A 57,502-nucleotide genomic window follows, 5' to 3' on the forward strand; every position below is an offset into this window, starting at 1 on the left:
CCCTCCCGCCCCAAGCCCACCCGGTCGGTCACCGGACAGACACCCTCAACTACCGGGCAGCGGGAGGGAGGGCGCAGCACGAGCGGGGAGGACATGCCCCGCCGCCGCTTTCACCCTGGCGTGCGGGCGACAGCCTGCGGTGACCGCCCACAACGAGGCGGCACGCGAGAGAGCCTTGCAGCGGCCCGGGATGCAAGAGAACCGGGGTTCAGCGCTGGCGCAGGGCGAGGGCCGCCGACACACCGCGACGCGTGAGCAGTGCGGGCCGACACCCGTGCTGCGGGACGCCGGGGGACCGGCATGTACTGACAACTCAGGTGGTTCCGCGGCGTCCCGCGTCACCCCTCGCCAGCCATGCCTCCGGCGCTCGCAGCGCGCGGGGTCAGTCAGGCACGCCTGCCATCCACCGGGGTCGCGCTCGACCCCTCAGGCCGCGCAGCCGAGAAATTCGCTACGGATCGCCTCCGCATCGAGCTTGCGCCCGATGAACACCACCCGCGACACCCGCGGCTCGTCGGCCTTCCACTCCGCCTGAAGGTCGCCGTCGAGGATCATGTGCACTCCTTGGAAGACGAAGCGGCGCGGCTCGTTGGGGAAGGCGACGATGCCCTTGCAGCGCAGGATGTCCGGCCCCTGAACCTGGGTCAGGTTCGAGATCCAGGGCAGAAATTTCTCCGGGTCCACGGGTCCGTCGATCCGGGCGGCGATCGACTGGATGTCGCCGTCGTGATGGTGATGGTGCCCTTCCTCCAGGAAGTCGGGCTCGACGTCGAGGATGCGGCCGAGATCGAAGGCGTTGCGGTCGAGCACCGCGTCCAGCGGCACGGCGCAGCGCTCGGTGCGATGAACCTTGGCATAGGGATTGATCGCGCGGATCTGCGCTTCGACGCGGTCGAGGTCCTCGCCTCGGACGAGGTCTGCCTTGTTGAGGAGGATGACGTCGGCGAAGGCGATCTGGTTCTTCGCCTCCGGCGCGTCGCCGAGGCGGTCGGAGAGCCACTTGGCGTCGGCCACGGTGACGATGGCGTCGAGGCGGGCGGCGTCCCCGACATCCTGGTCGACGAAGAAGGTCTGGGCAACGGGGGCCGGGTCGGCGAGGCCCGTCGTCTCGACGATGATCGCGTCGAACTTGCCCTTGCGCTTCATCAACCCGTCCATGATCCGGATGAGGTCGCCGCGGACGGTGCAGCAGACGCAGCCGTTGTTCATCTCGAACACTTCCTCGTCGGCGCCCACCACGAGGTCGTTGTCGATGCCGATCTCCCCGAACTCGTTGACGATCACGGCGTAGCGCTTGCCGTGGTTCTCGGTGAGGATGCGGTTCAGGAGCGTGGTCTTGCCGGCCCCGAGATAACCGGTGAGCAGGGTGACGGGGATTTTTTGAAGCGCGGCGCTGTCGGACATCGGGACTCTTTGCGGTTCGTGCGTGTTGCGACCTCATATCGTGTCACGATCCTGACGTGGAAAGGCGTCCGCGCGGCGTGCATGACGTTGAGCCGAGCGCGCGATCGGACGGATCGGTCGGCCAATCGTGATCAGTCGACACGGATGACACCAACACAGTCATTCCGGGGCGCCGAAAGGCGAACCCGGAATCCAGAGCCGCCTTCGGCGCCTCAGTTCGCACAGGTCGCGGTTATGGATCCCGGGTTCTGCTGCGCAGCCCCGGGATGACGCGTCTGGGGCGATGATCGATGAGCCAACTCTACAAGCCTTCGTCCTGAACTCGGATCTGCGACGCGGCGCCCTTGACGCCCGGACACTGCGACCTCTCTCTAGATGTAATAAAATTCGGGAGGATCGCGCATGCCGGCCGCTGCCGTCGGTGGAGGGGGTTGGCGGCCGAGCCGGCGCGCGGCTCTGTTCGGGGGCCTCTGCTTGTGCTGCCTGCCGAGCTTGAGCCGCAGCGCCGAGGCCTTCGCGATGGACGAGGTCGGCCCCGGCGTCTTCGTCCGGCGCGGACCCGACGCGGAGGCGACGGCGGAGAACAACGACGCCATCGCCAATATCGGCTTCATCGTCGGCACGGAGGGCGTCCTCGTCACGGAATCCGGCGGCAGCCTCGCGGACGGCCGCTGGCTGCGGGCGGAGATTCGGAAGCGCACGGACAAGCCGATCCGCTACGTCGTGCTCAGCCATGTCCATCCGGACCATTGCTTTGGTGCCGCCGCCTTCGCGGAGGACAGGCCGGTCTTCGTCGGGCACAGGGATCTGCGCGGCGCCCTCGATGCGCGGGGCGCGTTCTACAGGACCCGCCTCGTCGAGATCCTCGGCGAGGAGAGGACCGGCACGGTCGTCTATCCGACGCTGGAGGTGCGGGACGAGGCCGAGATCGATCTCGGTGGCCGCAAATTGCGCTTCACCGCGCATGGCGTCGCCCACACGAATTGCGACCTCTCGATGCTCGACACGGGCAGCGGCCTCCTCTTCCCGGCCGACCTCCTCTTCGTCGGCCGCGTGCCCTCCCTCGACGGCAGCCTGATCGGCTGGCTCAAGGAGATCGAGCGTCTCAAGGGCATGGGCGCGAGCCGCGCCGTTCCCGGCCACGGCCCGACGAGCGTCGAGCTTGCCGCGGGCCTCGCGGATCTTGGGCGTTACCTTTCACGTCTGCGCGACGAAACCCGCAAAGCGATCGCCGCCGACCTGCCGATCGATAAGGCCGTGTCGACGGTGGCCGGGGATGAACGTGGTAACTGGTCGTTATTTGACCTATACAATGGCCGGAACGTCACTCAGGCCTACAAGGAGCTCGAGTGGGAATGAACGGCCACGCCGGGAGAAACGCCATGAAGCCCTTCGCCCTCGCCCTCGCGCTCTCCCTCTCGGCGGGAGCGATCTCGGCGGGCGCGGCCCATGCCGCAGGCGCCTCGGACACCGACGAGGAGCGCGCCGCGCGCTGGCGGGAGATCCAGACCTCGATCTTCGGCGACCGCAAGGTCGAGACGACCGACGCCCTGATCAAGGTCGATGCGCCGGTCCGCGCCATGGACGCGGCCCTCGTCCCGATCACCCTGACGATGCCGGAGAAGGACAGGATCGCGGCCGTCCACCTCATCATCGACGACAACCCGTCGCCCTACGCCGCCCAGGTCACCTTCGGCCCGGCCGCCGATCCGGGCGAGCTCAAGCTGCGCGTGCGGGTGAACAACTACACGAACGTCCACGCCGTCGCGGAGACGAAGGACGGCAAGCTGTTCGAGACGACGAAGTTCGTGAAGGCCTCGGGCGGCTGCTCGGCCCCCATGGGCATGAGCGACGAGGAGGCGATGAAGGGCATGGGCGATATGCGCCTGAAATTCGCCGGCGAGCCGCAGGGCGGCAAGCCGATGGAGGCGACGCTGATGATCCGGCATCCGAACTTCAGCGGCATGCAGATGAACCAGCTCACCCGCGAATACACGCCGGCCCGCTACATCCAGAGGGTCGAGGTCTCCTACGGCGCGAAGAACGTCCTCACGCTGACGGGCGACATCTCGATCTCCTCCAATCCGGTGATCAACTTCGCTTTCCTGCCAGAGGGCAAGGGGCCGATCCGGGTCGTGGCCTCCGACAACCAGAACGGCCGCTGGGAGCAGAGCTTCGACGCGCCGTCGCCGAGCAACTGAGCCTCCATGCGCGGGAACGGGAGAACCTTCGCCGTCATCGCCGCCGCCCTGTTCCTCGCGGCGGCCAGTCCCGCCGATTCCCCCGTCAATGTGCCGGAGCCGGACGGGATCTGGACCGGCCCCCAGCGCGGCTACACGCCCGCGACCCTGCAGGGCGCGACCGTGCTCGACGGCGAGGCCCTCGACCGGCTTCTCGCGGCCGAGACACCGGTGCTCATCGACGTCTCGCTCGAGGACATGAAGCCGGCGGGCTTTCCCGCGGACAGGCCCTGGCTTCCCGCCCACCGCTCCATCCCCGGCAGCGTCTGGCTGCCGAACGCGGGGGCAGCCCCCATCGACCCCGCCTTCGAGGCCCTGTTCCACCAGCGCGTCGAGGCGCTGACCGAGGGTGACCGGAGCCGCGCCATCGTCACCTTCTGCCACCCCGAATGCTGGGGAAGCTGGAACGCGGCCAAGCGCCTGGTCCTGAAGGGCTACACCCGCGTGCACTGGTTTCCGCAGGGGATCGAGGGCTGGCAGGAGCGGCACGACACCACGGTGATCCGGCAGGATGCCGCCTGGGCCGCGCGAACGCGGGCCGAGGCGCAGCGCTGAACCTGCCGCGAGAGCGATCGGATACCCCGCACCATGCCAACGCGCCGCAGCTTCCTCCAAATGACGGCCGTGCTCGCGGCCGCCCTGCCGGGCCGCGCCGCGGCGGCCCCGTTCGACGAGGCGGCCTTCGAGGCGGCCCAGGCCGCGGGCAAACCGATCCTCGTCGAGGTCACCGCACCCTGGTGCCCCATCTGCAAGACGCAGGGACCCATCATCGCGAGGCTCAAGGCCGAGCCGCGCTTCAAGGACCTGCAGGTCTTCGAGATCGATTTCGACAGCCAGAAGGCCCTGTTGCGCCGGTTCGACGCCCGGATGCAGAGCACGCTCGTCGTCTTCAAAGGCCGCACCGAGGCCGGCCGTTCCGTGGGCGAGACGCAAGCCGAATGGATCGAGGCCCTCGTCGAGAAGGCGATCTAGCGGGCAAGCGTGACCATTGACACCGGTCGAGTTGTGGCAGAAAAAAGGCGGCCGGAGGCGGCCCGAGTTCTAGGGAGGAAACGCCCGACAAGGGCAGCGGAAGCCCGACGCCATCGCGCTTACCGCATGCAGGCCCCTCCGGCCGTTCCCCGCAGCCCTGCACGCGAGACGGGATTCCCTCCGGCAAACGCTGTATAAGCACCCAGGGTCGCGGTACCGCGCTTGAGCCTGGAAGGCCCTGGCGGGACCTGACGCACCCCTCGGGTGGAGAGCGATGTCCCAAGTTGTCCAATCGCGCCGCTTCGTGGCGCTCGATCTCGCCAAGCGCAAGGCCGAAGGCCGCAAGATCATCGCGCTGACGGCCTACCACGCGCACACGGCGGGCATCCTCGATCCCCATTGCGACTTCATCCTCGTCGGGGATTCTCTCGGCATGGTGATGCACGGCATGGAATCGACCTTGCCGGTGACGCTGGAGATGATGATCGTCCAGGCGCAGGCGGTGATGCGCGGGACCCAGCGGGCGCTCATCGTCGTCGACATGCCCTTCGGCTCCTACGAGGCGAGCCGCGAGCAGGCCTTCCTCAACGCCGCCCGGGTCCTCAAGGAGACCGGCGCCGGCGCCATCAAGATGGAGGGCGGCGCGCGCTTCGCCGAGACCGTGGCCTTCCTCACCGAGCGCGGCGTGCCGGTGATGGGCCATATCGGCCTCACCCCCCAATCCGTGAACACCATGGGCGGGTTCAAGGTGCAGGGCCGCAGCGGCGAGAGCGAGCGCCGGCTGATGGAGGATGCCCGCGCCATCAACGACGCGGGCGCCTTCGCCATCGTGATGGAGGGCATCGTCGAGCCGGTGGCGCGCGCCATCGCGACGAACGCCGCCATCACCACGCCGACCATCGGCATCGGCGCCTCCGCCCATTGCGACGGTCAGATCCTCGTCCTCGAGGACATGCTGGGCCTGAGCGACCGGGCCCCGAAATTCGTCAAGCGCTTCGGCAGCCTGCGCGCTCATATCGAGGCCGCCGTGCAGGACTACGTGGACGACGTCCGCAGCGGCCGCTTCCCGGCCGAGGAGCACACCTACCGGCCGCTGTGATGCCTCACCACCGGTAGCCGATGCTCGCCACGATCTTGCGCTGCGTGCCGTAGAAGCAGGCCGTGGCCGACGAGCAGGACGAGACGAAGCGGCGGTCGCCCACGTTCTGGATGTTCACGGCCGCCCGCCATCCCTCCCACTGGTAGTGCACCGCCGCGTCGAAGGTGACGTATTCGGGCACGACCAGGGTATTGGCGACGTCGGCGTAGGAGCGCCCGACGTAGTTCACGCCGCCGCCGAAACCGAAGCCTTTCCAGTCGCCGACGGGGATCGTGTAGTCCATCCAGAGCGAGGCGAAGGTCTCCGGGATGCCGACCGGAATCTTGCCGAGGTCGAGGCTCGTCCCCTTGATCGTGCGCAGGCCGTAGATCGTATACGAGGCGATGAGGTCGAGGCCCTCGGCAAGGCTCGTGGTCGCCGAGGCCTCGAAGCCGCGCGAGCGCACCTTGCCGATCTGCAGATTGTTGAAGACGAAATTCGGGTCCGGGGTCAACACGTTCGAGCGCACGAGGTCGAAGGCCGCCACGGTGAAGAGGGTGTTCCAGCCCGCGGGCTGGAACTTGGCACCGACCTCGACCTGCTCGCCCTCGTCCGGCTTGAATGCCCGGTTGTTCCCGTCGACGCCCGGCGTCGGGTTGAACGAGCTCCCGTAGGTGACGTAGGGCGCGAAGCCACTGTCGAAGTTGTAGATCAGGCCGAGCCGGCCGGTGAAGGCGCTCGGGCTGGAGACCGTGTTCGTGCCGGTGAGCTTGTCCTGCACGTCGTTGGTGACGAAGTCCTGGCGCCCGCCGACGAGGAAGGTGAGGCGGTCGGTCAGCGCGACCTGGTCCTGGACGTAGAGGCCGATTTGCTGGAGCTGCTGGTTGACCACGCGATAGGGCGTCGGTGTCGCGCTCGGCTGCCCGTAGCGTGGGGACAGGATGCTGAGCGGCGGCACGGGGAAGTTCGTCGGGAACGGCGTCGCCGATTGCGTGTCCGTGAGGCTGTAGCGCTTGTAGTCGACGCCCATCAGCAGGGTGTGGCCGAACAGGCCGTCGCTGAACCGCGCCTGCGCCTGGTTGTCGACGGTGAACAGGCCCGCGCGCGGCGTCGTGAGGAAGCCGTAGCGGGCGAGCTGCGTCTGGGCCGCGTCGGCATAGCCGTTGGCGACGTAGCGGCGGTCGGTCACCTCCGTGAAGGAGAAGCGGAAGTTCTGGCGCAGGGTCCAGACGTCGTCGAGCTGATGCTCGAACTCGTAGCCGAGATTGGCCTGGTTGCGGGCGTAGCGGTCGACCAGCGGGTCGCTGGCATTGAGCCGCCGGTCGATGCGCAGGCCCGCGATGTTGGGACGCGCGGTACCGGAATAGGGCAGGAACTGGCCGGCACCGCCGGTATCGTCGCGCTGGAAGCTCGTCAGCACCGTGAAGGTGGTGGCGCCGTCCGGCCGGTAGGTGAAGGCGGGCGCGATGTAGTAGCGATCCTCCGGCGCGAAGCGCACCTGGGCATCCCCGTTCTGGACGCGGCCGGTCAGCCGGTAAAGCCATTGTCCGGACGGGTCGACCGGACCGCCGACGTCGAAGCCGGTGAAGACCTGATTGAAGGAGCCGCCGCCGACCTCGACGAAGCGGAGCGGAACGTCGGTCGGCCGCTTGGAGACGATGTTGACGAGGCCGCCCACGGGGCTGCCGCCGAACAGGGTCGCGGCCGGCCCGCGCAGCACCTCGATGCGCTCGGCGCCGAACGGGTCGATCCGGAAATTCGCGAAGGAGGTCTGGAAGAGCTGCAGCCCGTCGCGGAACAGCCCAGCCTCGGTCGCCGAGAAGCCCCGGATCAGGAACCAGTCGAGGCGGGTGTCGGGCCCGAACTGGTTGGCGTAGATGCCGGGCGTGTAGCGCACGGCCTCGGACACGGTCTGCGAGCGCTGCGCCTCGATCTGCGTCGCACCGACGACGCTGATCGATTGCGGCGTGCGGATCAGCGGCGTGTCCGTCTTGGTGGCGGTCGCACTTCGGCTGGCGACGTATCCCGCGACAGGGCCCCGCGCGGTCTCGGCTCGAGGCTGACCACCGACACCCTCCACGCTCAGGGTGTCGAGGGTGACGCTGTCGACGGCGCGCGACCGCCGCGCAGCTTCCTGCGCGCGGACCTCCGGCGCGAGGCCGACGAGCGTGACGCTGACGAGCGAAGCGCCAAGGAGCGACTTGGCAAGGACGGGGACGGGCATGGTGGAGCTCCTACAAACCGCGCAGGCGAACAGCCTCGCCCGAGAGGCGAGTTCGAGAAGCGGCGTTCTTTGGAATTATGCTAAACTATTGAGTTTCATAGCGTTTTCTGTCGGCTTGCTAACCCTTGACGGTTTGCGTAGCAAGCGTCGGCGCTGCGGACGAGCGGCTAGTGTTGCGCGAATGGAACAAATTGGAGACCTTGACTCCGGTTGGCTGCTCGACCCGTGGGCTTCGTTCTCGATGCCTCTTCTCCGGGGCCGCGTGCCTGGCGTAAGCTGGCGTTAAGCCTTCACGGCGAATGGTGGGCCAGCGAATTGCAGGCTCTCGACCCGCCGATGACCGTAGACAAGCGCGTCCTCCTCTCGCTCGTCGTGCCGGTCTATAACGAGGCCGTCTCCATCGAGCCCTTCCTGGCGCGCGCGCTGCCCGCGCTGGATCAAGCCTGCCGTCAGGTCGGCCCGGGCGCCGGGTTCGAGATCCTCTTTGTCGATGATGGCAGCAGCGATGCGACGCCGGCGGTTCTGCTCGCCGCCCGGGAGCGCGTGCCGCAGATTGAGATCGTGGGTCTTTCGCGAAACTTCGGCAAGGAAGCAGCCCTCGCCGCGGGCCTGCGTCACGCTGCCGGCCGGGCCGTCATTCCGATCGACATCGACCTCCAGGACCCGCCGGAAGTCATTCCGGAAATGGTCGCGAAGTGGTTCGCCGGCGCCGTCATCGTCAACGGCGTGCGCTGCGACCGGACCTCGGACAGCTTCGTGAAGAAGCTGACCGCGCGCTCCTTCTACGGCATCTACAACCTGATGGCGGACCGGCGGATCTCGGCCGAGATCGGCGACTTCCGGCTTCTCGACCGCAAGGTCGTCGACATCCTGAATCAGCTGCCCGAGCGCTCGCGCTTCACGAAGGGGCTGTTCCCCTGGCTGGGCTTTGCGCAGGACGAGGTCCGCTTCGTGCGACAGCCCCGCGCGGCCGGCACCAGCAAGTGGCGCTACTGGCGCTTGTGGAATCTGGCGCTCGACGGGCTTACCGGATCGACCACGGCGCCCCTGCGGGTCTGGACCTATATCGGCTTCACGGTCGCGAGCCTCGCCTTCCTGTTCGGACTGGCGCTCGTCGCCGTGACCCTGGTCTCGGGCAACCCGACACCCGGCTATCCCTCGCTCATGGCGACGATCCTCTTCCTCGGTGGGCTCAACCTGCTCTCGCTCGGGATCATGGGCGAGTATGTGGGCCGGATCGCCGCCGAGGTGCGGGGGCGGCCTCTCTACGTCATCGATCGGGTTACGGGAGCGCCGGAACCGGACACGGAGCAAGGCGATCCATGGAACAGGCGGTCTTCGCACGCATGGCCTCCAACGAGGCCGAGCATTGGTGGTTCTCGGGCCGCCGCGCCGTCGTCGCGGCACTCGTCGGCCGCCTGATCGCGCCGCGTCCGGGATCGCGGATCCTCGAGGTCGGCTGCGGCAGCGGCGGCAATCTCGACCTCCTGGCCGGTTTCGGGCGTGTCGATGCGATCGAGCAGGACGCGACCGCGCGTGCGACGGCACGAGCCCGCTCCGGCCTCGCCGTCCGAGCCGGTGCGCTGCCCGACGACCTTCCTGTTTCCGACGGAGCTTACGATGTCGTGGCGCTCCTCGACGTTCTCGAGCATGTCGAGGAGGACCGCGCCTCGCTCCAGGCGCTCGGCGCCAAGCTGAGTGCGAGCGGACGCCTGCTGATCACGGTGCCGGCGATGCCCTGGCTGTGGTCGGCCCACGACGAGGTCCATCATCACAAGCGGCGCTACACCCGCGCCAGCCTCGAAGCGGTCGTGATGGCCGCGGGTCTTAAGGTCGAGCGGGTCGGCTATTTCAACGGCCTCCTGTTTCCGCTGGCGGTGGCTTCGCGGGCCTGGAAGGCCCTGACCGGTGATCGCTCGGGCGACGACGAGATGCCGCCGGCACCGCTCAACGGCGCCCTGCTCCGAATTTTTGCGAGCGAGCGCCACTTCGTCGGACGAATCCCCCTGCCCTTCGGCCTATCCGTCTTCGCGATCGCACGCCGGCCGGACTGAGCAGCGCCCGACCTCCTGGATCGACGACGGCAGGCAAGCTGGCCTAAGAGGCGGCTCTACGCGGCGCCACGGGAGGCCGGACGGATGAACATCCTCTCCATCCAATCGCACGTGGCCTACGGCCATGTCGGCAATGCCTCCGCGGTCTTCCCAATGCAGCGCCTCGGGGTGGAGGTCTGGGCCGTGCACACGGTTCAGTTCTCCAACCACACGGGCTACGGCGCCTGGCGCGGGCGGGTCTTCGACGGACCGGCGATCGAGGAACTCGTGGCGGGTATCGCGGAGCGCGGCGTTCTCGGCACCTGCAACGGCGTGCTCTCCGGCTACATGGGCTCGGCCGATATCGGCACCGCCATCCTGCGCGCCGTCGCCCAGGTGCGCTCGGCCAACCCCGCCGCGCTCTATTGCTGCGATCCCGTCATGGGCGACACCGATCGCGGCATCTACGTGCGCCCCGGCATTCCGGAGTTCTTCCGCGAGCAGGCGGTACCCGCGGCCGACATCGTGACGCCGAACCAGTTCGAGTTGAACCACATCTCCGGCCTGCCGAGCGGCACGCTGGAGGAGGCCAAGCGTGCGGTCGCCGCCTTGCAGGCGCTGGGGCCGCGCGTCGTCCTTGTCACTTCGCTCATCACTGACGCGACGCCGACGGGTTCGATCGACCTCCTGGCCGCCGAGGGCGGCGGCTTCTGGCTGCTGCGCACGCCCAGGCTCGACCTCGGCGTCAATGGCGCGGGCGATGCCATCGCGGCCCTCTTCCTCGTCCACTACGCCCGCACGGGCTCGGCCGCGCTCGCGCTCGGCATGGCGGGGGCCTCGGTCTACGGCCTCCTGCGCCGAACGGCGGAGGCGGGCTCGCGTGAGATCCTGACGGTCGCCGCGCAGGACGAGTTCGTGAGCCCGAGCGAGACCTTTCCGGTCCTTCCGGTCTAAGGTCCGATGTCGCCCCGCAGCCCGGATCGCATCATGGCCCGCCGCTTCGCCACCCTGGACGTCTTCACCGACACGCCGCTCGCCGGCAATCCGCTGGCGGTCGTGCTCGACGCGGAGGGTCTCGACGACGGAGCGATGCAGGCCATTGCCCGGGAGTTCAACCTCTCGGAGACGGTGTTCGTGCTGCCGCCCCGCGATCCCCGCCATCGCGCGGCCCTGCGCATCTTCACCCCCAACCGCGAGCTTCCCTTCGCGGGCCATCCGACGGTGGGCACGGCGGTGCTGCTGGCCTTGGAGGATCGGGTGTCCGGTCCCGCCGACGCCGTGGTCTTCGGCCTCGAGGAGCTCGCCGGAACCGTGCCCTGCGCGGTCGAGACGGGCGAGGGTCGCGGGCGGGCCCGGTTCAAGGCCCCAATCCTCCCGGAATATGGCGGCGAGGGGCCGGAGCCCGATGCGCTGGCTGCCGCGCTCGGGCTGGAGCCCGGCGAGATCGGCTTCTCGGGCCATGAGCCAAGCCGCCACGCCGCCGGCCCGGCCTTCACCTTCGTGCCCATCGCCTCGCGAGGGGCGCTCGACGCGGCACGGCCCGACAGCGCCGGCTTCGCGGCGCTCGGCGATGAATCCGCCCTCTACCTCTACGCGGCCGATCCGGAGGGGCTCGGCCACCGCTACCAGACCCGGATGTTCGCGCCCCATCTCGGCATCGTCGAGGACCCGGCCACCGGCTCGGCCGCAGCGGCCTTCGCGGGTGTCATGATGCAGTTCGCGCCCCTCGGCGACGGTACGCACGACGTGGCGATCCGCCAGGGCGTCGCCATGGGCCGCCCCAGCGAGATCGCGCTACAGCTCACCATTGCGTCGGGCGCCCTGCAATCCGTCGAGATCGGCGGCAGCGCCATGGTGGTGAGCCGGGGCACGCTGCTTGTCTGAGGCGGCGGGGTTTCGCCTCGAGCGGCTGAGAGGGCTGCGGGCCAGCCTCGTTCCCCACGATTGGGCCTGGGCAGCCGACAATGCCGACGCCATCGCCGACAACTGGGAGCGGCGCCGCGCCGCCCGGCCGAGCCTGTTCGACGGGCGTGTGCTGCTCGCGAGCGCCTGGCGGATCGCGGAAGGGATCTGCGAAGTCGCCTTCTTCGAGACGGGCTTCGCCCGCTTTCTCGCCCATCGCGACGCCGGGTTCCCGGACCGCTCCGTGGCCAACGCCTTCGCCGCGATCGTGCCCTGTGGTGCCGACGGAGCGGCGATCCTGGGCCGGATGGGCATCCACACCGCCAATGCCGGCCAAGTCTACTTTCCCTGCGGCACGCCTGATCCCTCGGATATCCGCGGTGAGGCCGAGGTCGACCTCGCCGGCAGCGCGGCGCGGGAGTTCCGCGAGGAGACGGGGGTCGAGCTCCCCGCTGAGGCGCCCGAGGCGTGGCTCCTCCTGGAGGGCGGCGGTCAGCTCGCCTTCCTGCGCCCGGTGCGCTTCCCCGAGGACGCAGCCAGCCTGGCCACGCGGATGGAAGCTTACCGCCGGACGGAAGCCTCGCCGGAGCTCGACAGTTTCGTGATCGCGCGGGGGGCCGAGGATTTAGGGAGCGAGCGGATGCCGGGCTTCATCGAAGCCTATTTCCGGCTCGCCCACGCAGCAGACGCAGTAGATTGATGAGGTTTGCTTCTTTTCCCGAGCTCGCCTGCGGCGCCCCGAAGTAAGCCACCATATTGGATGCGTGGACCGGATCAAAACCGGCCGGGCACGGGTCGGGTCGCGGAGCCGGTGAAATGCGAGGTGGCGAGGTCGTCGCCCGGGCTGCGAGCCGAGAACCGGCTCGCGACGCGTGCGACCGGCTCTGCTACAAGGCCCGCCGGCGCCTCCTCGCTCTTGGCACGGGAGATGCGGACCGGCGCGGAGGCGGTCGATGAGCCTGATTGCACCGTTGCCGAGACGAACAGCGCCCGAAGCTGCGCCCTTGGATCGGACTCGGCCGGCGCGAGCCGGGCGGCCGGCATGGGGTTGGAGGCGACGTTCGCCATTCCGGAGCCGCCGAGGCTCGCGACCTGGACGGCCGGACGGGGCGGCGGCAGCGGCATGTTGAGGGCGGCGACCACGGCGGCGAACTCAGCCGGACGGCGGGGCGGCAGCGGCATCTCCGCGGTCTCGGCCGGCAGGCTCGGCGCCGCGGCCGGCGTGGCGGTCAGCAGGCTCTGAGCATCGCGCCCGTCACGGCGCGGATCGCCGGTCGAGGGAGCGGCGTAGGCCAGGGCCGCGCGGGCGCCCGTGGCGTCCTCCGGATCCGCGCTGGCGACGACCACCGCCGGCTTGGACCGCGCCTTCGCCGGCGCGGGCGCCGGGGCCTCGTTCGAACCGCCGCCGAACAATCCGGCGAAGAAGCCCCTGATGCTCGGGCCGTCCTCTTCGTCGCCCCCCGCGTACTGGGTCTGGCCGGTGACGGTGCCGCCGCGGGCCAGGATCTCGGCCCGCGCCTGCTCGTAGCCCGGCAGCGGCCGGTTGTCGGAGGGCAGGTGCACGGTCTTGCCATCGGGGAAGAGCCGGGCGAGCTGGTCGTGGGTCATGCGCGGCCAGGACCGCACCGAGCCGACGTCGAGATGCACGAAGGGCGAGCCGGAGCGCGGATACCAGCCGACGCCGCCGCGCTGCATCCGCATGCCGATGCTGCGGATCTGATCGACCGAGACGTCGGGAATGTAGAAGTCCATGGCCTTGCCGGCCATGTGCTGGCTGAACTCGGCGACCCCGCGCGAGCGGCGGCGCAGCATCGAGTTGGTGCCGGGCGAGCGGTAGGCCGAGACCACGTGGATCGGCTCCGAGGCGCCCGACGAGCGGTAGGCCTCCCACACGGTGTCGAACAGGCGCGGATCCATCTTGGTCGGCTCGTCGGCCCGCCAGTCGCGCAGGAGCCAGTTGAGCTGCTCCAGGGCCGCGCGGTCGTAGCGACCGTCACGCTTGAACGTGATCGTGGCGCTCTCCTTGGTGTGGGTGTGGATGATCGAGAGCGTGCGGGTATCGCCGTTGGCGACGGCGTCCTGGGTCCCGCTGGTGCCCGCGAACAGGGCGAGGGCAAGGCCGGAGGCAAGCGCGAGGAGTCGGGAGCGGTGACTCGCGCCGCGGGCGGAGTTTTCGGCCGGTCCCGGCCCGTCTCGCAGCAGCGCTCGCACGATGGTCCCCACCCTCTGCCAGACCGCGCTCGGCGCGGTGGTATGGTGAACGCAAGGTTGCCGAAAACCGTAAACGTGCGGTTATCGGGTCCTTCGCCGGCGCACCCGTTCTCAGACGGCTAAGTCTCAACCGTGGCGAAATCTTGCCGCGCAAGAGCGCCGGCGGAGGTCTGGGCGGATTGGCCGGAGCGAGCGTGGCCGTTGAACGCGGCCGTGGCCCCTTGCTTGCTCGGGCCGGATCACCCTCTATCGGCGGCCGCATTCCGAAGGCTTGTTCCCATGCCCGTCCTCGACCGGATCGCAGCCCTCGGCGATGACATCGCCGCTTGGCGCCACGATCTGCACGCCCATCCCGAGCTGCTCTACGAGGTCCACCGCACCGCGGATTTCGTCGCCGCCAAGCTGCGGGATTTCGGCTGCGACGAGGTCGTCACGGGAATCGGCCGGACAGGCGTCGTCGGCGTGATCCGCGGTCGGGCGCACGGCTCGAACCGCGCGATCGGATTGCGCGCCGACATGGATGCTCTGCCGATTCGGGAGCGGCGCCCCCTGCCCTACCGCTCGACCGTGGACGGTCGGATGCATGCCTGCGGGCACGACGGGCACACCGCGATGCTGCTCGGCGCCGCCAAGTACCTCGCCGAGACCCGCAGCTTCGACGGTACCGCGATCATGATCTTCCAACCCGCCGAGGAAGGCGGCGGCGGCGGCGAGGCGATGGTCCGCGATGGGCTGATGGAGCGGTTCGGGATCGAGGCGGTCTACGGCATGCACAACATTCCGGGGCTGCCCGTCGGCCGCTTCGCGATCCGGCCCGGCCCGATCATGGCCTCGACGGACCGCTTCACGATCACGATCGAGGGCAAGGGCGGCCATGCCGCGCAGCCGCAGCACGCGGTGGACAGCGTGCTCGTGGCAAGCCACGTCGTGGTCGCCCTGCAATCCATCGTGGCGCGCTCGGTGGACCCGCTGGAAAGCGCCGTGGTCTCGGTCTGCGCGCTCGAGGCCGGGGAGGCCTTCAACGTGCTCCCGCAGACCGTGACGATGCGGGGCACGATGCGCGCGCTCTCGAAGGAGGTCCGCGCCCTGATTCAGGAGCGGATCGACGCCCTCGCGAGCAGCGTCGCGGCGGGCTTCGGCGCGTCCGCCACCGTCGCCTACGGCAGCGGCTACCCGGTCACGGAGAATCATCAGGCCGAGACGGCCTTCATGGCTGACGTGGCCGCCGGCATCGTCGGCGACGCGTCGGTCGATCGCGGGGTGGCGCCGATGATGGCGGCGGAGGATTTCTCCTACATGCTGGGCCATCGTCCGGGGGCCTACATCTTCCTCGGCAACGGCGACTCGGCGGGTCTTCATCACCCCGACTACGATTTTTGCGACGAAGCTGCGCCCTACGGCGCCTCGCTCTGGGCCCGACTCATCGAGACGGCTCTTCCCCTGCCGGAGTGACCGAAGCGCGGATCAGGCCGCGGTGACCGTGTTGCGCTCGACGCTGAGCACGGCGTCGAAAGGCGCCTCGTCGTCCAAGGATCCCGCGTCCGGCACGCAGACGATGAGGCCGCTGCCGGCCCGCGCCTCGCGCAGGGCCCGCAGGCGCTCGCGGATCTCGGCGGGCTTGCGGTCCTCCAGCGCGACGGCGACGACCACGATGTCCGGCCGGCGGGCGAGGCAGCGGGCGAGGTCGATCGCGACGCGCTCGCGGGCGCCGATCGCGTGCTCGCCGAGGCTGGCGCCGCCTCCGCCGAGGCCGGGCTCGACGCGGCTCGCGAGGCCGAGCCGGTAGACGGTTGGCTCCAGACCCTGCTCGGAGAGGACGCGGCGGACCAGTGCGCGAACCCGCGTCTCGGCGCCTGCCTCCTCGCCGTTGATGCGACCGAACAGGACGTTTTCCTCCAGGCTCGCCGCGGCCGTGAGCCGGTTCGGATCGTAGAACTCGACCGACCCGCGCAGATGCGGCGGCATCAGCGCCGCGAAGGATCGACGGGCGCCGACGATCCGCTCCTCGAAGGCCGAGTCGACGAGGCCGAAGCGGTGCCGGGTCTCGCTGTAGCGGAGCGCCAGACCGGTCAGCCGCTCGCGATCGCGCTGACCGGCGGGACCCCGCCGCCAACCCTTCGCCTCGGGCTGGCGTCCGATCAGGTCCTCGAAATAGCCCCGGTCCGCGGCCGGAAACAGCGAGAAGGCGTCGAAGAGCGGGTGGTCGTCCGGCAGGTCCGCGAAGATCTCGACCGTGCTGCGCGCCACCTGGAGGCCGATATCGACGAGGGGTCGGCTCAGGTCCTCGGCCTCGAGCACGGCCCGCAGGTAGGGATGAGAGGCGAGCCGTCCCTCGGCGAAGACCGGCCCCACGGGCTCCCCGAACAGGATGTTCTCGCCCACCGTCGCCTGGTGATTGTAGCGGGCGGGATCGAAGGCCTCGACCAGGCGCGAGGCCTTGTCGGCCGCGAGCGCGTCGCGCACGGCCTGGCGGGCGGCGACGATCGCCCGGGCCACGGCGGGCTCGGCCTCCGGATCGATGGCCCCTTCGAGGCCGCGGGCATAGACGAAGGCGTCGAGGCCGGTGACCTTCAGGATCGCGATGAGGTCGGCATCGTCGGGCGTCGCGCCGGGCGCCGCGCCGTAGAGAAGGTTCTGGCGCAGGCTCCCCTCGATCAGCACGGCCTCAGTGCCGGCCAGGGCGATCCGCCGGGCGCGCTCGGCCGCATCGAGGCCGCGGAGATCGATGCCGTCATAGGTCACCGCCCCCGCCGTGGGTTCCAACTGTCCGGCCAGCACCGCGGCCAGCACCCGGCTGCCGCTGCCCCGCTGCCCGAGGATGGCGACATGCGCGGGCATCGTCACCGCAAGGTCGACGCCGGCGAGGCGTTCGCCGCTCGCCGGATCGTAGGCGCCGACGCCGGCGGCGGCGAGCGGCCCGCCTCGCGGGAAGGCCGCTTCCCCGTGCCGGCTGAGCGCCCGGGCTTCGAGGGCCTCCAGCGTCCGGGCAATGTCCCGGAACAGGGGCGCGACGCCCTCCCGGACCAGCCACAGACGCAGGGTGACGGCCACGGCGATCACCGCCAGCGCGAAGGCACCGCCGGCCGCGACGAGGGCACCGATCGCGACGGGCGCTGCTCCGCCCGCATCGCCGCGCCAGAGCGCCGCCGCGAGCACGATCGCGGGAAGCAGGATGCCGAGCGCCAGCGAGGGCGCTCGGGCATAGGCGAGCGCGGACTCGGACGCCGCGAGCGCGGTCCGCGTTGCCATGCCCTTGGCGGCGAGGCGGCGGCGCTCGTGGTCCGCGGCGCCGTGGACGCGCACCGCCGGCATGCGCCGGAGCAGGTCTGCGAAGGTGCGCTCGGCCGCTGCGCTCTCGCTGCGGCGCAGGTCGGCCCGGGCGGCGGTCCGCTTCAGGATCAGCATCCGGGCAAGGCCTGCCGCCAGGAGACCGACCGCGACGGCGGGCACGAGGCGTGGTGCAGCGAGTCCGGCGAGGAGCAGCGCCAGCAGCACGGCCCCGATCGCCAGCGCGGGCGCGAGCAGGCAGAGGCCGAGCAGCATGTCCATGCGGGCGAGCAAGGCGCCCATGCCCTGAGTCAGGCTGCGGGCCTCGTCGCGGGCGCCGGGCGGGGCGCGGAGGATCGCCTCGGTGACGCGGCTGTTGAGCCGCCGCACCGTGCGGGTCTGAGCCAGGAAGGCGAGCCGCGCGACCGACCATCCGAGCAGGGCGGCGCCGAGGGCCGCGAAGCAGAGCCCGACCAGCGCGGCGAGGATCAGGTCCGGTTGGGGAAGGGTCCAGCCTTCGACGAGGACCAGCGGTGCGGCCTGCCCGAGCGAGGGAATTGCGACGGGCAGGAAGCTGCCCTTTGCACCCCCGCCGACCAGAACGCCGACGAGGTCGCGCAGGCAGAGAAGCGCCAGGATGGCGAGCGGTCCGCCGAGACCGAGCGCCAGCCCGATCGCGGCGAGATGATAGCCTCGGGCGGAATGCCAGGCGAAAACGACGGGATCACGTTCCATCCACGCCCCTGCCCGTCCCCATCCGCGGTCTCGTCATACCGGACGGAATAGAGGACGGGCTCGCCGGGGGGAAGCGTGGCGGTTGGGCTGCGGCGCCTCGTACGTGCCCTGGCGCACGAAGCTTCGCGCGTCTCAGGCGGCGATGACCGTCACCGGCTCGGCCGCGCGGACATCGGCATCGACATGGGCCGCGAAGCGCTTGAAGTTCTCCTGGAACATCGAGACGAGGCGGGTCGCCGTCTCGGCGAAGGCCGCCTTGTTGTTCCAGGTATCGACCGGCGAGAGCACGTGCTGCTCGACGCCGGGCACACTGGTCGGGACCGCGAAGCCGAAGAAGGGGTCCCGGCGGAACTGGCCCTTGCTGAGCGTGCCGTCGAGCGCGGCGGCGAGCAGCCGGCGCGTCACGCGGATCGGCATGCGCCGGCCGGTACCGACACCGCCGCCCGTCCAGCCGGTGTTGACGAGCCAGCAATCGGCCTCGTGATGGGCGATGAGGTCGCGCAGCAGGTTGCCGTAGACGCTCGGATGGCGCGGCATGAAGGGCGCGCCGAAGCAGGTCGAGAAGGTCGCCTCGGGCCCGGTCAGGCCGCGCTCGGTGCCCGCCACCTTCGCGGTGTAGCCCGAGAGGAAGTGGTACATCGCCTCGGCGCCGGTGAGCTTGGCGATCGGCGGCATCACGCCGAAGGCGTCGCAGGTGAGCATCACGATGTTCTTCGGATGCCCGGCCCGGCCCGTGGTGCTGGCGTTCGCGATGAAGTCGAGCGGGTAGGCGCAGCGGGTGTTCTCGGTCAGCGACGCGTCGTCGAAATCGGGAACCCGGGTCTCGGGATCGATGACGACGTTCTCCATGACCGTGCCGAAGCGCTCGGTGGTGGCGTAGATCTCGGGCTCCGCGTTGCGGGAGAGCCGGATGGTCTTGGCGTAGCAGCCGCCCTCGAAGTTGAAGATGCCGTCCTTGCTCCAGCCATGCTCGTCGTCGCCGAGCAGCATCCGCGAGGAATCGTTCGACAGCGTGGTCTTGCCGGTGCCCGACAGGCCGAAGAACAGCGCCGAGCCGCCCTCGGCGTCGAGGCCGACATTGGCCGAGCAATGCATCGGCATGACGCCGGCGCCGGGCAGCCTATAGTTCAGGTAGGTGAAGACGGATTTCTTCATCTCGCCGGCATAGGCCGTGCCGCCGATCAGGACGATCTTGCGCGAGAAATCCATCGCAATGACGGTCTTCGAGCGACAACCGTGACGGTGCGGCTGCGCCTCGAAGCTCGGCAGATCGATGATGGTGAGGTTCGGAACGTAGGCCGAGAGCGCTTCGTGGTCTGGCCGGATCAGCAGGTTGCGGATGAACAGGGAGTGCCAGGCGAACTCGGTGAAGACCCGAGCCTGGACCCGGTGCGCGGGATCGGCGCCGCCGTAGAGGTCCTGGGCGAAGAGCTCGCGTCCCTCGGCATGGCTCAGGAAGTCTTTGAGCAGGGTGTCGAACTGCTCGGGCGTGATAGCGCCGTTGTTCTCCCACCAGACCTCGTTCTCGGTGGACGCGTCGCGGACCACGAACTTGTCCTTGGGCGATCGACCGGTCTGGTTGCCGGTCGTCGCCACGAGGGCGCCGCCGCGGGCGAGCTTGGCCTCGCCGCGGGCGAGGGCCTCCTCATAGAGACGTGGCGTCTCAAGGTTCCAGTGGACGGCCTTGAGCTTGCGCAGCCCGATCGCCTCGGAGCCGTGGCCCGCGTTGAACTCGCCGATATTCGTCACGCTCGTCTCTCCTCGGGCCCCTGATCGCACCACGTCGCAAGATCGGGCGCCGCGAGGGCAGCCCGGATGACCTCGATGGTACGTCCGCGCGGTCGTTCAGGTCCGCCGCGCGCAGGTTCACCGCCCACCGAGGGTTGTCTGCATAGACGGCGAAGCTTCGCCGTCAACAGAACTTTGGCCTAAGATGCTAACGCTCAAGCCTGTTCGCAGGGTTCCGCTACCCGCGGCCGAATTCGCCCGTCCCAAGGCTGAACAGGACGCCGAAGCCGCGCAGAACCGAGAAAATTCGTGGGAAACCACCTATCTGTCGCTGATGTGCCCGCCGCGACCGACCGTGCCGCAAACGGTGCGCGGATCACCTCACGCCACGAGATGCCCTCACCATGCCGCAAGCCGTCGCCGGCCCAGAGATCGAGCGCCTGATCCAGCTCCTCGCCCGGATGCCGGGGCTGGGACCGCGCTCGGCGAGGCGGGCCGCGCTCCAGCTCATCAAGAAGCGGGACACGTTGCTCGGGCCGCTCGCCGAGGCGATGCGGATCGCGGCCGAGCGCATCGTCGTGTGCCGCGAATGCGGGAACGTCGACACCTCCGAGCCCTGCACCATCTGCCGCGATGCGAACCGCGACCCGAGCATGCTGGTCGTAGTCGAGGACGTCTCCGATCTCTGGGCGCTGGAGCGCTCGGGCGCCGTCACGGCGCGCTATCATGTGCTCGGCGGCGTGCTCTCGGCCCTCGACGGCGTGCGCCCCGAGCACCTGAACCTCGAGCGCCTTGGGGAGCGGGCCGGCGACCCCGCGGTGAAGGAGGTGATCCTGGCGCTGAACGCCACGGTCGACGGCCAGACGACGGCCCATTACGTCACCGAGTCACTGAACCATCTCGGCCTCAAGGTGACCCGGCTCGCCCATGGTGTGCCGGTCGGCGGCGAGCTCGACTACCTCGACGAGGGCACCCTCTCGGCCGCGATCCGGAGCCGGACGGCGTTCTGACCGTGACGGAGTGGATAGACGCGTCCGCCGTCCGCATCGTACCGGCCGATGGCGAGCGCGACCTCAATGTGGTTCGGAATCTGTGGCGGGGCTATGCCGACGCCCTTGGGGTCGACCTCGCCTTCCAGGGCTTCGAGGCCGAGCTCGCCGTACTGCCCGGCCGTTACGCGCCGCCCGCGGGTGCGCTTCTCCTGGCGCGCGACGCCGCCAGACGGGACCTCGGATGCGTCGCGCTTCGGCCGATCGCACCGCCCGGCTGTTGCGAGATGAAGCGTCTCTCCGTCTTGCCGGAGTGCCGCAATCGCGGCATCGGACGACGCCTCGTCGAGGCCGTGATTGATCAGGCCCAACGCATCGGCTACCGCGAGATGCGCCTCGACACCTTGCCCACGATGGAGGGCGCCATCGCGCTCTACGAGGCCGCAGGCTTCACACCGATCGCGCCGTATTACGACACGCCGATCGCGGGCACGATCTTCTACGGACGGCCCCTCACGCTCTGAGCCCCATTTGACCGGTCTTCGGCGCACCCTTATCTGCGACGGAAACCCCCGCCCTTAGCCGCGACGCCATGACCATTCGTCCCCTCGTGATCCTTCCGGACACGCGCCTGCGCCTGAAATCCGAGCCCGTCGGCCCGGTCACGGACGAGATCCGCCGGCTCGCCGCCGACATGCTCGAGACGATGTACGATGCGCCCGGGGTCGGCCTCGCCGCCATCCAGATCGGCGTCCCGAAGCGCGTCGTCACCATCGACACCTCGAAGGACGAGGATGCACGCCGGCCGCAAATCTTCCTCGACCCGGAGATCGTCTGGTCGTCGGAGGAGAAGCGGGTCTACGACGAGGGCTGCCTCTCCATCCCGGAGTATTACGGTGAGGTCGAACGGCCGGACCGGGTCCGCGTGCGGTTCCGCGACCTCGACGGGGCGACCCAGGAGATCGAGGCGGACGGACTTCTCGCCACCTGCATCCAGCACGAGATCGACCACCTGAACGGCGTCCTGTTCATCGATCACCTGTCCAAGCTGAAGCGCGATCGCGTCGTGAAGAAATTCGCCAAGGCGGCCAAGCGCGGCGAGGCCGCCTGAGCGTCGGGGCCGCGGCGCCTCCGGCCATGAGGCTCGTGCCGGCATGAGGGTCGTCTTCATGGGCACCCCGGATTTCGCGGTGCCGACGCTGGCTCGCCTGTGCGCGGACGGGCATGTCATCGCCGCCGTCTACACCCGTGCGCCGGCCAAGGCCGGCCGCGGCATGGGCTTGAGGCCCTCCCCAGTGCATGCCAGGGCCGAGAGCCTCGGGCTTCCCGTCCTGACGCCGGCGAGCCTGAAGGGTCCGGAGGCGACCGAGACCTTCAGGGCCCACGACGCAGACGTCGCGGTGGTCGTCGCCTACGGCCTGCTGCTGCCCCAGGCGATCCTCGACGCGCCCCGGCAGGGCTGCCTCAACCTGCACGGCTCGCTTCTGCCCCGCTGGCGCGGTGCCGCCCCGATCCAGCGGGCGGTGATGGAAGGCGACGCCGAGAGCGGGGTCGGCATCATGCGGATGGAGGCCGGGCTCGATACCGGTCCCGTCGCGATGGAGGCGCGGGTGCCGATTGCGCGCGGCATGACCGCGGGCGAGCTCCACGACGCCCTGATGCCGCTGGGCGCGGACCTGATGAGCCGCGCCCTCGCGGTGCTGGCCCGCCAAGGACTGAGCTTCACGCCGCAAACCGAGGAGGGCGTGCTCTACGCGCGCAAGATCGGGAACGACGAGGCGCGCATCGACTGGACGCAGCCCGCCGAGACCGTCGCGAACCGGATCAACGGACTCTCCCCCTTCCCGGGCGCCTTCTTCGAGGCCGATCTCGGCAAGGGACCTGAGCGGGTGAAGGTGCTGCGCGCGGGCCCCGCTGCCGGCGGCGGTGCGCCCGGCACCCTCCTCGATGCGGAAGGCGCGATTGCCTGCGGCAGCGGCGCCGTGCGGCTCGTCGAGATCCGCCGGGCGGGCAAGGGCGGAACGATCCGCGGAGACGAGTTCCTGCGCGGAGCGCGGCTGTCGCCCGGCGCCCGCCTGACCGCCTGATGCCCCGCTACAAGCTCGTCATCGAGTACGACGGCGCCCCCTTCTGCGGCTGGCAGCGCCAGGCCGAAGACCCGACCGTCCAGGGTGCCATCGAGGCGGCGGTGACGCGGTTCTCAGGCGAGGCGGCGCGCCTCACCTGCGCTGGGCGGACCGACGCGGGCGTGCACGCCATCCATCAGGTCGCTCATCTCGACCTGTCGCGGCCATGGCGAACGGACACGATCCGCGACGCGCTCAACGCGCATCTGCGGCCCGATCCGGTTGCGATCCTCAGCGCCGAGGCCGTCAGCCCGGACTTCGACGCGCGCCATTCCGCGATCCGCCGGCACTACCGCTACCGCATCCTCAACCGTCGCAGCCCCGCCGCCCTGACCCGCGCACAGGTCTGGCACGTGCCCTGGCACCTCGATGCCGACCTGATGCGGGCGGCCGCGCAGAAACTCCTCGGCCGGCACGACTTCACCGCCTTCCGGGCCGCCGAATGCCAAGCGAACAGCCCCGTGCGCACGCTGGAGCGGCTCGACGTGTCCCGCCCCGTCTGCGGGCCGTCCGATGAGATCCTGATCGAGACCGCGGCGCGCTCGTTCCTGCACCATCAGGTCCGCGCCATGGTCGGCACGCTGATGCTGGCCGGAAGCCGCCGTCTCAGTGCCGCCGACGTGGCCGACATCCTGCGCTCCCGCGACCGGAGCCGCTGCGGCCCGATGGCGCCGGCCCACGGCCTGACCTTCGTCGGCGTCGACTATGCTGCCGTCGAGCCGCCCCAGGCGTTAACCGTTTCTTAATCCGGCGATTGCCGCCAAAGCCAAGCCGTGAGACGTTCGTTAACGAGAGATTAACGGGACGGACGACGGTCATGCGGATCGCGGTTTCCAAGCGTCGGGTTGCGGTGATGAGCTTGGCCAAGGCCGTGGGCGCGATGCTGCTTGCCGGCCTTGCCTTGACGCCGGCCGCGCAGGCCCAGACCCTGGCCTCCCTGCCGACGGTGCCGAGCGCGATCGAGGCGGCCGGCGACGCCCGCCCGATCACCGCCTGGGTGGATTTCTGTCAGTCGTACCAGGCCGAATGCGCGGTCGACCGCCGCGAGCCGACGATGATCACCCTGAACGCGGCGAACTGGGGCGCGATCGTTTCCGCCAACCGCCGCGTCAACAAGAGCATCCGCGCGATCACGGACGTGGAGCATCTCCACGTCGCCGACCGCTGGGACCTCGCGGAGGACGGCTCGGGTGATTGCGAGGACTTCCAGCTCCTCAAGCGCAAGCTCCTCGTCGAGGCGGGCCTGCCGCGCCGGGCCATGCGGATGACCGTCGTCATCGACGAGAAGGGCGAGGGCCATGCCGTGCTCACCCTGATCACCGACCGCGGCGACCTCATCCTCGACAACAAGACCAACAACGTCCTGCCCTGGCGCCAGACCGGCTACACCTTCATCAAGCGCGAGAGCCAGAATGCCGTGGCCTGGGTCTCGCTCGGCCGGGCGACCTCGCCGGTCACGACCGCCAACCGCTGAACACGTCGGTCCCGAAACGGGAGTGCCCGAGATCGCGGCCTTAGGATTGCATTAAGCCTGCCGGGGCGAGGGTGCCGCACTTCGCGAGCATCCCGCATGACGAGCTGCCCCCGCCCACGAACCGCCCTCCTCCTCATCACCGTCGCTTGGCTGGCGCCCGTCGGGCCGGCACAGGCCGACGGCGAGGTCGCAGCCCTGCACTCCGCTTGGCGTGGGTGCCTTCACCGGACCTTCGGCCTGCAATCCGCCCTTACCGGCCGGGCTCTGGCGGCCGACACGGCCCTGCGCAGCTGCCGCGAGAGCGAAAGCGCCTATCTCACCGCGCTGGCCGCCTCGCCCCTGGTGGATGGGGACGACGTCGCCCGCGTCCGTCCCGCCCTGCTCCAGCGTGCGAGGGGCTGGTTGCTGGGCAGAGCCCCCTCCCCGACGCTCTAAGCGCAGCTACGGCGCGACGAACCAGAACCGCCGTCGCGAGAAGAGCATGTCGGCCTGTCCCACGGCGGCCTCGGCGGGCTTCGCCGAGGCCAAGCCGCAGGGCGGCTCCAGCCGGGGATGGGCGGCAGGCAGGATGATCGCGCCCGTCGGCGGCACCAGCCCCAGACGCATCTGCACCTCCGGATGCCGCGCAGCCGCGATCGTGGCGATGCCGGCAATCAGCGCCCCCGCGACCGTGCCGAGTAGAAAATTCATCATGCGCGCGGATTCTCGGAGTCGCCCTCGTTCAGGAGCGGCTATGCCTCTCTCAGATCGACGTAATCCGCAGGGAGGGCGGCATTGCGGCGGCCAGGGATGGCACGAAGTGTTAAGGCCGCTCTGCGACATCTTCGAGCCAATCGCCGCGCGAACGCGGATCGCAAGGGTCAGAGAGGGCACTCGTCATGATGCAAGCGGCTCACGCTTACGCGCGAACCTCGCAATCCGTGTTGACGCCGCGCGAGGCCGAGGCCGCCGTTCTGCTCAAGGCCGCCAACCGCTTGAACGCCGTCCGCAGCGACTGGCCGAACCAGGCGAACCTCCTCAACGAGGCCCTCAACTTCAATCAGCGGGTCTGGACCGTGATCTCCAGCGCCGCCTCTGAACCGTCGAATCCCATCCCGGATTCGCTGAAGCAGAACGTTGTCAGCCTTGCCGTGTACGTGTTCCGCACGACACTCGACGCGATGATCGAGCCGACGGTCCAGCGGCTCGACTCGTTGATCTCGATCAACCACCACCTCGCCGCCGGCCTCCAGGGCAATCCTGGGACCGCTCCCTGAGCTTTCGGCGGACGAACAGGCGCTGCGAGGTTGCGCCTAATGCATCGACCGGGAGCGTGAGCCTTCGACGATAGCGCGCGAGGCTCCGCCGCTTGACCGAGCTGAATGGGAATCGCCCAGGGCATCCCCGGATCGCAGCGAGGGTCGCGAGCCCAAGATCGAAGGCCAACGACAAGATCGGTGCTTGCTGCGGCGCAGCGGACATCGCACGACCAGCCGTAATCCGGCGTCGCGGTGGATCGATCTGCCCATCACTGCGCACACCACCGACTTGACCCCCGCAACGATCCCGAGCCGGTATGAGGCCTGAGCCTGCCCTCAGGCGCGCTTCTCTATGGCGGAGCCCGGCACGGCGGCTTGGTTGGCAGCCTGGCTCGCGGCCACCTCCCGGGCATAGGCGCGAGCCTTGATGACGACCTCGTCGGGAATCTGGATGACCACATCGCCGGTCTGCGGATCGACGACCTGATAAACGAGCGCGTTGCTCTCCGCCTCGCGCACGTAGCCGCGGGTCTCGGGACCGGACTCCCTGCCGCTCTCCTTGGCCGGCTCGCTCTCTCCACCGATGTCCAGTGAAACGGCCGGGCCGAGGGCCATGCTCTCGACGGGCCGAGCGGGCGAGACGGACCGGACAGGCGCCGAGACTTGGACGCCGGCCGGCGGGGTACTCGGCGCGAAGGCGGTGACGGGACCGATGCTCATGGCTCGGGTACTCCTGTCCTCAGGGATCGTAGACCGCAGAAAACACGGTCCACCATGAGTCAAACCTTAAGGCCGACGCCGGGACGCGAAGCCGGTTGAAGGGGGAGTCAACACGCGGTTAACAAGACGGCGAATAATCTTCCGATCTGCACGCGCCATCCGAGCCCGTCTTTACCCTTCGCGCACGAAGATGGTGGTCGCCAGCGGCGGGATCGTCAGCGCGACCGAGTAGGGCTGGCCATGGCTCGGCGTCGCTTCCGCCTGAACGCCGCCCATGTTGCCCATGTTGGAGCCGCCGTAGCGCTCCGCATCCGAGTTGATGGCCTCGCGATAGAACCCGGCCTCCGGCACGCCGATGCGGTAGCCCCCGCGCGGCACCGGCGTGAAGTTCGAGACGACGACCGCCACCTCGCCGGGCTCGCGACCCTTGCGCGCCCAGGCGATGACGCTGTTGTCCTGGTCGTCCGCCACGAGCCACTGGAAACCCGCGGCCTCGCTGTCCCGGGCGTGGAGCGCAGGCGTGGTGCAGTAGAGATGGTTGAGGTCCCGGACCAGGTCCTTGACGCCCCTGTGGAAGCCGTCGTCGAGCAGGTGCCAGTCGAGACTCTGGTTGTGGTTCCACTCGCGGTCCTGACCGAACTCGCCGCCCATGAAGAGCAGCTTCTTTCCCGGGTGTCCCCACATGAAGCCGAAATAGGCCCGCAGGTTCGCGAACTTCTGCCAGCGGTCGCCCGGCATCTTGGCGAGGAGCGAGCCCTTTCCGTGCACGACCTCGTCGTGGGAGAGCGGCAGGATGAAGTTCTCCGAGAAGGCGTAGAGCAGGCCGAAGGTGAGGTCGTGGTGGTGGTAGCGCCGGTGAATTGTCTCCTTCGAGACGAAGTTCAGGGTGTCGTGCATCCACCCCATGTTCCACTTGAAGCCGAAGCCGAGGCCGCCGGTGTAGGTCGGGTGGGAGACGCCGGGCCAGGAGGTCGATTCCTCCGCCACGGTGATGGTACCGGGCGCGTGGCTGTAGGTCGCCTCGTTGGTCTTCCTCAGGAAGTGGATGGCGTCGAGGTTCTCGTTGCCGCCGTACTGGTTGGGTATCCACTCGCCCTGCCGGCGCGAGTAGTCGAGGTAGAGCATCGAGGCGACAGCATCCACGCGCAGGCCGTCAAGGTGATAATGCTCCAGCCAGAACCGGGCGTTGGCAGCGAGGAAGGTCGCAACCTCCGAGCGGCCGAAATTGTAGATGTAGGTCCCCCAATCCTGGTGGAAGCCCTGGCGCGGATCGGCATGCTCGTAGAGATGCGTGCCGTCGAATTGGCCGAGGCCGTGGGCGTCGAGGGGGAAATGGCCCGGCACCCAGTCGAGCATCACGCCGATGCCCGCCTGGTGGGCCGCGTCGACGAAGGCGGCGAAATCATCGGGCGTTCCGAAGCGGCTCGTCGGCGCGAAGAGGGAGACGGGCTGGTAGCCCCATGAGCCGTCGAACGGAAACTCCGTGATCGGCAGCATCTCGATATGGGTGAAGCCCATCTCCTTGACGTAGGGAATGAGCCGCTCGCCCAGTTCCTTGTAGGTGAGGTAGCGGTTGCCCTCCTCTGCCACCCTCGCCCACGAACCGAGATGAACCTCGTAGATGGAGATCGGGGCGTGGCGCGGGTCCTTCTCGCCGCGCGTGCGCATCCATTCGGCATCGGTCCAGACCGGATCGTTCGTGCCCTGCAGGACGGAGGCGGTCTCGGGCGGCTTCTGCGCGGCGAACGCGACCGGATCGGCCTTGAGCGGCAGCAGCGATCCGTCGGGCCCGCGGATCTCGAACTTGTAGTGAGCGCCGGCCGTCAACCCCGGCACGAACAGCTCCCAGATTCCTCCGTCCTGCCAGAGGCGCATCGGGTGGCGCCGGCCGTCCCACTCGTTGAAGTCGCCGACGATGCTGACCTTGCGCGCATTCGGCGCCCAGACGGCGAAGCGGAACCCGGCGACCTCGTCGAGGGTCAGCGCCTGCGCGCCGAGCACGCGATAGGTGACGTTGCTGCCGACCTCGCGCAGGGCGTGGATGTCGCCCTGATGCAGCGAGGGCCCGAAGCCGTAGGGATCGTGGCGTCGCCGCTCGGTGCCGTCCCAAGTCTCGACGGCGATCTCGTAGAGCGGCCGACCCTTGCTCGATACGCGGGCGACGTAGAACCCCTCCGGATGCTTGCGCTCGAAGGGGATGCGCTCAGAACCGATCAGAAGTGCTGCGGATTTCGCCTCCGGCAGGACGGCGCGGACCTCCCAGGCCCCCGGCGCCACTTCATGGGGACCGAGCACCGAGAAGGGGTCGCCGTGGTTGGCGGCCATGATCGCGGCGACGGCGTCAGCGTGGACACTGCGAGCCGGCTGAGCCGTCGGGCTACCGGCGATCGGTGTCACGTCCGCGGCGCCGGAGATGCCCGGCTTGTCCTCGGTCTTGGTCGCGACCCGCTCGTCGATGCCCGTCATTCAAGCGCCTCTCTTGATTTCGTCCAGAATGTTGAGAACCCCGCGCGCGGGGATTTCGATCCAGTCCGGGCGGTTGTTGACCTCGTAATCGACCTCGTAGAGCGCCTTCGTGAGCAGGCTCAGCTGCAGCAGCCGCGTCAGCGTCTCGGAGTTCGAGACCGCGGCGCGGCTTGAGGCGATGGCCGCGGCGTAGCCGTCGAGGAAGGCTGCATCGATCATGCCGCGCCATTCCGTGGCGGCCCGGCGCGCCCGCTCCTCGGAATCCGCGAAGCGCGAGGCGATCTCGCGGGTCACCGTCTCCGCGCCGTAGGCGAAGGAGCGCAGCATGCCGGCGACGTCGCGCAGGGGCGTGGCCTTCTCGCGCCGTTCGTCGGCCGGCCGCGACGGCTCACCCTCGAAATCGACGATGACGAGGTCGCCCTCCGAGGCGAGGACTTGGCCCAGATGGTAGTCGCCGTGGATGCGCGTCTTGGTGGCGCCGAGCGGCGCGCGCGCCGTCAGCGCCTGGATCACCTCCTCGACCTCGCGGCGGCGGCCCGCAAGCTCGGTGCTCGCGGTGTTCGCTGCACGGCCGGCGAGGCCGTCGAGGCCGCGGAAGGCGCGTTCGGCCTGGTGACGGGTGTCGTCGCCGAGGGCATGCAGGTCGGCATGGGTGAAGGGCTCGGCGGCGAAAGCCGGATCGTCCGTCTCGATGGCGAAGGCGCTGTGCATCTCGGCGGTGCGCCGCGCCAGGAGCTCGGCCCAGCGCAGGTGAGAGGCGAAGGCCTCCTGCGCGCTCGGCGCCTCGCTCTCGGGAGCCAAAACCACCGTCTCGAAGTCGCGGCGCAGGCCCTCGAGCATCAGGGTCCAGGCGTCGCCCTGGTTCGGGACGAATTTCTGGAGCACCGCAAGGGCGGTGCGATGGCCGTTCTCGTCGACATGTTCGAGCACGCCGAGCAGCGCCGGGGTGTTGGCGAACTTCGCCTTCTCGGTGAGGAAGCGGCCGACCTCGATCTCCGGGTGAATGCCGGGTTGGAGCCGCCGCAGCAGCTTCAGCATCATCTTCGAGCCGATGGCGATCGAGGTGTTGCTCTGCTCCGCGCTCAGGCGACGGACCTCGCCGGCTTCCACGGTAATCTCGGGATCGAAGGCCGAGGTCGTTGAGAAGACGAGCCTGCCCGACTCGCTTGCCATCTCGCGGCCCTCGCGCATCGCCTCGATCACCGAGACGGCGAAGGCCGGTGCGGCGGCCGCGCCAAAGAGGAGGCCGGTGCGGGGGCCACGACGGACGCGCGCCACGGCGAAGGGCATCAGCGCCTCGTCCTCGCGGCCTTCGTCGACGGCGACGGGCACGAAGTAATCCTGGCGCTCGCCGTTGGCGAGGTGGACGGCGATGCGCGGCAGCAGGAACCGGGCCTCGCCGCCCGCATCCGCCAGCGGGACGCTGTCGATGACGTGCACCGACTTGATGCGCGAGCCCTTGGCGGCAAACCAACGCCGCGTGCTGATGAAGCGCGGCGCTACGGTGCGCTCGAAGGCGATGCGCTCGCGTCCAGCCATCAAGGTCTCGACGCCGCCGGTGAGGACGAGCGTGAAGAGCTCCGGCGTCTCGGGCTGCGGGCCGATCGTGCCGGCATGGGCAGCGCTGAGCGAGAACCAGTAGAAGCCGTAGGACGGCAGGGTCAGGAGGTAGGGCAGTTCGCCGATCGCGGGGAATTCCGAACCGCCGGTGAGCTCGATCGGCACGGCGCTGCGGAACTCGGACAGGTCGAGCTGCACGGCCTGGGGCGCGCGCGACAGGTTTGCGACGCAGAGCACACGCTCGCCTTCGAGCTCGCGGATCCAGGCGAGCACCTTGCGGTTCGTCGGGTAGAGGAACTGCAGGCTGCCGCGGCCTAGCGCCAGGCTGTTGTTGCGGATCGCGATCATGCGCCGCGTCCAGTTCAGCAGGCTCGTCTGCGAGTGGGTCTGCGCCTCGACGTTGATGGCGTCGAAGCCGTAAATCGGGTCCTGCACGGAGGGCAGGAAGAGCTTGGCCGGGTTCGCGCGCGAGAAGCCGCCGTTGCGGTCGGGGGACCATTGCATCGGCGTGCGCACGCCATCGCGGTCGCCGAGATAGATGTTGTCGCCCATCCCGATCTCGTCGCCGTAATAGAGCACTGGCGTGCCGGGCATCGACAGGACGAGCGACTTCATCAGCTCTATCTTGCGCCGGTCGTTCTCGAGCAAGGGCGCGAGGCGGCGGCGGATGCCGAGATTGATGCGGGCGCGCCGCTCGGCGGCGTAGAAGGACCAGAGGTAGTCGCGCTCCTCAGCCGTCACCATTTCGAGCGTCAGCTCGTCGTGGTTGCGCAGGAAGATCGCCCATTGGCAGCCCTCCGGAATCTCCGGGGTCTGGCGCATGATGTCGGTGATCGGGTGCCGATCCTCCCGGGCAATCGCCATGTACATGCGCGGCATCAGCGGGAAGTGGAACGCCATGTGGCACTCGTCCCCGTCGCCGAAATACTGCGCGGTCTCTTCGGGCCACTGGTTGGCCTCGGCGAGTAGCATGCGGTCGGGGTAGCTGGCGTCGAGGGCCGCGCGGATCGCCTTGATGACGACGTGCGTCTCGGGAAGGTTCTCGCAGTTCGTGCCGTCGCGCTCGATCAGGTAGGGGATCGCATCGAGGCGCAGACCGTCCACGCCCATGTCGAGCCAGTAGCGCATGACCTCGATCACGGCCTCGAGCACGGCCGGGTTGTCGAAGTTCAGATCGGGCTGGTGCGAGTAGAACCGGTGCCAGAAGTACTGCTTGGCGACCGGGTCCCAGGTCCAGTTCGAGACCTCGGTGTCGAGGAAGATGATCCGCGTGTCGGAATAGGGCGTGTCGGTGTCCGACCAGACGTAGAAGTTGCGCTCGGGCGATCCCGCCGGCGCCTCGCGGGCCCGCTGGAACCAGGGATGCTGGTCCGAGGTGTGGTTGATGACCAGCTCGGTGATGACGCGCAGGCCGCGCTCATGCGCAGCGTCGACGAAGCGCCGGAACTCCTCCATCGTCCCATAGGACGGATTGACCTCCCGGTAGTCCCCGATGTCGTAGCCATCGTCCCGCAGCGGCGAGGGATAGAACGGCATCAGCCAGATCGCCGTGACCCCGAGGTCGCGGACGTAGTCGAGCTTCTGCGTCAGGCCCTCGAAATCACCGATCCCGTCATTGTTCGAGTCGAAGAACGACTTGACGTGGATCTGGTAGATGATGGCGTCACGGTACCACTGCGGATCGCTGCGATCGATCATCGCGTCGTTGCCTCATGCATCCAGGGTCGAGAACGGCGATTGCCTTCCCGCACGCAACGTCCGCGGAACGGACGCGAGCACGGGCTTCGTCGGGGGTTTGGCACCCACTTCTCGGCGACAACGCGGCGGCCCGGGCGAACCGTCGCTATTTTTGCTGACACGCGGTGGCCTACGGCGCAACCCGGCGAGGCACTCGCAACCGCCAGATAACGGCCGAGCGCTCGGTCGGGTCCAGCGCGATCCGATGCGACTTGCCGCGCAATTCGAACTTGTAGCCCTGCAGCAGGTCCTCGACCTCAACCGCGCCGTCGTCGGGCTGGCCGAGGAGCCAGAGGGGCACCTCGTAGGTGCATTCCTGACGGTTCTTGGGGTCGAGGTTCACGAGCACGAAGACGCAGTTGTCGCGTTCCGGCGTGATCTTGGCGTAGGCAATGATCTGGTCGTTGTAGGCGCCCGTGAAGACGACGTTCCGAAAATCCCACAGAGCTGGGTTCTCGCGGCGGATGCGGTTAAGCTTGATGACGTGCTCGCGGATGTTGCCGGGCCGGTCGTAGTCCCAGGCCTTCAGCTCGTACTTCTCGGAGTTGAGGTACTCCTCCTTGCCCGGGTACGGCGCCGCCTCGCACAGCTCGAAGCCGTTGTAGATGCCGTAGACCGAGGAGAGCGTCGCGGCGAGCGTCGCCCGCACCACGAAGCCGGCGCGTCCGCTGGTCTGCAGGTAGACCGGATTGATGTCCGGCGTGTTCGCGAAGAAGTTGGGACGGTAGTACTCGCCCATCTCGCCGGCGAGCTCGGTCGAGTACTCGATCAGCTCCTGCTTCGTATTGCGCCAGGTGAAGTAAGTGTAGCTCTGCTGATAGCCGGCCTTGGCGAGCTTCTTCATCATCTTCGGCCGGGTAAAGGCCTCCGCCAGGAAGATCACGTCGGGGTAGCGCTCGTTGACCTCGCGGATCATCCATTCCCAGAAGGGAATCGGCTTGGTGTGCGGGTTGTCGACCCGGAAGATGCGCGCGCCGCGCTCGGCCCAGCCCATGACGATGTCGCGCAGCTCGATCCAGAGGGAGGGCAGCGCACCGCCGTAGAAATGGACGTTCGAGATGTCCTCGTACTTCTTCGGCGGGTTCTCGGCGAAGCGCAGGGTGCCGTCGGGCCGCCACTCGAACCATTCGGGGTGGTTCTTGATCCAGGGATGATCGGGCGAGCACTGGATCGCGAAGTCGAGCGCGATCTCCATGCCGTAGGCGTGGGCGGCGGCGACCAGCCGTTGGAAATCCCCGAGCGTGCCGAGCTCGGGGTGCACGGCCTCGTGGCCGCCCTCCTCCGAGCCCACCGCGTAGACAGAGCCGACGTCGCCGGGCTGGGCCTTCAGGGTGTTGTTCTTGCCCTTGCGGTTGGTCTTCCCGATCGGGTGGATCGGGGTGAAGTAGAGGACGTCGAAGCCGAGTTCCCGGATCTCCGGCAGGCGGCGGATGACGTCGTCGAAGGTGCCGTGCCGGTTCGGGTCGCCGGACTGGGAGCGCGGGAAGATCTCGTACCAGGCCGAGAACCGGGCGGCGAGGCGATCGGCGATCACCGGAACCAAGACGGGATAGCGCGACAGGTTCACACGCTCGGAATGACGGCGGATGAGGGCAGTCGCCTCGGGGGCAAGGATCAGGTCGAGCTGCGCGGCGGAGCCCGTCTCCTCGGCGGAGAGCGCGGAGACCAGGGCCATCAGCCGCTCCCGGTCGCGGCCCTCCGCGAAATCGGCGGCGTTGATGACGAAGGTGACGCCCTCGATCGTCTCCAGGCGCACGTCGACCCCGGCGTCGCGCTTCTTGAGCGTGTCGCGCATCCACGAGGAGAAGGCGTCGCGCCAGGCCTCGACCGTGAACTCGTAGCGGGCGTTGCGCTCCAGCGGGAAGTGCCCGCCCCAGCGATCGTTATCGATGAAGACCATTGGGTCGCGGCGCCACTCGGCCTCGCCAGCGACACGGGACAGGATCGCCGCGTTGATGATCTCGTGCCCGTCGCTGAAGATGTCGGCGGTGACGTGGACGCTCTCGCCGACGATGCGCTTCACCGCCGAGCGGCCGCCGTCGATCTCCGGCTGCACGGCCTCGATCACCACGCGGCCCTCGCCGTCCGGAACGCTCGGTCGCGGGCGCGCCAGGGCCTCGGCCCGCTCGGCGGCGAGGATGCGGACCTCGCCGGGCGCGAGCGTCACCGCCTCCCCGGCACGGAACAGGACCGGCTCGGCCTCGGGCGTCCGGTCGGTGAAGTGTCCGAGTTGGCCGCCGGAGCGTGCGATCAGCGGGCCGGGATCGACGGGAACCGGGGCGTCGGTCGGATTGTGGAGGACGAGCACGGCGTGACGGGCCGAGGCGGCATGGCCCGTATCATAGCGCAAGAGCGCCACGAAGGCCGCGTCGGGCGCCGAGATGCGCGCCTGGGCGCCCTCGACATTGGCAGCGGGCAGCTCGGCCCGCAGCGCGTTGATCGCTGCGATGTAGGCGGAGATGTCGAGCCCGCTCTCCCCCTCGCGGCTCGCCGGCGTGGTCTCGACCACGTGGAGGGCGCGCCGGTAGCCCCATTCGTAGCCGATCGGCATGAGCACGCCGGCCGAGAAGAAGGCCGCGAGGGCGTAGCGGCCCTGCAGGCGCCGCCCGACCGCCACCTTGTCCCCCGTCATGCCGGCCGCGAGCCGGGGCATGTCGTGGTTCTCGGGAAAGGCGATTGAGGGCGCGATGACGCGCAGGCGCTCGTATTGCTCGAGCGCCCAGGGCGCCTTCAAGTCCCACCAGGCGAAGGAGTTGAACAGGTAGTCGAAGCCGGCGCCGGCGGTGGCCTGCGCCTCCTCGAAGGTGCAGCCCAGCGTCTCGGCCGCGAACAGGCAGTCGCGCTCCAGGGCCTTGGCCGCGCCGATCAGGGCACGCCAGACCTCGGCTGGCACCTTGTAGGCGGCGTCGCAGCGGAAGCCGCGCACGCCGAGGTCTTGGAGGCGATTGATGTAGGCGGCCCAGAGCTTCGTGAGCTCGGATCGCGCCGGCTCCGCGTGGTAGTCGAGCTCGGCGAGGTCGCCCCAAACCGTGCGGATCGAGGGATCGTCCGGGTCGACCGCCGCGGGGCTCTCGATGTTGCCTTCCGCGTCGCGGACGAAGAGATCCGGGCGCTCCTGCGCCAGCGGACCGTCCTTGGCGGTGTGGTTGACGACGAGATCGGTCATCACCGAGAGCCCATGGGCATCGGCCGCGGCGCAGAACCGGCGGATCTGCTCGTCGTCCGGCGTGCCGTCCTGGTCGCGGAAGCGCTCGTCGAGCCGGTCGATGTCGGCGACGGCGTAAAGGCTGCGCGAGCCGCCCGTCTGGTGGAACGGGTTCAGGTAGACCCAATCGAACCCCATCGCGGCGATGCGCGGCAACTCGGCGGTCCAGGCCGAGACCGGACCAACGAGGAGGGGGAAGAGATTGTAGATCCGGGGTCCCTCGGCGCGCGGCGCCAGGGTCGCCGGCAGCGGCACGAGGCCGGACTCGGCCCGCTGCGCGGCGGTCGGTGCGGGGTTCGGTGCGTTCATGCCTGCCTCGTCGGTACCCGTTCGACCGGATCAGTTTCGTTCCCGCGTCTCCGCACCCGTTTGGGGGGAAACACCGTTCAGCATGCCGGAGGCCGGAGGCCTCACCCCGTCCGCCGCAGAACCGCGTAGGGCAGACGCGCGAACAGAGCCCCGAGATCGAGCCGCCCAGCCTCGGCGTCAACGCTCGTTCCCGTCACGATATCCGTCCAGAGGCTTCCCTCGGGCGCGGAAAGAACCGTGCCGGCAAAGCTCTCGCCGGGCCAAGCCGTTTCGCGGATCAACCCGGAGACAAGCCGGGGCACCGCGACGAGAAGGTCGCCCTCCCCTGCTGTGGAGTTCGAACGCGTGAACGCCAGGACATGGCTGGCCCGTTCACCATCGGCGGCAAGCGCGCTGTAATCCGCGTCCGCGTAGAAGGCCGGGTGCGCGGCACGATCCGAGAGCAGGCGCGCCAGCGTCGCCTGCTTGATCCGTCCGTCCGCCCAGCTCTGCAGCAGCTCGCCGGGCGGCAGGCCCTCCTCCAGGGCTCCCGCCAGCGCCGTATAATCGACGGGCCGACGATTGTCCGGGTCGACGAAGGAGAAGTCCCAGAACTCGGTACCCTGATAGGTGTCGGGCAGGCCGGGCAGCGTGCATTTGAGGACCGTCCGACCAAGTCCCGCGATCATGCCGAGATGAGCGAGGCGCCGGGCGATGGGCCGCATCAGGTCAAGAAACTTGGAGCCGGGCGCGATCAGCCCCGCGAAGAGGGCCTTGGCCGCGGCCTCGTAGCCCTCGTCGACATTGACCCAGCTCGACCGGCGCTTGCCCTCCCGCAGCGCCTTCTCGGAATAGGTGTCGAGCCGCTGGCGGAAATCGGTGATCGCCGCCTCGTCGTCCCGATCGAGCAGTTCCAGCGGCCAGGCGCCGAGGATGGCCTGAAGGAACATCCACTGGTCGCGCGCGTCCGGCTCGGGGCCGTCGTCGCCCTGCTTGAGTCGGCTGCGGGCCGCCTGGCCGAGGATGGTCCAGGCCTCGGCCCAGACTTCCGGAAGTTCGGAGAGGGCGAGCAGGCGCGAGCGGGCGTCCTCGCCGCGCTTGGTGTCGTGCGTCGCCGTCGTGATCATGGCGTTCGGCCAGTCGCGGGCACGGGCCGCCTGCAGCCCGTGGAAATGCTCCGCATCGATCCCGTACTCGCTGGGATCGCCGCCGACTTCGTTCAGCGCCAGCAGCACCGAGAAGCGATAGAACAGGGTGTCTTCCAGGCTCTTGGCCATCACCGGGCCGGTGAGCTGCTGGAACCGACGGCGGAAGCGCAGAATGACGGCAGGCTCCGGCCTGCCCGGTCCGACGGTATCGATGCGGCCGACCAGGGCATCGGCGGCGAAATCGTGGACCGAGCGGTCCGGCAGCGAGCTCCAGCGCTTGGCCTTGGCGACGGCACCTTCGATCAGGTGAATGTCCTCGTCCTCGACGTCGCTCTCGTCCAGGTCTCCCGGCAGGTAGGAGCGGTAGGTCGGGAACCGGGCGATGATCTCGATCAGCGCCCGGCGGATCGCGTTGACCGAGAAGTCGCGGGTGCGGCGGTCGGCATCGGCGATCTGCTTGAGATCGGCCGTCATCACTTCGAGCTCGCTGGCGAAGCTGATCTCGATGATTTCGGCCTTGGCGGCGCGGAGTTGGAAGCCGTAGGGCTCGTCGTCGCCGGTCGCCCAACGGTAGAAGCGCGTGACGCGGCCGTGACGCTCCCGATCCACCAGGATGCCGTCGAGCTGGTTGAGGACGTCGTAGCCGGTGGTGCCTGCCACCGGCCAGTCCCGCAGCCGCTCGCCCGGTTCGAGGATCTTCTCCACGACCACGTAGAAGCCGGGCCCCACCGCCGCCTGGAGCGCGCGGGCATAGCCCAGCGGATCGGCGAGACCGTCGATGTGATCGATGCGAAGACCGTCGATCCGCCCCTCGCGGACGTGTCGGAACACGGTCTCGTGCGACTTCTGGAAGATATCGGACTTCTCGACGCGCAGCCCCGCGAGCGAATTCACGTCGAAGAAGCGGCGGTAGTTGATGTCGCTCGCCGCCACGCGCCAATGGGCCAACCGATAGGATTGCAGTTCGAGCATCCGGTGCAGCGCGCCGAAGCTGTCGGGAAAGCCTTTGACCCCGTTGAGCAGCCGGAGCGTGCGCGCGATCGCCTCGGCGATCTGCGGCGAGGCCGCGACCGCCTCGACCAAGCGCTGCTTCAGCTCCTCGGCCTCCCCAGGGAAGGCGAGACGCCGCTCGCGGTTCGTCTCCTCGCCCATCAGGCGCAGGCGCTCGGAGACGCTGAGGATCTCAAGACCTGCCGCGTCGTCGATTTCACCGAGCGCCGCCAGCGCGCGGTTCAGGATCGCCGGATATTGCAGGGGGCAGATCGGGAATTCGTGCTCGTAGTGCCAGACGCTGAAGGCCCCACGGGCGGCATCGAACTTGAGCTGGAGGGTTCCGTTCTCCAGCGCCTCGCCGTAGCGGTCGCCGAGGAAGGGCACGACGAGGTTGTTGTTAGCGCCAAGTCTGGACCAGTCGATGTCGAAGGCGTGCGCGTAGGGCGACAGGCCGCCCCATTCGAGCACCGACAGCCACCAGGGATTGTCGGCGCCGCCGACGCCCATGTGGTTCGGGACGATGTCGAGGAGGAGCTTCAGGCCGTGGTCCCGAAGCGTCTCGGAGAAGCGGATGAAGCCTTCTTCCCCGCCGAGCTCCGGATTGATCGTCGAATGGTCGACGATGTCGTAGCCGTGGGTGGATCCCGGCCGCGCCTTCTGGATCGGTGAGGCATAGACGTGGCTGATGCCGAGCTTCGCCAGATAAGGAACGATCGCCTCCGCGTCGGCGAAGGTGAAGCCGGCATGGAATTGCAGGCGGTAGGTCGCCCGCGGCGGCGGCGAAGCGAGGCGCGCCGCGCCGGAGCGCGGTCCCCGCTCCTCGGCCGAGAGCGAGGCCGCGAGCTTGGCGAGCGGCCCGCCCGGCGCGGCGATCGCGTCGAGATTGCGATCGAGCTTGCGCCGCCAGTTCGGGTACCCCTCGGTCGAACCCGGCACGTTGGCCTGGCTGAGCTCGGAGACCACGTCCTCGTACTGCACCGCTGTCAGCATCGAGGGCGCCCGTGCGAGGTAGCGGGCGGCCGCCTCGAAGGGTGCGGCCTCAGGTGGGTCGTAGCTCGGCAGGAGCTGCTCGCCCGCGAGCGCCCCGGCAAGGCGAGCACGCTCGGTGACGCGTTCCTGGCGCTCGCCTTCCGCCCGGTCGGAGTCGTAGAGCCCGAGGGCCTGGCGCGTGTCGGTGTCGACGCCTCGCCACCAGCCGACGAAGGTCGGCAGGTCGTGGGTCGTGATGGCGGTCAGCGCTTCGCGCGGATAGGCGCCCGGCGCCTTGAAGCGGCCGTCCTGCTCCCGCTCGAAAGCGAGGATGCGATAGCTGAGAACTCCCGCCTGCATCAGCGCGTCCGAGAAGCCCTCCGGGGCCGTCCCGAGATCTTCCGCGATGACCAGACATTTCTGGCGGTGGCTCTCCAGCCGCAGGACCGCGAGCATGGCCTCGAACGGCATCGCCACGTAGGCGCCGTCCCGAGCCGAGCCCGTGACCGGGATCAGGAAGAGCCGCGCGAGCTGGAAGGCGTGGTCGATCCGGATTGCGCCGGCATGGCGCATGTTCGCCCGGACGAGGGCCCGGAAGGCGGCGAGACCGTCGCGCTCCATCTCCAGCGGGTCGAAGGCGGGTAGGCCCCAATCTTGGCCCTTGGGCGCCAGGAGATCAGGCGGCGCACCGATCGAGACGCCGGCTACGAAGCGCTCGGGATGCGACCACACCTCGGAGCCGCCGCGATCGGCGCCCACCGCGAGGTCGCGGTAGAGGCCGAGCCGCATGCCCGCGTCGAGCGCGGTCTGCGAGGCTTCGCCAAGCTGCCGGTCGGCGAGGTACTGCAGCCAGACGTGATAGCGGACCGCCTCCGCGTGCTCTTGCGCGAAGCGGCGCACGGCCTCCGTGTCGGCGCGGCGCATCTCCTCGGGCCAATCGCCCAGCCAGTGCGCGCCCTGCGCCTGGAAGTGGGCGCTGATGGCCTCGAAGACGCCGTGCGCCTCGAGGTCGGGACCGCCTTGAGCGCGAAAGGCCTCGAAAGCGGGGTCTGCGCCGGCGCGGGCGCGGGAATCCTCCCAGAGCGCCCGCAGCACCGGCGAGAGCACCCCCCAGATGCCGGCATGATCGACGAGAGAGGCGTCGCGAAGGGCAGCGACCTGCGGCTCCATCGCCTTCAGCAGCTCGGCCGCCCGCGATCCGGCAAAGCCCGGAAGGGCGCTCGGTTCGATGAACAGCGTCTCAAGGAAGAGCCGCGACGAGGGTGAGTAGGGCGAAATCTTGGTGCGGTCGGTCTCGAATAGGGCGTGCACCGGGCTCAAGCCCAGGAACGAGGCCCCGCGCAAGCCCGCGTCGCGGGCGGCGCGGCCCGCATCGGCGTAGGAGCCGATCCCGAGGTTTTCGTGCGAGCGCAGGCCGTAGAGCTGGGCGGCGAGGCCCCAGTCACGGGCGCCCTCGTCGGCATAGGCGCGGGGTCGCCAGCAGCGCTGGGGCGCGGAGATGACCCAGGCTTGCGCCCTGCGGTCGCCCAAGGTCGCCGTGAGCCGATGATAGCCGGGCGTCAGCGGCGGGAGCTCGAAAGCCGCCCCGTCCTCAGCCGTGATCGGCGCACGACCCTCACGGGCTTGCCCCCGCTCGTCCACCAGCCGCCACGCCACCGTGCCCGCAGCCCCACCGATCCGCAGCGGCACACGGAAGGCGCGCCGCGCCTCCACCGGAAGGAGCGCCGGGACGAGGCCGCAGCGAACCGCTTCGACCTCCGCAAGGCTCGCCGCGACCTCGGCCTCGTTGCCGACGGCGAAGCCGAGCGCGGCGAGCATGCCGCGCCGCGTCTCAAGGGAGGTCTCGACGGATTGCCCGAAGGCGTCGGTATAGCCGGAGGCGACGCCGACGAGGTCGGCCAGGCGTTCCAGGTCGCCGCGGTCGAGGTCGCTCATCGGGCAGCCCCCGTCAGGAACACGCCGGTCCAAGAGGGCAGCTCGATGGTCTGCCCGGCAGCGGCGCTCGCCCAAATTACCTGGAGCCCGTCGGCCGAGGCCGCGAAATCGGCTTCGCCGAGATTGGCGACGAAGCGCAGGGTGCCGCCCGCGTAGCGCCACGTGCAATCGACCACGTCGGGACGGGGCAGGACGGCTTTTGCGCCGAGATAGCGGGTCTTGGTCAGAGGGACGACGGACTGATGCCGGATCTGCAGGAGGTTGCGGGTGTCGGCCCAGACCTCGCGGTGGGGAGAGCGGTCGATCTCAGCCCAGTCGATCTTCGAGGTCAGGAAGGTCCGCTCCTCGGTCGGGTCGGGGATGATCGAGGTGTCGTCGGCGAAGGCGGCGAAGCTCTTGAACTCGCGACGGCGCCCCTCGCGAACCGCCTTGTTCAGCTCCTCGTCCGGCGCGAAGTCGACGAAGAACAGGAAGGGGCTCGAGGCTGACCATTCCTCGCCCATCCAGAGCATGGGGATCTGGGGGCTGAGAAGGAGCCCGGCTCGGGCGAGCGCCAGCTTGCCGGGATCGCTGAGCGCGCTCAGGCGCTCGCCCAAGGCGCGATTGCCGACCTGGTCGTGGTTTTGGAGGAAGGTGACGAAGGCCGAGGGTGGCAGATGGCCCGAGAGCTCGCCGCGGGGATGGTTGCCGAGCGTCGAGAAGGGCTCGCCCTGGTAGGCGAAGCCCTCGGCCAGGCAGCGTGCCAGGTGCACGACGGGCTTGTCGGCGAAGCTCGCGTAGTAACCCGCATCCTCGCCCGTCAGCAGGACGTGCCAGCAATGGTGGAGGTCGTCCGCCCATTGTGCATCGTGCTGGAGCGCCCGGCCGTCCTCGCCCCGCTCCAGCCAACGCGCCTGGTTCGCCTCGTTCTCCAGGACGAGATGGATGTGCCGGCCCGGCAGCCGCGCGCGAAGGGTCTCGCCGAGCTCCCCGATGAAGTGCCGCTCGGAATCGTCGAGGATGGCGTGGACGGCGTCAAAACGCAGTCCGTCGAAATGGTACTCCTCCAGCCAATAGAGCGCGTTCTCGATGAAGAAGTCGCGCACCACCCGGCCGCTCGCCTCACCGTCGAAATTGATGCCCGCGCCCCAGGGCGTTTGGTGCCGCTCGGTGAAGAAGGTCTTGGCGTAGGCGTGGAGATAGTTTCCCGCCGGTCCGAAGTGATTGTAGACGACGTCGAGGAAGACCATCAGCCCGAGGGCGTGCGCCCGGTCGATCAGGCGCTTCAGGTCGTCCGGCCGGCCGTAGGCGCTGTCGGGCGCATAGGGCAGTACGCCATCGTAGCCCCAGTTCCGCGTGCCCTTGAAATCGGCGAGCGGCAGAAGCTCGATGGCGGTGATGCCGAGGTCACGCAGCTCCTCCAGCTTGTCGGCGAGCGCGGCGTAGGTGCCCTCCGCTGTCGCGGTCCCGACGTGCAGTTCGTAAACGACCGCCTCCTCCCAGGGTCGCCCGGTCCACTCCGTATCCGTCCAGGCGAAGGCGCGGCCGTCGATCACCTCGCTCAAGCCCCCGACATCGTCGGGCTGAAAGCGGGAGGCGGGATCGGGCACGACGAGGTCGCCATCGATGCGATAGCCGTAGCGAGCGCCCCCCGTGACACCCGCAACCGTTGCGTGCCGCCAGCCTCCCTCCCCCTGGCTAAGGGGATGATCGGCGCCATCGAGCTGCAGGATCACATCCCGGGCCGTCGGCGCCCAGAGCGCGAAGTGCACGCCGTCGTCGGTCACCTGTGCGCCGAAGGCCATCGTGTGGGCACGCCGCATCGGGCCACCATCCTGTTGTCGTGCGCATCGGTCGACATCCGACGGTGCGTCGTCGTGAGAAGACCAGCCGGAAGTCTCTGGTTCCCGCAGACGAGCTATGGCGTGCACGCGAGGCGGCAACCGCAAAGGCGCCGGATTTGTGCGCTGCGGCGCGAATGATCGTGCCACGTCGGCAAGACGCGCCGTTCGGCACGGTCCGGCACGAACCGGGGAGTGCAGCGATCACTTGCCTCAGCCCCCGGGGGCTGGGTCGCTGCATGCGGCGGACTTGCGGATTGGGTATCGACCGCTTACGTAGAACATATCATGAACACAACGGCGCAGCATCTCGCATGAGGGCTGCGCCTCAGCCCTGAAGAACGCCCATGAGAACGGCTGACAAGCAGATCGCCGATATCCTGGTTCGCTACGGAGAGCCCTTCGCGGGCAATGTCTGGCGCGTCCAGGGCACGGCTGTGATCTATCACAAGACGCTTGAGCGCATCGCGGCCCAGGCTCGGATGGTGTTCGAGCCGCCGACCATCCTGCGCGCCGAGCGCGACGAAGCCGTCATCTTGGTGAGCGGACGCCTGCCTGGTGCGACGCCCAACGCCGATCGGGTCGAGTGGTCGATCGGCGAGGCGCTGGTCAACGTGAACTACCGCGTCTCGGGCAAGCAGGCCGCCTACGTCTACGCGATGGCCGAGAAGCGGGCGAAGGACCGCGTCATCCTCAAGCTCATCGAGCTTCACGGCCTCGTCTATTCCGAGGAGGAAGCCGACGAGTTCCGCCGCGGCCAGCCCGCGGCGATCCATGCCATCGACGAGGAGATGGACGGCCCCGACCCGTTCGACGAGGTGACGGAAGCGGAAGCCGACCTCAAGCGGCGCATCGACGAGGTGGAGACGGTGAACGCCGTCACCGACCTCATGCTCGACGGCGAGACGCAGCGCATTCTCAACGCGATGCCGCAGGGCACCCGCGACGAGGTTCGCGACTACGCCAAGGCGCGGCTCAGGACGCTCGGCTGGCCGGGAAAGCCGCGGCGGCGGGCAGCCTGAGGCACTCGTTGCCGACGTGATTGCAGAGTGGCGAGAGAGCGATGACCCCCTACAGCATCCAGGCCTTGACCTACAGCAACGCGCGGATCGTCTGGTTCCGCGGCGTCAAAGCGGCGATTCTGTTCCCGCCGCTCTACGCCGGCGGACCCTACGAGCTCTACCCGCATCCCGAGACTTATCCGGGCCTGAGCTTCGAGGGGCTGCCCTCTCCGCTGCGACCGGAATTCATGCCGTTCGCGACACTCGACGACGTCTACGCCTTTCTCGGCATTCGGCCCAAGGCGATGGCTGCGTAGGCTCGATTCCATTGGGTCTTGCTTGGATGCGTCTTCCTGTGCCGGACGGATCGCGTCGGAACTTGCGCGATGCGGTTGGCCTTTACCTGCGCCAACAGGGAGGAAACCGATGAGTCGCGGATATCCGTCGATGACGGCGCTTCTAGGACTGCTCGCCGTCGCGGGCTTCCAGAACAGGGACAAGATCGCCGAGTTGCTGGGCGGCCTCGGCCAGGGTGGGGGTCAGGCCCGCGGAGCTGGGCAGAGCGGAAACCAGGGCGGCCTCGGCGGCCTGCTCTCCGGGCTTGGCGGGGCGGTCGGCGGCGCTGGAGCCGGTGGCCTTCTGAGCGGCGGCCTGGGCGAACTCGTCGATCGCTTCAAGCAGGCCGGCCACGGAGAAACGGCGGAATCCTGGGTCAACACGGGACCCAACAAGGAGATCGCGCCGCCGCAGCTCGAGCAGGCGATCGGGCCGGACGTGCTGGCGACACTTTCGCAGCAGACGGGCCTCTCGCGGGACGAGCTGCTCGCCCGTCTGTCCCGGGAACTGCCCCAGGCGGTCGACCGCTACACGCCGGACGGCCGCGTTCCAGCCTGACAGCAAACGACGAAAATCGCGGTGCCGCGCAGCTTGACGCGGCACCGGCTATTTCGCGCCATTACCTCCGGCGGCGAAGGCGCCCCGTTGCGTTGCCTGTCCGCTGACCTCGCCAAAATACTTCGTCGAATCGCCGAGCTGGACGGAGGGCTGGCAGTTCGGCGTGCAGGAGTACGACTCCCGCTCGAGGCCGCGCTGGACCATGACCACCGAGGTCTGCTGCGCCTCCACGCTGATCGTCGATTCTGCGAGCATACCGCCCGACTTGTCGAGGGCGATGAGGTTCGTCGCGCCGAAGCTCTTGCCCGTCAGGACGACGACACCGTTCTTCTGCAGCGAGATATCGGCGATCATGGGGTTGCCGACGATCACCGTCCGCGTCGCCTCGGGCAGGCGGATGACCTTGGCGTTATCAACGATGACGGTGACGACGGGGGGGGCTTCGGCTGCCGTTGCGGCGGAGACCGCCAGTGCGAAAACAACCGTCAATAAGCCTTGTCGACAAATGCGGCTTGGCCGTGAGGACTGCGACGGGCTCAGCATCGTGGACTCACACTTGCGCGGGAAAGCCTTCACCACCGCGTGGAGGCCCCCGGGGGCCGACATCGGCAATTGGGCGATGTTCGATTCCCGTCAGAAAGCCTGATCCTGGTAAATTTATCTATAACCCCAGCCGGTCGATCCATCCGTCGCGTTCCTAGACGTTTTTTCATTCATAGCAGCTCAGAACCTCGATCAACGGGCAGACCGGGTGGAGCACCCCACCGTCTCAAGGATTCGTTCACCTTATCGGCATGACCGATCAGATGGCAGGCATTTGGACGGCGATTTAACCCAATCGCAACGGGCGTCGTGCATCCTCATGACGTCGCCCATCACACTGTGACGATCTTCGACGGAACGTCGCAAGTCGTCGAAGAAGGATCTCCATCATGACCAAAATCTTCAAGCGCTTCGCGGCCGACGAGTCCGGCGCCACGGCCATCGAATATGGCTTGATCGCAGCGCTCATCGCCGTTGTTCTGATCACTGTACTGACCAGCCTTGGCACGGGCTTGAACGTCAAGTTCAAGTCAATTTCGGATGCGGTCGCCAAGTAATCTCACAATCGAGGATAACATCGATCGTGGGTTAGCGGCTGAATTTATTCTCCGAGCAGGCAGCGCGTGCAGCATTGCCTGCTCGGATAAATCTGAATAGATTTTGATAGCAAGACAATTAGTCGTTACATCGAAATTATTATAAGACCGCCAAACCGCAAATATCCCTTCGCCATGCGCTATCGACACAAAAGTATTTCTCGAACGAGAGCCTTGCCATGACGTCCCTAGGCCTTCTCGTCGTGTTTCCGTTCCTGATGGCATATGCAGCCTCGAGCGATCTCCTGACGATGACGATCCCCAATCAGGTGTCGCTCATCCTGATGATCACCTTTTTCGCCTTTGCTGTAGCCTGCGGACTCTCTTGGATGGTCATTGCGCTGCATGCCGGCGCCGGCGTCTCGGTTCTGGCCGTGACCTTCATGCTTTTTGCCTTCGGGGTGATCGGTGGTGGAGATGCCAAGCTTGCGGCGGTGACCGCTCTTTGGCTGGGTTTCGATCATCTCATCGAGTATCTGATCGTTGCCTCCTTGGCAGGCGGAGCGCTCACTCTTACGATCATGTTTGTTCGCGGACTCCCGCTCCCCTTCGTTGCCGCACGACTCCCCTTCGCGCTTCGGCTTCACGACACGAAGGCGGGCATTCCTTATGGAATCGCCCTCGCGGCAGCGGCACTCGTGATCCTGCCGAAAACTGCGCTCTGGGATCGTATGATCGCTGTCTGAGATAGAACCAGTGGTTGTGACTGGTTCACCTTTATCTATGTTCCATGGACGGGAGTGAGACCGTCACGCCGGTGATCACCTCTGGTTAACCGTAATTTGACGAATGTCGGGCCACTGTGATCCCTGACGGCAAACCGCCGTCCGATGGGTTCCGTTCGGCGATGAAACCTGCCCGCCTTGCCATTCTCGCCGTCGCGCTTCTTGCAGGCGGCACCGCCGCTTACCTGATGAGTGGCGACGCACCGTCGGCACCAGCGCCGACTGCGGCCGTCGTAGCGGCTCCCGTCATGCCGGTCACCGACGTCCTTGTGGCTGCTGCCGAGCTGCCGATGGGTCAGAGCATCCAGGCGGCCGACCTTCGCTGGCAGGCTTGGCCCGACCAAGCCGTCACTGCGTCTTACATTACGCGCCAATCGAACCCTAAGGGTCTCGAGGAGATCATCGGGTCGATCGCCCGTTCGGCCTTTCTCGCTGGCGAGCCGATCCGCCCTCAGAAGCTTGCGCGATCCGATGGCGGCTTCATGGCCGCAATCCTACCCCCAGGCATGCGCGCCATTGCCGTTGTGATTGACAACAAGGGTGGGAACGCGGCCGGCGGCTTCATTCTGCCAAATGACCACGTCGATCTCCTACGCACCTTCCGCGATGATGAGGCGTCTCGAAGCGGTGGCAGCGAAACGCTGGTGTCAGAGACATTGCTGACGGACGTGCGCGTCCTCGCAATCGGACAGATTGTTCAGGAGAAGAACGGGACCAACGTCGTCACGGGCGAAACCGCCACCTTGGCGCTCACGCCGGGCCAAGCGGAACTTGTGACCCTGGCTCAACGGTCCGGCTCCCTCTCTCTTTCTCTCCGCGCGCTGGCTGATTCGGGAAGAGTGGCCGAGCCCGAACCGGATGCTGACCAGCGCGCCGACAAGGGTCTGACCATCGTGCGCTTCGGCGTCTCGCAACAGCAGTCGCGGCGCTGAGGCGTCGGTGCGCGATCACAAGGACTTGTCGATGACCATCAGCACACGGACCCCGACGGCTTATTTGGCGGCGCTCACGACCATCGCGACCCTGTGCGCGGCTCCCGTTCCCGCCACCGCCGCGCCGGCCCTGGGGGCGGCCCCCATCGTTGAGATCGGGCAAAACGAGTCCGTCGCAGGCCGCAAGGTCGACCTGACAGTCGGCCGGTCACTCATCATAGACTTGCCGCGCGACGCCAAGGAGGTGTTCGTCGCCAATCCTAAGGTGGCCAACGCGGTCGTGCGCTCCACGCGCAAAATCTTCATCATCGGAATGGATGATGGGGCGACCTCAATCTTCGTCATGGATGCCGAGGGACGGCAGATCGCCACACTCGACGTCACCGTCGCGCGCGACCTGAAACTGGGGGTGCTGAAGCAGCTGCTCGCGCAGAGCATCCCGGGAGCACGCCTCGACGTTCGCTCCGTTGGCGATTCGATCGTCCTCTCGGGCATGGTCGGGTCCCCGCTGGAAGCTTCCCAAGCGCTCGACATCACCAACGCTTTCGTCGGGATATCCGGCGGGACCGGATCGGCTCCGAATGCCGGAGGCACCTCCACGAGCCGCGGCGCAGTCATCAACAACATCACCATTCGCGGCAAGGATCAGGTGATGCTGCGCGTCACCGTCGTCGAGGTTTCCCGGACGGTGTTGAAGCAGTTTGGCGTTAACCTGACCGGAAGCTGGTCAAGCCTCAACATCGTCAACACCACGCCTCTTGCTATCAATGGTGGTCAGTTCCCGAGCGGCAATCTGCTTGAAGGCAAGATCACCGGATCGGGTGGCGCCAGCCTCACCGCTACGCTCAAGGCTTTCGAGCAGGCGGGCGTCTCACGCATCCTCGCCGAGCCGACGCTGACCGCAATTTCCGGCGAGGCGGCAAACTTCACGGCCGGCGGCGAGTTGCCCGTGCCTGCCTCCCAAAACTGCACCGGCCTCGTCTGCACCGTCGGCATCACGTTCAAGCCCTACGGTGTCAGCCTTAGCTTCACTCCCGTGGTGCTTGCGGAAAACAAGATATCGATCCGCGTCGGTACCGCCGTGTCCGAGATCGACCGGCAAAACAGCTACACGTTCTCGAACAGCACCTCTGGCTCGAGCACGGCCGTTCCTGGCTTCACGGTGCGCAAGTCCGAGACGACGATCGAGCTTGCCTCCGGGGCGACGATGATGACCGCGGGCCTCATCCAACAGAAGAACCGGGCGGCGATCACCGGCCTTCCAGGTCTCATCAATCTCCCGATCCTCGGCGCGCTCTTTCGCTCGCGCGATTACCAGCGCGAGGAGACCGAGCTGATGATCATGGTCACCCCCTACATCGCCAAGGCGATGGAGCCGAAGCAGGTGACTCGGCCCGACGACGGGTTCGTGGAGGCCCAGGACAGCCAGGCCATTCTGCTCGGGCGCTTCAACCGGCTTTACGGCGTGGCCGGCGCGAGCCCGCTCGGGCCGAGCTATCGTGGCCGCGTCGGCTTCATCACGGACTGAAACGGCCTCCTCGATCTTCCGCGACACGACCCGGTATCATCAGGATTCATCGCAATGTCTTCCTCAGCCAGAACGCTCGCTGCGGTCACCGCGCTCGCCGCGCTTCTCGGCGCGTGCCGTTCCGACCGCGTCGTGACGACCGGATCGTTGTACCCGGTGGATCACAAGACGCGCCATCCTATCGTACTAGCCGACGGCTCGCGACAGCTCGACGTCTTCGTGACAGGAACCGGTCACCTCGATCCCCGGCAAACCGCCGACGTCGACGCCTTCATTCTCGAGTTTCGGCGCTACGGTCGTGGAACGCTGATCCTTGATCTTCCGCTTGGCGTCGCACCAGCTCTCGGCGCCGCGGTCGAGCGGACCGCTGCCTCTGTCCGCAGGATCGCCACCGAGGGCGGCATCCCGCCTGGACGCATCGTGGTTGAAAGCTATGGCGTCACCAATCCGAGCCTGAGTGCGCCGCTGCGCCTGAGCTTCCAACGCATGGAGGCAAAGGTCGGGGGCGCATGCGGGGCCTGGCCGCAGGATCTAGGCGTCAGCGATCCGTCGTTCAACGGCCGCAATGAGCCCTACTGGAACCTCGGCTGTGCGACCCAGAGCAACGTTGCTACGCAGATCGCCGATCCGATCGATCTAGTGCGCGGCCGTCCGGAAGGTCGAATCGATACGGTCCGACGCACCCAGGACATCGGGAAGGTGCGCGACGGCAAGGATCCGTCAATCTCATGGAAGCAAGATGGAAAGACGAGCGTCAGGTCGGAAGTCGGCAACTGACGCAAACCTCAAACGCCAGCCCTGTCAGCACGCCAACCAACCCCTCGATCCCCATGCGCCACGCGAGACGCGGCGGCAACCTGAACCGGAACATTGATCATGCCGGACCTGAACGAGACGCCTGAGCGCCTCATCGCCCCGGTCCCCCGGATCACGATCCAAGCCTTCTGCGAAACCCCTGACGCCGCGGCCACGATCGAGGCCGCCGGCGAAGACCGCCGCATGCAGAAGGCCCACATCAAGGTCCAGATGGGGGGCGGTATCGCGGCGGTCGAGGCCTACCGGCATGCACCGACGCCCAACGTGATCATCATCGAGACGCAGGGCGCGAAGTCGCGTCCCCTGGAGTGTCTCGATTCCCTCGCCGAGGTCTGCGATGAGGGCACCAAGGTCATCGTGATCGGCCACGTCAACGACGTGATGCTTTATAGGCAGTTCATCCAGCGCGGCGTCAGCGAGTACCTGATGGCGCCCCTGGATCCGATCGTGCTGATCCAGGCGGTGTCAGATCTCTTTACGGCCCCTGGTGCGAAGCCGGTGGGCCGGACGGTCGCCGTGGTCGGATCGAAGGGCGGGGTCGGCGCCTCGACGATCGCCCACAACCTCGCTTGGACCGTGGCGCGCGGTCAGGGAACGGCGACGGTCATCGCGGACCTCGACATCGCCTTTGGCACCGCCGGCCTGAACTTCAACCAGGATCCGCCACAGGGTATCGCCGAGGCGGTCTTCGCGCCCGAGCGGCTCGACACGAACCTGCTCGACCGGCTGCTGTCGAAATGCAGCGACAATCTCAGCCTGCTCGCCGCGCCGGCCACCCTCGATCGTACGACGGACCTGTCGGAGCCGGCTTTCGACCACCTCATCGATCTTCTGCGCGCGGCCGTGCCCTGCATCGTCCTGGACGTGCCTCACACCTGGTCGGCCTGGTCGAAGCGGATGCTGATCTCGGCGGACGAAATCCTGATCGTGGCGGCTCCGGAACTCTCCTCGCTGCGCAATACCAAGAACCTGCTGACCACCCTGCAGCAGCATCGTCCCAACGATGGCCGGCCGCGCATCGTTCTCAACGGGACCGGGATGGCCAAGCGGCCCGAGATCAGTGCGACGGAGTTCTCGAAGGCTCTGGATGCGCCCCTCATCGCGACCATCCCCTTCGATCCCGCTCTCTTCGGGACGGCGGCCAACAACGGTCAGATGATCGCCGAGATTCAGGCAGGCTCGAAGGCGGCCGAGGTCTTCGCGGATCTCGCGGCCAAGATCACCGGGCGCCCCGAGGCGAAGCGGACCCGAGGAAATTTGCTCGAGCCGCTCCTGGCCAAGCTCGCTCGCCGCAAGGCGTCGTGATGCGCGCTGCCATGAGAACCGAGGACGCGCGACATGTTCGGTAGGCGTAGCGGCACGAATGCGGCGCAGGTCGTCGTGCCGCCCTCCGGTGCAGCTGCACCGAAGGCCCCGGCGGCTCTGCTCGTACATGACGACCCCGCGACCCGATCCCCGCGCGTCGAGGCGCCGCGGCGGCCGGAGCCGGTCGCGACCGTCCAAGAGAAAAAATCCGAGGATTACTTTCGCACGAAGAGCATGATCTTCGGCGCGCTGATCGAAGCGATCGATCTCCCGCAGCTTGCACGCCTCGATGCGGAAAGCGCGCGCGAGGAAATCCGGGACATCGTCTCGGAGATCATCGGGCTCAAGAACATCGTCCTGTCGATCGCGGAGCAGGAGGAACTGCTCGACGACATCTGCAACGACGTTCTCGGCTACGGTCCGCTGGAGCCGCTCCTGGCCCGGGACGACATTGCCGACATCATGGTCAACGGTGCGAACCGCGCCTTCATCGAGGTCGGCGGCAAGATCCAGCTGACCAATGTCCGGTTCCGTGACAACCAGCAGCTGATGAACATCTGCCAGCGGATCGTCAGCCAGGTCGGCCGGCGCGTCGACGAAGCCTCGCCGATCTGCGACGCGCGCCTGCCCGACGGCTCGCGCGTCAACATCATCGCGCCGCCGCTCGCCATCGACGGGCCGGTCCTGACGATCCGTAAGTTCAAGAAGGACAAGCTCACACTCGATCAGCTCGTCAAGTTCGGTGCCATTTCCCCGGAGGGCGCCAGGATTCTGCAGATCATCGGGCGCGTACGCTGCAACGTCGTGATCTCCGGCGGCACGGGTTCGGGAAAGACGACGCTGCTGAACTGCCTGACCCGCTACATCGACGAGGACGAGCGCATCATCACCTGCGAGGACGCTGCCGAGCTGCAGCTCCAGCAGGCCCACGTGGTCCGCCTGGAGACCCGCCCGGCCAACATGGAGGGATCGGGCCAGGTTACCATGCGCGACCTCGTCAAGAACTGCCTGCGCATGCGACCCGAGCGGATCATCGTCGGCGAGGTGCGCGGACCTGAGGCCTTCGATCTTCTCCAGGCCATGAACACGGGCCACGATGGCTCGATGGGCACGCTTCACGCGAATTCGCCCCGCGAGGCGCTGGCCCGTATCGAGTCCATGATTACCATGGGTGGATTCTCGCTGCCCTCCCGTACCCTGCGCGAGATGATCTGCGGCTCGATCGACGTCATCGTCCAGGCGACCCGCCTGCGCGACGGCTCACGCCGGATCACCCATATCACCGAGGTCATGGGGATGGAGGGTGACGTCATCATCACCCAGGACCTGTTCCTCTACGACATCCAGGGCGAGGACGTGAACGGCAAGCTGATCGGCCGTCACCGCTCGACGGGCATCGGCCGCCCCCGCTTCTGGGAGCGGGCGCGCTACTACGGAGAGGAGCAGGCGCTCGCCGCAGCCCTCGACGCTGCCGCGGATCCGGGCGGGGGTGCGCTGTGACGACATGCGTTTCAGAACCGTCAGGGAGGTAGCGATGGCGGGAATGAACCTAGCCATAGCAGCGGGCCTCAGTGCGTTCACCGCAGCTGCCGTAGCCTACGCTGTCTTCGCTCCCTACCTGTCCGGCGAGAACCGCGCTGCGCAGCGCCGCAAGGCCGTGAGCGTAGTCATAAGCGCTGGCAGCCGTACCGCGACTGTCAGTCGGCGCGAGCAAGTGGCCAAGAGCCTCAAGGAAGTCGAAGCGAAGAAGGCTGGCACAAAGGTTACGCTCGAACTCAAGATCGCACGAGCCGGGCTGGATTGGTCGAAGCAGAAATTCTATGCCGTCTCTGGTGTGATGGCGCTGTGCTTCGGCGCCATCATCCTGGTCTTAACTGGCAATCCCCTGATCGCAGCCTTCGCCCTCTTCGCAGGTGGAGGCGGTCTACCTTTATGGCTGTTGGCCTTTCTGAGGAAACGGCGCATCGCGCATTTCATCAAGGAACTTCCGACGGCCATCGACATCATCACCCGCGGCATCCGCGCCGGCATCCCGCTTGGCGATTGCTTCCGCATCATCTCCCGGGAAGCCGAGGAGCCCATCCGCTCCGAATTCAAGCAAGTCGTCGAGGCACAGACGCTTGGACTGAGTCTCGGAGAAGCAATGATCAAGATGTACGAGCGTGTTCCTGTCGCCGACGTGAACTTCTTCGCGATCGTGATCAGCATCCAGTCTTCATCGGGCGGCAATCTGTCCGAGGCCCTCGGCAACCTGTCGCGGGTGCTGCGCGAGCGCAAGAAGATGGCCGGCAAAATTCAGGCCATGAGCATGGAGGCGAAGGCGTCCGGTGGCATCATCGCGGCATTGCCCTTCATCGTTGCGCTGCTGACGTACTTCGCCAGTCCGGACTACGTATCCCTTCTTTGGACTACGGACATGGGAAAGGTCGCTTTGGTCATCTCGGCATTCTGGATGTCGCTTGGCGTCTTCACCATGAAGAAGATGATCAGCTTCGAGGTTTGAGGTACGCCTAAATTGGGTCATGATAATCTTTATTTAAATATAAAATAGATGGAGATCCTTCATCGCCTTTTAAACACTTTTGATTTTTTTACACTAAGTCCATGAGGCTTCTCCGCTTCCACACAGCGCCGAGGCCGGTCGATCAGCACACAACCTTCTCGACATCACCCAGGACACAAGAAATGTTTGCCGAGATCGCTGCAAAGATCACCGATCCACGCTTCCTCGGGATGGTGCTCACCGGCGTCGCGACGGCAGCGACCGCCTTCGCGCTATTGCAGCCTGTGCTGGAGCCGGACCGCCTCGGCAAGCGGATGAAGCAGGTAGGCGACGAGCGCGAGGAGATCCGCCGACGCGAGCGCGAGCGCATGGCCAACAAGGCGACACTTCGCGTCGCGCCCAAGGCGTACATGAAGCGGGTCGTCGAGCAATTCAATCTCAGCCGCTGGCTCGGCACGGAAACGGCGAGACGCCAGCTCATGATGGCAGGGTACCGATCGGCCGGTGCGGAGACGGGCTTCCTGTTCTTCCGGCTCGTGATGCCGGTCATCACGTTTGTATTTTCGGCCTTCTACGTCTTCGTCATCGAAGTCATCGATCAACCGTTCATGATCCGCCTCATGATCGTGATCGCGGCGACCCTACTCGGGATCAAGGCGCCTGAGCTCTACCTCGCGAACAAGACCAGCAAACGGCAGGCGGAAATCCGTCGCGCATGGCCCGATGCTCTAGATCTGAGCCTGATCTGCGTCGAGTCCGGCATGTCTGTCGAGCACGCATTTCGCCGGGTCAGTGCCGAGATCGCCACGCAATCGGTTGCGCTCGCCGAGGAGCTGGCAGTCATGACCGCGGAGCTGTCCTACCTTCCAGATCGCCGCATGGCGTTCGAAAACCTCGCCACGCGCGTCGGCCTCGACCCGGTCAAAGCGGTGACCACCGCCCTGATCCAGGCGGAACGCTACGGCACGCCGGTCGGGCAGGCGCTTCGCGTGCTTTCGCAAGAAAGCCGGGACCAGCGCATGAACGAGGCCGAGAAGAAGGCCGCCGCCCTCCCGCCGAAGCTTACGGTACCGATGATCCTGTTCTTCCTGCCGGTTCTGTTCGTCGTCATCCTGACGCCGGCCGCCATCCAAATCATGCGCTGAGTTAGGAGCCCTGCGCGGCTTCAGCCGCGGGGCGCTACTCGCCCCGCCTTGGCGTCCGAGGCCTTGATGGCCTTCCAGGCATTCGGCTGGGCGACGAAAGCGCGCAGCGCCACCGTGTTGGCGGCGGCCTCCTCCGGGGAGAGATCGCGGCGCGAGATCTCCTCGGCCTCCGCGAACTTGCCCTTGAGGCCGAGCACCAGCGACAGGTTCTGGCGCACCCGCGCATCGGCCTTGGGATGGCTCACGGCTTCCCGCAGGGTCGCCTCAGCCTGATCGAGACGGCGCGCGAGGGCGTAGGACAGGCCGAGATTCGACAGAATGGTCGGGTCTCCGGGCTGGATCTTCAGCGCAGCGGTGTAGAGCGACTGCGCGTTGGCGTGATCGCCGATCTGGTCGGCGACTGCACCCTGGGCGGAGAGCACGCGCCAGTCCGGACGGGCCGGCGTGTGGGCGTTCTGCAGGACCTCGGCGGCCTCCGCCAAACGTCCGACATCGGCGAGGCTCTTACCGTAGGCCGAGAGCACGGCGGGGTTCTTCGGGTTGCGCAGGGCCGCCTGCTGCAGCACGGCGACCGCCTGCGGCCGCTGATCCGTCGCGCGGAGTGCCTGGGCGTAGCGCATTGCGAGGGCGAGGTCGTTCTGGTCAGCGGCATATTTCTCGCCGAGGCTGTCGACCTCGCGGCGGGTGATCCGGTTGGGAGCCGCAGCGTTGCCGAGGCCCGGCAGGGAGAACGAGCCGATGGACCCCGTGGTCTCGGGGGAGCGCGATTGGCAACCGGCCGCGATCAGCGCGACGAGCGTCGCGCGGAGGATCGGCCCGCGCCGAACCGACGACGGCGCCATCGAGGAGAGGACAGGCTTGAGCCCTGGCGAGACCATCACACGCTCCGCACGACGGGGCCGGTACTTCACGCAGCCCGCCCTGGCGGTGGTAGAGCGTTAACCCTAATCGTCGGTTAACCCTTTCCCCTGGTCGCGCTGCCTCATGCACCATTCAATTCCCGACCTCCTCCCGAACGGCAACGCCGTCCCGATCCGCTGCGTCGCCTCTGCCGAATGGGAGGCCGTGGAGGCGAGCCTCAGCGGGGCGCATAGGACCTATGCCCGGGCGATCGACTTCGCGCCGAAGGCCGGACGCGTCGCGATGCTGCCAGCCGAGGACGGGACTCTGTCGCAGGTCCTGTTCGGTCTCGGCGATCCCGGTTCGAGCGGAGGCGACCGCCTCTTGGCCGGCAAGCTTCCGGGCCTGCTGCCGCCCGGCACCTACCGCCTGGAGGGCACGCCGGACCCCTCCGCCGCCGCGCTCGCCTGGCTGATGGGAAGTTATCGCTTCGTGCGCTACCGGGAGCCGGGGCCGGATGGTCCGCGCCTCGTCGCGCCGAAGGGCGTCGACGCCGCCGAAATCGGGCGGATCGCTCGCGCTGTCGCGCTCGGGCGCGACCTCGTCAACACGCCGGCCAACGATCTCGGCCCCGCCGAGATCGAGGCCGCGTCCCGTGCCCTCGCCGAGCGGCACGGGGCCGGGATCGCGGTGACGCGGGGTGAGGACCTTGCCCGCGAGTTTCCGCTGATCCACGCGGTCGGTGCGGCGTCGCCGCGGGCGCCCCGCCTGATCGACCTGACCTGGGGACCCGAGACGGCGCCCCGCGTCACTCTCGTCGGCAAGGGGGTCGCTTTCGATACGGGGGGCCTCGACATCAAACCGTCAAGCGCCATGCTCCTCATGAAGAAGGACATGGGCGGAGCCGCCGCCGCGCTCGCCGCCGCCGATATGATCATGGGCACCGGCCTGAACCTGCGGCTGCGCCTGCTGATCCCGGCCGTGGAGAACGCGGTTTCAGGCGACGCCTTCCGGCCCGGCGACGTGATCCGCAGCCGCGCGGGCCTCAGCGTCGAGATCGGGAACACCGATGCCGAGGGCCGGCTCATCCTCGCGGATGCCCTGACCCTCGGCAATGCGGACAGGCCCGAGCTCCTCATCGATTTCGCGACGCTGACGGGGGCGGCCCGCGTGGCGCTCGGCCCCGATCTGCCGGCCTACTTCACGGAGGACGAGGAGCTTGCCACGGCCGTCGCCTCCGCCGGTACGGCGGCGATCGATCCGGTCTGGCGCCTGCCGCTGCACGCCCCCTACGCGAGCCTGCTCGATTCGAAGGTGGCCGATCTCAACAACGTCTCCGGCGGCCCCTTCGCGGGGGCGATCACGGCAGCCCTGTTCCTGCGCCGCTTCGCGCCGAACACGAAGGCCCACGTCCATTTCGATCTCTACGGCTGGAACCCCTCGACGAAGCCCGGCCGGCCGGAGGGCGGCGAGGTCCAGACCGCACGCCTCGTCTACGACCTGCTCAAGCGACGGTACCCGGCCTGAGGGCTCAGGTCGCGAGCGCCGCCTTTTCGACCTCGTAGGCGGCCCGAACCGCGGCCTGGCCGTAGATCCGTTCCAGCCGCCGGATCGCGAAATGCGCCCGCGCCGTCGACTGGAAATGGTCCATGAAGGCGGCGTTGACGGCCGCGCCGCCCACCGCGCCGAGGATCGGGACGGCCTGCGCCGCCACCTTCTGCGAGACCACGATGCCGAAGCGCGCCGCGATCTGCGCCGAGAACCGGATCAGCGCCGGTGCGGCCTCCTCGAGGAGCGCGCGGTTGCCGGCATAGCGGGCCGCCTCGGCCATGGTCTTGGCGAGCGCGGCGCGAACCGCGAAGTAGCCGCTCTCGTTCAGCGCCGTCTCCGCCCCGGACCGGCCGCCGAGCGCGAAGACCTGCATGCAGGCGAGCGCGTTCGCTGGGTCGCTCAGATCCTCGCCCTCGCGCCGCGCGATCTCCGCGATCGAGCGCAGCATCAGGGTGGTCGAGACCGGAAGCTCCACGGCGAGCGTCGCGAGGCCGAAAGCGCCGCCCAAAGCCCCGGAGAGGGCGGCCATCGCCTTGTGGGAGCGGTCACTCGAGCCGAACAGCCGCGCCAAGCGGCCCTGCGGTTCGGCTCCGATCGCGGGCAGCGTCGAACCCACCGCGCCCTGGGGCAGCGTGGCGAGCGCCACGCGCAAGGCGCCGCG

The 57,502-nt window shown here is 68.1% G+C and carries 47 protein-coding genes (1 of these 47 cut by a window edge); 32 read left to right on the forward strand and 15 right to left on the reverse strand.

What is annotated here, in order from left to right; translation table 11 throughout:
• Nucleotides 1-426: 426 nt before the first annotated feature.
• On the reverse strand, nt 427-1,404 hold the full coding sequence (locus MFF55_RS04250; RefSeq protein ID WP_238242842.1) for a CobW family GTP-binding protein: 978 nt from the start codon (nt 1,402-1,404) through the stop codon (nt 427-429).
• A gap of 402 nt (nt 1,405-1,806) precedes the next feature.
• Here MFF55_RS04250 and MFF55_RS04255 point away from each other — a divergent pair, with 402 nt between their 5' ends.
• The 5 genes from MFF55_RS04255 (at nt 1,807) to panB (ending at nt 5,715) form a co-directional block, all read left to right on the forward strand.
• Nucleotides 1,807-2,763: a quinoprotein relay system zinc metallohydrolase 2 gene (locus MFF55_RS04255; RefSeq protein ID WP_238242843.1), complete on the forward strand. Its 957-nt coding sequence runs from the start codon at nt 1,807-1,809 to the stop codon at nt 2,761-2,763.
• Nucleotides 2,764-2,786: 23 nt separating this feature from the next.
• A complete protein-coding gene (locus MFF55_RS04260; protein ID WP_238242844.1) occupies nt 2,787-3,605 on the forward strand; it encodes a quinoprotein dehydrogenase-associated SoxYZ-like carrier in 819 nt (272 codons plus the stop codon).
• 6 nt (nt 3,606-3,611) lie between these two features.
• Nucleotides 3,612-4,199 (forward strand): rhodanese-like domain-containing protein, encoded by a 588-nt coding sequence (locus MFF55_RS04265; RefSeq protein WP_238242845.1) that lies wholly within the window; start codon nt 3,612-3,614, stop codon nt 4,197-4,199.
• 33 nt (nt 4,200-4,232) lie between these two features.
• Nucleotides 4,233-4,616, forward strand: a complete 384-nt coding sequence (locus MFF55_RS04270; protein ID WP_373874719.1) for a thioredoxin family protein — start codon at nt 4,233-4,235, stop codon at nt 4,614-4,616.
• Between the two features lie 274 nt (nt 4,617-4,890).
• Complete coding sequence (panB, locus tag MFF55_RS04275) at nt 4,891-5,715, forward strand: 3-methyl-2-oxobutanoate hydroxymethyltransferase (RefSeq protein ID WP_238242846.1); 825 nt, start codon at nt 4,891-4,893, stop codon at nt 5,713-5,715.
• A 4-nt stretch (nt 5,716-5,719) separates the two neighbouring features.
• Here the strand turns inward: panB and MFF55_RS04280 are convergent, their stop codons facing one another.
• Complete coding sequence (locus MFF55_RS04280; RefSeq protein ID WP_238242847.1) at nt 5,720-7,918, reverse strand: TonB-dependent siderophore receptor; 2,199 nt, start codon at nt 7,916-7,918, stop codon at nt 5,720-5,722.
• A gap of 336 nt (nt 7,919-8,254) precedes the next feature.
• Between MFF55_RS04280 and MFF55_RS04285 the strand changes: the two genes are divergently transcribed.
• The 5 genes from MFF55_RS04285 to MFF55_RS04305 all read left to right on the forward strand — a co-directional run bounded on the left by MFF55_RS04285 (nt 8,255) and on the right by MFF55_RS04305 (nt 12,553).
• A complete protein-coding gene (locus MFF55_RS04285) occupies nt 8,255-9,340 on the forward strand; it encodes a glycosyltransferase family 2 protein (protein ID WP_238242848.1) in 1,086 nt (361 codons plus the stop codon).
• The gene (locus MFF55_RS04290) at nt 9,265-9,972 is read left to right on the forward strand and encodes a class I SAM-dependent methyltransferase (protein ID WP_238242849.1); all 708 of its coding nucleotides are present in this window, start codon (nt 9,265-9,267) and stop codon (nt 9,970-9,972) included. The genes MFF55_RS04285 and MFF55_RS04290 overlap by 76 nt, the downstream gene beginning before the upstream one ends.
• Nucleotides 9,973-10,056: 84 nt before the next feature.
• Nucleotides 10,057-10,905 (forward strand): pyridoxal kinase PdxY, encoded by an 849-nt coding sequence (gene pdxY / locus MFF55_RS04295; protein WP_238242850.1) that lies wholly within the window; start codon nt 10,057-10,059, stop codon nt 10,903-10,905.
• Between the two features lie 33 nt (nt 10,906-10,938).
• Nucleotides 10,939-11,835: a PhzF family phenazine biosynthesis protein gene (locus MFF55_RS04300; RefSeq protein WP_238242851.1), complete on the forward strand. Its 897-nt coding sequence runs from the start codon at nt 10,939-10,941 to the stop codon at nt 11,833-11,835.
• Complete coding sequence (locus MFF55_RS04305) at nt 11,828-12,553, forward strand: NUDIX hydrolase (protein WP_238242852.1); 726 nt, start codon at nt 11,828-11,830, stop codon at nt 12,551-12,553. Before MFF55_RS04300 ends, MFF55_RS04305 begins: the two co-directional genes overlap by 8 nt.
• Nucleotides 12,554-12,627: 74 nt before the next feature.
• Here the strand turns inward: MFF55_RS04305 and MFF55_RS04310 are convergent, their stop codons facing one another.
• On the reverse strand, nt 12,628-14,055 hold the full coding sequence (locus tag MFF55_RS04310; RefSeq protein WP_373874721.1) for a peptidoglycan L,D-endopeptidase MepK: 1,428 nt from the start codon (nt 14,053-14,055) through the stop codon (nt 12,628-12,630).
• A 288-nt stretch (nt 14,056-14,343) separates the two neighbouring features.
• Between MFF55_RS04310 and MFF55_RS04315 the strand changes: the two genes are divergently transcribed.
• Nucleotides 14,344-15,516, forward strand: a complete 1,173-nt coding sequence (locus tag MFF55_RS04315) for a M20 aminoacylase family protein (protein WP_238242854.1) — start codon at nt 14,344-14,346, stop codon at nt 15,514-15,516.
• Nucleotides 15,517-15,528: 12 nt separating this feature from the next.
• Here the strand turns inward: MFF55_RS04315 and MFF55_RS04320 are convergent, their stop codons facing one another.
• Both MFF55_RS04320 and MFF55_RS04325 read right to left on the reverse strand, forming a co-directional pair.
• Nucleotides 15,529-18,066: an ABC transporter ATP-binding protein gene (locus MFF55_RS04320; protein WP_238242855.1), complete on the reverse strand. Its 2,538-nt coding sequence runs from the start codon at nt 18,064-18,066 to the stop codon at nt 15,529-15,531.
• Between the two features lie 132 nt (nt 18,067-18,198).
• Nucleotides 18,199-19,815, reverse strand: coding sequence for a phosphoenolpyruvate carboxykinase (locus tag MFF55_RS04325; protein WP_238242856.1), 1,617 nt, complete (start codon nt 19,813-19,815; stop codon nt 18,199-18,201).
• 383 nt (nt 19,816-20,198) lie between these two features.
• Here MFF55_RS04325 and recR point away from each other — a divergent pair, with 383 nt between their 5' ends.
• From recR to MFF55_RS04360, 7 genes are all read left to right on the forward strand, one after another.
• Nucleotides 20,199-20,804 carry a recombination mediator RecR gene (gene recR, locus MFF55_RS04330; protein ID WP_238242857.1) on the forward strand — a complete coding sequence of 202 codons (606 nt, stop codon included), beginning with the start codon at nt 20,199-20,201 and terminating at the stop codon, nt 20,802-20,804.
• Nucleotides 20,805-20,806: 2 nt separating this feature from the next.
• Complete coding sequence (locus MFF55_RS04335) at nt 20,807-21,307, forward strand: GNAT family N-acetyltransferase (RefSeq protein ID WP_238242858.1); 501 nt, start codon at nt 20,807-20,809, stop codon at nt 21,305-21,307.
• A gap of 68 nt (nt 21,308-21,375) precedes the next feature.
• Nucleotides 21,376-21,894: a peptide deformylase gene (locus MFF55_RS04340; protein ID WP_238242859.1), complete on the forward strand. Its 519-nt coding sequence runs from the start codon at nt 21,376-21,378 to the stop codon at nt 21,892-21,894.
• A 43-nt stretch (nt 21,895-21,937) separates the two neighbouring features.
• On the forward strand, nt 21,938-22,870 hold the full coding sequence (fmt, locus tag MFF55_RS04345) for a methionyl-tRNA formyltransferase (RefSeq protein WP_238242860.1): 933 nt from the start codon (nt 21,938-21,940) through the stop codon (nt 22,868-22,870).
• Complete coding sequence (truA, locus tag MFF55_RS04350) at nt 22,870-23,655, forward strand: tRNA pseudouridine(38-40) synthase TruA (RefSeq protein ID WP_238242861.1); 786 nt, start codon at nt 22,870-22,872, stop codon at nt 23,653-23,655. Before fmt ends, truA begins: the two co-directional genes overlap by 1 nt.
• Before the next feature lie 71 nt (nt 23,656-23,726).
• Nucleotides 23,727-24,383 carry a transglutaminase-like cysteine peptidase gene (locus tag MFF55_RS04355; protein WP_238242862.1) on the forward strand — a complete coding sequence of 219 codons (657 nt, stop codon included), beginning with the start codon at nt 23,727-23,729 and terminating at the stop codon, nt 24,381-24,383.
• 96 nt (nt 24,384-24,479) lie between these two features.
• A complete protein-coding gene (locus MFF55_RS04360; protein WP_238242863.1) occupies nt 24,480-24,818 on the forward strand; it encodes a hypothetical protein in 339 nt (112 codons plus the stop codon).
• A gap of 6 nt (nt 24,819-24,824) precedes the next feature.
• On the opposite strand, the gene MFF55_RS04365 is transcribed toward MFF55_RS04360, so the two are convergent.
• On the reverse strand, nt 24,825-25,076 hold the full coding sequence (locus tag MFF55_RS04365) for a hypothetical protein (protein ID WP_238242864.1): 252 nt from the start codon (nt 25,074-25,076) through the stop codon (nt 24,825-24,827).
• A gap of 185 nt (nt 25,077-25,261) precedes the next feature.
• Here MFF55_RS04365 and flaF point away from each other — a divergent pair, with 185 nt between their 5' ends.
• A complete protein-coding gene (gene flaF / locus MFF55_RS04370; protein ID WP_238242865.1) occupies nt 25,262-25,639 on the forward strand; it encodes a flagellar biosynthesis regulator FlaF in 378 nt (125 codons plus the stop codon).
• Between the two features lie 318 nt (nt 25,640-25,957).
• Here the strand turns inward: flaF and MFF55_RS04375 are convergent, their stop codons facing one another.
• From MFF55_RS04375 to treZ, 6 genes are all read right to left on the reverse strand, one after another.
• Nucleotides 25,958-26,341, reverse strand: coding sequence for a FlaG family protein (locus MFF55_RS04375; RefSeq protein ID WP_238242866.1), 384 nt, complete (start codon nt 26,339-26,341; stop codon nt 25,958-25,960).
• Between the two features lie 171 nt (nt 26,342-26,512).
• Entirely contained in the window at nt 26,513-28,807 is a 2,295-nt protein-coding gene (gene glgB / locus MFF55_RS04380; protein WP_238242867.1) for a 1,4-alpha-glucan branching protein GlgB, read from the reverse strand.
• Complete coding sequence (gene treS / locus MFF55_RS04385) at nt 28,808-32,065, reverse strand: maltose alpha-D-glucosyltransferase (protein ID WP_238242868.1); 3,258 nt, start codon at nt 32,063-32,065, stop codon at nt 28,808-28,810. It lies immediately after the preceding gene.
• Between the two features lie 169 nt (nt 32,066-32,234).
• Nucleotides 32,235-35,618 carry a maltotransferase domain-containing protein gene (locus MFF55_RS04390; RefSeq protein ID WP_238242869.1) on the reverse strand — a complete coding sequence of 1,128 codons (3,384 nt, stop codon included), beginning with the start codon at nt 35,616-35,618 and terminating at the stop codon, nt 32,235-32,237.
• Nucleotides 35,619-35,719: 101 nt separating this feature from the next.
• Complete coding sequence (locus MFF55_RS04395; RefSeq protein WP_238242870.1) at nt 35,720-40,642, reverse strand: malto-oligosyltrehalose synthase; 4,923 nt, start codon at nt 40,640-40,642, stop codon at nt 35,720-35,722.
• Complete coding sequence (treZ, locus tag MFF55_RS04400) at nt 40,639-42,444, reverse strand: malto-oligosyltrehalose trehalohydrolase (protein ID WP_238242871.1); 1,806 nt, start codon at nt 42,442-42,444, stop codon at nt 40,639-40,641. Before treZ ends, MFF55_RS04395 begins: the two co-directional genes overlap by 4 nt.
• Before the next feature lie 365 nt (nt 42,445-42,809).
• On the opposite strand from treZ, the gene MFF55_RS04405 reads away from it, so the two are divergent.
• From MFF55_RS04405 to MFF55_RS04415, 3 genes are all read left to right on the forward strand, one after another.
• Entirely contained in the window at nt 42,810-43,484 is a 675-nt protein-coding gene (locus MFF55_RS04405) for a trna delta -isopentenylpyrophosphate transferase (protein ID WP_238242872.1), read from the forward strand.
• Between the two features lie 41 nt (nt 43,485-43,525).
• The gene (locus MFF55_RS04410; RefSeq protein WP_238242873.1) at nt 43,526-43,780 is read left to right on the forward strand and encodes a hypothetical protein; all 255 of its coding nucleotides are present in this window, start codon (nt 43,526-43,528) and stop codon (nt 43,778-43,780) included.
• Between the two features lie 109 nt (nt 43,781-43,889).
• Entirely contained in the window at nt 43,890-44,357 is a 468-nt protein-coding gene (locus MFF55_RS04415) for a YidB family protein (RefSeq protein WP_238242874.1), read from the forward strand.
• Between the two features lie 48 nt (nt 44,358-44,405).
• Here MFF55_RS04415 and MFF55_RS04420 read toward each other — a convergent pair whose 3' ends face one another.
• Entirely contained in the window at nt 44,406-44,900 is a 495-nt protein-coding gene (locus MFF55_RS04420; RefSeq protein ID WP_238242875.1) for a pilus assembly protein N-terminal domain-containing protein, read from the reverse strand.
• Between the two features lie 389 nt (nt 44,901-45,289).
• On the opposite strand from MFF55_RS04420, the gene MFF55_RS04425 reads away from it, so the two are divergent.
• The 9 genes from MFF55_RS04425 to MFF55_RS04465 all read left to right on the forward strand — a co-directional run bounded on the left by MFF55_RS04425 (nt 45,290) and on the right by MFF55_RS04465 (nt 54,450).
• Entirely contained in the window at nt 45,290-45,457 is a 168-nt protein-coding gene (locus MFF55_RS04425) for a Flp family type IVb pilin (protein ID WP_238242876.1), read from the forward strand.
• Nucleotides 45,458-45,675: 218 nt separating this feature from the next.
• Nucleotides 45,676-46,182, forward strand: a complete 507-nt coding sequence (locus tag MFF55_RS04430) for an A24 family peptidase (RefSeq protein ID WP_238242877.1) — start codon at nt 45,676-45,678, stop codon at nt 46,180-46,182.
• Between the two features lie 161 nt (nt 46,183-46,343).
• Nucleotides 46,344-47,153, forward strand: a complete 810-nt coding sequence (cpaB, locus tag MFF55_RS04435) for a Flp pilus assembly protein CpaB (RefSeq protein WP_238242878.1) — start codon at nt 46,344-46,346, stop codon at nt 47,151-47,153.
• Nucleotides 47,154-47,184: 31 nt separating this feature from the next.
• Nucleotides 47,185-48,681 carry a type II and III secretion system protein family protein gene (locus tag MFF55_RS04440; protein WP_238242927.1) on the forward strand — a complete coding sequence of 499 codons (1,497 nt, stop codon included), beginning with the start codon at nt 47,185-47,187 and terminating at the stop codon, nt 48,679-48,681.
• 54 nt (nt 48,682-48,735) lie between these two features.
• Entirely contained in the window at nt 48,736-49,458 is a 723-nt protein-coding gene (locus MFF55_RS04445) for a CpaD family pilus assembly protein (RefSeq protein ID WP_238242879.1), read from the forward strand.
• A gap of 99 nt (nt 49,459-49,557) precedes the next feature.
• Nucleotides 49,558-50,802 carry a CpaE/TadZ family protein gene (locus tag MFF55_RS04450; protein ID WP_238242880.1) on the forward strand — a complete coding sequence of 415 codons (1,245 nt, stop codon included), beginning with the start codon at nt 49,558-49,560 and terminating at the stop codon, nt 50,800-50,802.
• A gap of 33 nt (nt 50,803-50,835) precedes the next feature.
• Nucleotides 50,836-52,302: a TadA family conjugal transfer-associated ATPase gene (locus MFF55_RS04455; RefSeq protein ID WP_238242881.1), complete on the forward strand. Its 1,467-nt coding sequence runs from the start codon at nt 50,836-50,838 to the stop codon at nt 52,300-52,302.
• Nucleotides 52,303-52,336: 34 nt separating this feature from the next.
• A complete protein-coding gene (locus MFF55_RS04460; RefSeq protein ID WP_238242882.1) occupies nt 52,337-53,305 on the forward strand; it encodes a type II secretion system F family protein in 969 nt (322 codons plus the stop codon).
• A 182-nt stretch (nt 53,306-53,487) separates the two neighbouring features.
• Nucleotides 53,488-54,450 carry a type II secretion system F family protein gene (locus MFF55_RS04465; RefSeq protein ID WP_238242883.1) on the forward strand — a complete coding sequence of 321 codons (963 nt, stop codon included), beginning with the start codon at nt 53,488-53,490 and terminating at the stop codon, nt 54,448-54,450.
• Between the two features lie 20 nt (nt 54,451-54,470).
• On the opposite strand, the gene MFF55_RS04470 is transcribed toward MFF55_RS04465, so the two are convergent.
• A complete protein-coding gene (locus tag MFF55_RS04470) occupies nt 54,471-55,292 on the reverse strand; it encodes a tetratricopeptide repeat protein (protein ID WP_238242928.1) in 822 nt (273 codons plus the stop codon).
• 142 nt (nt 55,293-55,434) lie between these two features.
• Here MFF55_RS04470 and MFF55_RS04475 point away from each other — a divergent pair, with 142 nt between their 5' ends.
• The gene (locus MFF55_RS04475; RefSeq protein WP_238242884.1) at nt 55,435-56,817 is read left to right on the forward strand and encodes a leucyl aminopeptidase family protein; all 1,383 of its coding nucleotides are present in this window, start codon (nt 55,435-55,437) and stop codon (nt 56,815-56,817) included.
• 4 nt (nt 56,818-56,821) lie between these two features.
• Here the strand turns inward: MFF55_RS04475 and MFF55_RS04480 are convergent, their stop codons facing one another.
• Nucleotides 56,822-57,502: the 3' portion of an EcsC family protein gene (locus MFF55_RS04480; RefSeq protein WP_238242929.1), read on the reverse strand. 222 nt of this gene lie beyond the right edge of the window; 681 of the gene's 903 nt are visible here — the last part of the coding sequence; its start codon lies off the right edge, out of view — the gene reads right to left on this strand; it ends in the stop codon at nt 56,822-56,824.

Source organism: Methylobacterium iners (genome assembly GCF_022179305.1).
Lineage (GTDB): Bacteria > Pseudomonadota > Alphaproteobacteria > Rhizobiales > Beijerinckiaceae > Methylobacterium > Methylobacterium iners.

Coding starts and splice junctions, on each gene's coding strand:
- MFF55_RS04250 (WP_238242842.1), bottom strand. CDS start 1,404: ATGTCCGACAGCGCCGCGCTTCAAAAAATCCCCGTCACCCTGCTCACC.
- MFF55_RS04255 (WP_238242843.1), top strand. CDS start 1,807: ATGCCGGCCGCTGCCGTCGGTGGAGGGGGTTGGCGGCCGAGCCGGCGC.
- MFF55_RS04260 (WP_238242844.1), top strand. CDS start 2,787: ATGAAGCCCTTCGCCCTCGCCCTCGCGCTCTCCCTCTCGGCGGGAGCG.
- MFF55_RS04265 (WP_238242845.1), top strand. CDS start 3,612: ATGCGCGGGAACGGGAGAACCTTCGCCGTCATCGCCGCCGCCCTGTTC.
- MFF55_RS04270 (WP_373874719.1), top strand. CDS start 4,233: ATGCCAACGCGCCGCAGCTTCCTCCAAATGACGGCCGTGCTCGCGGCC.
- panB (WP_238242846.1), top strand. CDS start 4,891: ATGTCCCAAGTTGTCCAATCGCGCCGCTTCGTGGCGCTCGATCTCGCC.
- MFF55_RS04280 (WP_238242847.1), bottom strand. CDS start 7,918: ATGCCCGTCCCCGTCCTTGCCAAGTCGCTCCTTGGCGCTTCGCTCGTC.
- MFF55_RS04285 (WP_238242848.1), top strand. CDS start 8,255: ATGACCGTAGACAAGCGCGTCCTCCTCTCGCTCGTCGTGCCGGTCTAT.
- MFF55_RS04290 (WP_238242849.1), top strand. CDS start 9,265: ATGGCCTCCAACGAGGCCGAGCATTGGTGGTTCTCGGGCCGCCGCGCC.
- pdxY (WP_238242850.1), top strand. CDS start 10,057: ATGAACATCCTCTCCATCCAATCGCACGTGGCCTACGGCCATGTCGGC.
- MFF55_RS04300 (WP_238242851.1), top strand. CDS start 10,939: ATGGCCCGCCGCTTCGCCACCCTGGACGTCTTCACCGACACGCCGCTC.
- MFF55_RS04315 (WP_238242854.1), top strand. CDS start 14,344: ATGCCCGTCCTCGACCGGATCGCAGCCCTCGGCGATGACATCGCCGCT.
- MFF55_RS04320 (WP_238242855.1), bottom strand. CDS start 18,066: ATGGAACGTGATCCCGTCGTTTTCGCCTGGCATTCCGCCCGAGGCTAT.
- recR (WP_238242857.1), top strand. CDS start 20,199: ATGCCGCAAGCCGTCGCCGGCCCAGAGATCGAGCGCCTGATCCAGCTC.
- MFF55_RS04340 (WP_238242859.1), top strand. CDS start 21,376: ATGACCATTCGTCCCCTCGTGATCCTTCCGGACACGCGCCTGCGCCTG.
- fmt (WP_238242860.1), top strand. CDS start 21,938: ATGAGGGTCGTCTTCATGGGCACCCCGGATTTCGCGGTGCCGACGCTG.
- truA (WP_238242861.1), top strand. CDS start 22,870: ATGCCCCGCTACAAGCTCGTCATCGAGTACGACGGCGCCCCCTTCTGC.
- MFF55_RS04355 (WP_238242862.1), top strand. CDS start 23,727: ATGCGGATCGCGGTTTCCAAGCGTCGGGTTGCGGTGATGAGCTTGGCC.
- MFF55_RS04360 (WP_238242863.1), top strand. CDS start 24,480: ATGACGAGCTGCCCCCGCCCACGAACCGCCCTCCTCCTCATCACCGTC.
- MFF55_RS04365 (WP_238242864.1), bottom strand. CDS start 25,076: ATGATGAATTTTCTACTCGGCACGGTCGCGGGGGCGCTGATTGCCGGC.
- flaF (WP_238242865.1), top strand. CDS start 25,262: ATGATGCAAGCGGCTCACGCTTACGCGCGAACCTCGCAATCCGTGTTG.
- MFF55_RS04375 (WP_238242866.1), bottom strand. CDS start 26,341: ATGAGCATCGGTCCCGTCACCGCCTTCGCGCCGAGTACCCCGCCGGCC.
- glgB (WP_238242867.1), bottom strand. CDS start 28,807: ATGACGGGCATCGACGAGCGGGTCGCGACCAAGACCGAGGACAAGCCG.
- treS (WP_238242868.1), bottom strand. CDS start 32,065: ATGATCGATCGCAGCGATCCGCAGTGGTACCGTGACGCCATCATCTAC.
- MFF55_RS04390 (WP_238242869.1), bottom strand. CDS start 35,618: ATGAACGCACCGAACCCCGCACCGACCGCCGCGCAGCGGGCCGAGTCC.
- MFF55_RS04395 (WP_238242870.1), bottom strand. CDS start 40,642: ATGAGCGACCTCGACCGCGGCGACCTGGAACGCCTGGCCGACCTCGTC.
- treZ (WP_238242871.1), bottom strand. CDS start 42,444: ATGCGGCGTGCCCACACGATGGCCTTCGGCGCACAGGTGACCGACGAC.
- MFF55_RS04405 (WP_238242872.1), top strand. CDS start 42,810: ATGAGAACGGCTGACAAGCAGATCGCCGATATCCTGGTTCGCTACGGA.
- MFF55_RS04410 (WP_238242873.1), top strand. CDS start 43,526: ATGACCCCCTACAGCATCCAGGCCTTGACCTACAGCAACGCGCGGATC.
- MFF55_RS04415 (WP_238242874.1), top strand. CDS start 43,890: ATGAGTCGCGGATATCCGTCGATGACGGCGCTTCTAGGACTGCTCGCC.
- MFF55_RS04420 (WP_238242875.1), bottom strand. CDS start 44,900: ATGCTGAGCCCGTCGCAGTCCTCACGGCCAAGCCGCATTTGTCGACAA.
- MFF55_RS04425 (WP_238242876.1), top strand. CDS start 45,290: ATGACCAAAATCTTCAAGCGCTTCGCGGCCGACGAGTCCGGCGCCACG.
- MFF55_RS04430 (WP_238242877.1), top strand. CDS start 45,676: ATGACGTCCCTAGGCCTTCTCGTCGTGTTTCCGTTCCTGATGGCATAT.
- cpaB (WP_238242878.1), top strand. CDS start 46,344: ATGAAACCTGCCCGCCTTGCCATTCTCGCCGTCGCGCTTCTTGCAGGC.
- MFF55_RS04440 (WP_238242927.1), top strand. CDS start 47,185: ATGACCATCAGCACACGGACCCCGACGGCTTATTTGGCGGCGCTCACG.
- MFF55_RS04445 (WP_238242879.1), top strand. CDS start 48,736: ATGTCTTCCTCAGCCAGAACGCTCGCTGCGGTCACCGCGCTCGCCGCG.
- MFF55_RS04450 (WP_238242880.1), top strand. CDS start 49,558: ATGCCGGACCTGAACGAGACGCCTGAGCGCCTCATCGCCCCGGTCCCC.
- MFF55_RS04455 (WP_238242881.1), top strand. CDS start 50,836: ATGTTCGGTAGGCGTAGCGGCACGAATGCGGCGCAGGTCGTCGTGCCG.
- MFF55_RS04460 (WP_238242882.1), top strand. CDS start 52,337: ATGGCGGGAATGAACCTAGCCATAGCAGCGGGCCTCAGTGCGTTCACC.
- MFF55_RS04465 (WP_238242883.1), top strand. CDS start 53,488: ATGTTTGCCGAGATCGCTGCAAAGATCACCGATCCACGCTTCCTCGGG.
- MFF55_RS04470 (WP_238242928.1), bottom strand. CDS start 55,292: ATGGCGCCGTCGTCGGTTCGGCGCGGGCCGATCCTCCGCGCGACGCTC.
- MFF55_RS04475 (WP_238242884.1), top strand. CDS start 55,435: ATGCACCATTCAATTCCCGACCTCCTCCCGAACGGCAACGCCGTCCCG.